This is a genomic window from Actinomyces naeslundii (assembly GCF_001956585.1).
Lineage (GTDB): Bacteria > Actinomycetota > Actinomycetes > Actinomycetales > Actinomycetaceae > Actinomyces > Actinomyces naeslundii.
Window position 1 is genome coordinate 1 of sequence record NZ_MSRR01000002.1, and the last position, 57671, is coordinate 57671.

Here is a 57671-nt window from a genome sequence, read left to right on the forward strand (position 1 = left end):
CGCGCGGGTCGCCGCCCTTCGCTCGGTTCGCACGCCCACCCGTCACCTGTTCTCTTCTGAACACAATGCGAGAAACACCCATGCCAGACCACGTCGATCCCGTCGCCTCCTCTCAGGAGGCCACTGACAACACCATTTCACCTCCTGCCGACACCCCGTTCGCAGTCATGGAGAAGACCCTGGGACCGCAGAGCGGTGATGACGGAAAGGGGCATCGCGCTCGGCGTATACCCGTGACCGTGCTGTGGGTGATGGCGGTCGTCATCGTCGTCGTCGACCAGATCAGCAAGCAGTGGGCGCTCTCGGCCCTGTCAGACGGACGGCACACGGCCCTGATCGGACGGGCGTTGGGACTCGTCCTAGTGCGAAACCCCGGTGCCGCTTTCTCCTTCGCCACCGGACAGACCTGGATCTTCGCGATCATCGCCCTGTTCGTGGTGCTGATCATCATCCGCGTCTCCCGGAATCTGGCATCGCGATCATGGGCGGTGGCCCTTGGCCTGGTGCTCGGCGGCGCCGTTGGCAACCTGATCGACCGCCTCCTTCGAGAGCCCGGGTTCCTGCGCGGCCACGTCATCGACTTCATCGACTACGGCGGCTACTTCGTGGGTAACGTCGCAGACATCGCGATCGTGCTCGCCGCCGTGGGCATCATCGTCCTGTCCCTGGGAGGCTGGGAGATCGACGGAACGCGCGCCGGATCCCAAGATGCCTCGCAGTCCGAGAAGACCAAGGGGACGACATCCTCGTCCGATCGGGACCCGGGCTCTGAGGAGCGTCGAGGCAACGACGACGCCACGTCCTCACAGTCCGCAGAGGCTCCAGGGTCCTCTGCGCCGGCCGGGCCTGCGGAGCCGGAATGAGCCTGCGTCTGCTGCCCGTCCCCGACGGATTCGACGGCGAGCGCGTCGATGCCGCCCTGGCTCGCATGACGGGCCTGTCCCGCAGCCGGATCGGTGACCTGTGCGAGAGCGGCGATGTGCGCAGGAACGGTGAGGGGCTCCCCAAGTCCGCTCGCGTTCAGGCCGGTGATCTTCTTGAGGTCGATTTGCCCGATCCGCGTCCCATCGAGCCCGTTCCTACCCCCGTTGAGGGGATGGAGCTGCTCTATGAGGACGAGGACATCGTCGTCGTCGACAAGCCGGCGGGTGTGGCTGCCCATCCCTCCATGGGCTGGGACGGCCCCGATGTGCTGGGCGCCCTCAAGGCGATGCACGTTCGGGTGGCCACCTCCGGGGCGGCCGAGCGTCAAGGTATCGTCTCGCGCCTGGACGTGGGCACCTCCGGCGTCATGATCGTGGCCAAGGGGGAGCGGGCCTACTCCGTGCTCAAACGCGCCTTCCGTGAGCACACGGTGAACAAGGTCTACCACGCCCTGGTCCAGGGGCACCTTGATCCGTCCAGCGGCACGATCGACGCCCCCATCGGCCGTCATCCCAGCCGGGAGTGGAAGATGGCCATCATCGAGGGCGGGCGGGAGTCCATCACCCATTACGACGTCATCGAAGTGATGCCAGGGGCCTGCCTGGCCGAGATCCACCTGGAGACCGGACGCACCCACCAGATCCGCGTCCACATGGCCGCTGTCGGCCACCCCTGCGTTGGAGACGCCACCTACGGCGCCGACCCGGCCATGACTGCGCGCACCGGGCTCATTCGCCAGTGGCTTCACGCCCGCGAGCTCGGTATCGCCCACCCCATCACCGGGGAGCACTTGGTCTTCACCTCCGACTACCCCGACGACCTCGTCCACGCCCTCGACGCCCTGCGCCTGCCGTGAACAGGATGCCGTGGAGGTGAACGAGCACAGTGACTGATCACCTGCATCAACCGACCATGGACCCGACGGCGAGGCCGAGCGGGGACGAGGCGGTCCCGGGAGCCCCCGTCCTCGAGATCCGTCCCGCCACGTCGGTCCAGGAGCCCCTCAGCTTTACCACCGCACGCGGCGACCAGAGCGGGGCCGAGGCCGAGCGGTTACGCAAGGCCGTGGCCGATGTTCGCCTCGAGGTCTTCGTGGGGGAGCAGTCGGTCCCCTTCATCCAGGAGATGGATGCCCGCGACGACGAGTCCACCACGATCCACCTGCTGGCCAGCGGAGCCGATGGCACACCCCTGGGTGCCGGGCGGATTCTGCTGGAGCCCGAGAACCCCGCTCGGGTCCACCTCGGCCGTCTGGCCGTCCGCAGCATTGCTCGCGGGAGGGGGCTCGGGGCCCGTGTGGTCGCGGCCCTTGAGCAGACCGCGCTGAGCCACTCCGGTCGCTCCAGCGTGCAGGTGGTTCTCTCCGCCCAGGAGCGGGCTATGAGATTCTACGAGCGCTGCGGATACCGGGTCCTAGGCGGGCGCCGCTATCTCGACGCCGGCATCTGGCACCAGGACATGGCACGAACCGTCAGCACCGTCAACTCCACGGCCAGTGCCAGCAGCGCCACCTGAGGCAGGCATCTGCTACCCGCGCCAGGCGCGGGCAGGCAGACGAACGGGGAGAAGCAGAACCGAGAGGAGACAGGCATGCGGATCGTCGTCATCGGCGCCGGAGGCATCGGCGGCTGGCTCGGTGCCCGGCTGGCCTCGACCGGCCAGCAGGTCGGGTTCCTCGTTCACGGAGGCACCCTGGAGGCACTGCGCTCGGAAGGACTGACGCTGCTCGACGGCTCCGGCGGCGAGCCCGGTACTGTGACCGCCCGCATCGATGAGCCGCTGGTGAGCCAGGATCCGGGTACCCTTGTCGACGCCCTGGGTGGGCACCCGGACCTGGTGTTCGTGACCACGAAGGTCGATGCGCTGCCCGGGCTGGCCCCTGCGCTCAGACGCCTGATCGGCCCCGGTACCGGCGTCGTCTCCACTCAGAACGGGATCAGCGCACCCGGAATGCTCGCCGGCGCCGTCGGGACGGAGCACGTCCTGCCCGGTGTGGCCCGGGTCTACTCGGCCGTCGTCTCGCCCGGAAACGTCTGCACCATCGGCAGCGCCGGCTCCCTGGCCCTGGGGGAGTGGGACGGTGCGGCCTCCGCCCTGACCGCCGGCGCCGTCGGGGTCCTGGAGGCGGCCGGCATCCGCGCCTGGGTTCCCGACTCGATCTGGGCCGAGCTGTGGCGCAAGGTCTCCTTCGTCGCCGTCCAGGGGGCACTCGGTGCCGCCGCGAACGCGCCCATCGGCGTCCTGCGCAGCGAGTTGCGCGACGTCTTCACCGCTGCCGTGGGCGAGGTGGTCGAGGTTGCGGCCGCGCTGGGGCACGACCTGGCCACCGACGACGTCTCCGATCCGGTCACCGCCGTCCTGGCCCTTGCTGACGCCCAGCCCGCCGGCGCCACCACCTCGATGCAACGCGACATCGCCGCCGGGCTGCCCAGCGAGCTCGACGCCCAGGTCGGTTCCGTGTGCCGTGCCGGAGACGACACAGGGGTGGCAACCCCTGTTCTCGACCTCGCCCACGCCGTCCTGGCCCCGAGAGAGGCCCGCGCCCGGGGCCGACAGTGATCCCGCACCGGACAGGCATACCGACGGGCTCGGTGGCGACGTCCACTCGGAGCGGATTTCTCACATGAACCTGCCGACCGAAAGCGGGACTGCCCAGTCATTGCAACGCTCTCGCGGCGACATCGCCGCGAGCGGCCTCCCGGAGGCGGGGCGCCCCGCGGGCCTAGGATGGTCCCATGGCGCAGACGACCGGTCAGGAAGAGGCATCCCCCAAGGACGACTTCGTCCACCTTCACGTCCACACCGACTACTCCATGCTGGACGGTGCCGGAAAGATCAAGGACTACGTGGCCGAGGCCAAGCGCCTGGGTCAGCCCGCCCTGGCGATCACCGACCACGGCTACATGTTCGGCGTCTACGAGTTCTACGCGGCCGCCAAGGCGGCCGGCATCAAGCCGATCATCGGGGTGGAGGCCTACATGACGCCGGGCACCTCGCGCTTCGACAAGACCCGTGTCTTCTGGGGCGATGAGTCTCAGAGAAGCGACGACGTCTCCGCCCGCGGCGCCTACACGCACATGACGCTGCTCTCACGCAACAACGAGGGCCTGCACAACCTCATGCGCATGGACTCCTTCGCCTCCCTGGAGGGCCAGTGGGGCAAGGCGCCGCGCATCGACCGAGAGCTGCTCTCCCGCTACGGGGCCGGCCTCATCGGTTCCACCGGCTGCCCATCGTCGGAGGTCCAGACCCGCCTGCGTCTGGGCCAGTGGGACGAGGCCCTGCGCACCGCCGGGGAGCTGCAGGACATCTTCGGCAAGGAGTTCTTCTACGTCGAGCTCATGGACCACGGCCTGGAGATCGAGCAGCGCGTCACCAAGGACCTGCTGCGTCTGGCCCAGAAGCTCGACGCCCCGCTGCTGGCCACCAACGACTCCCACTACGTGCGTCCCGAGGACCGCACCATCCAGGACGCGATGCTGTGCATCAACTCCGGCTCAGTGCTTTCCGATCCCGACCGTTTCAAGTTCGACGGCGACACCTACTACCTGCGCCCCGGCTCCGAGATGCGCCGCCTCTTCTCCGAGATGCCCCAGGCCTGCGACAACACCCTGCTCGTGGCCGAGCAGTGCGACGTGCACTTCCGCACCGTGGACGAGGGCGCCTCCTTCATGCCGGCCTTCCCCGTCCCCGAGGGCGAGACGGATGAGTCCTGGTTCATCAAGGAGTGCTGGCGCGGCATGGACCGCCGGTTCAACGGTGACATCCCCGAGGACTGCCGCAAGCAGGCCGAGTACGAGATCAGCGTCATCACCCAGATGGGATTCCCCGGCTACTTCCTCGTCGTGGCCGACTACATCAACTGGGCCAAGTCCCATGGCATCCGGGTGGGACCGGGGCGAGGCTCGGGCGCCGGATCCATGGTGGCCTACGCCATGGGCATCACCGAGCTCAACCCGCTGCGCCACGGACTCATCTTCGAGCGCTTCCTCAACCCCGAGCGCATCTCCATGCCCGATATCGACGTCGACTTCGACGAGCGCCGGCGCGACGAGGTCATCGAGTACGTGCGCGAGAAGTATGGCGCCGACCGTATCAGTCAGGTCGTCACCTACGGCGTCATCAAGGCCAAGCAGTCCCTGAAGGACTCCAGCCGAGTCATGGGCTACCCCTACGCTGTCGGTGACCGGCTCACCAAGGCCATGCCCCCCTCGGTTCAGGGCAAGGACATCTCCATCAAGGGCATCTTCAACCCCGACGACGAGCGCTATGGGGAGGCCGAGGAGTTCCGCAGGCTGCACGCCGAGGACCCCGATGCCCAGAAGATCGTGGAGCTGGCCAAGGGCCTGGAGGGGATGACCCGTCAGTGGGGCGTTCACGCCTGCGCGGTCATCATGTCCTCGGCAACGCTGACCGACATCATCCCCATGATGCAGCGCCTTCAGGACGGCGCAGTCATCACCCAGTTCGACTACCCCACCTGTGAGCACCTGGGCCTGCTCAAGATGGACTTCCTGGGACTGCGCAACCTCACGGTCATCTCCGACGCCCTGGACAACATCGTCGCCAACGGAAAGCCCGCCCTGGACATCGACCACGTCGAGCTCGATGACCGCGGCACCTACGAGCTGCTCTCACGCGGCGAGACCCTGGGCGTCTTCCAGCTTGACGGCGGTGGGATGCGCACGCTGCTGCGCCTGATGAAGCCCGACAACTTCGAGGACATCTCCGCCGTCGGCGCCCTCTACCGGCCCGGCCCCATGGGGGCGGAGTCTCACACCAACTACGCGCTGCGCAAGAACGGCTTGCAGGAGGTCGTTCCGATCCACCCCGAGCTCAAGGATGCCCTTGAGCCGATCCTGGGAACCACGCACGGCCTCATCGTGTACCAGGAGCAGGTCATGAAGATCGCCACGGACCTGGCGGGCTTCTCGATGGGTAAGGCCGACGCGCTGCGCAAGGCCATGGGTAAGAAGAAGATGGACATCCTGGCCAAGATGTTCGTCGAGTTCGAGGCCGGCATGGTCCAGGCGGGGTTCTCCAAGGAGAGCGTCAAGACCCTGTGGGACGTCGTGGTGCCCTTCGCCAAGTACGCCTTCAACAAGGCCCACTCGGCGGCCTACGGGGTCGTGTCCTACTGGACGGCCTACCTCAAGGCGCACTACCCCACCGAGTACATGGCGGCCCTGCTCACCAGCCAGAAGGACAACAAGGACAAGCTGGCCGTCTACCTGGGGGAGTGCCGTCACATGGGCATCACCGTCCTGCCCCCGGACGTCAACGCCTCGCGGGCCCAGTTCTCCGCTGTCGACGAGGACGTGCGATTCGGTCTGTCCGCGGTGCGCAACGTCGGCATCAACGTCGTTGACGCGATTGTGGCCGCCAGGGAGGAGAAGGGCGAGTTCACGTCCTTCGAGGACTTCCTCGACAAGGTTCCTGCTGTCGTGTGCAACAAGCGCACCATCGACTCCCTCATCAAGGCCGGGGCCTTCGACTCACTGGGCCACACCCGGCGCTCCTTGCAGGCCTGCCACGAGGACTTCGTCGACGAGGTCATCGGCGTCAAGCGCAACGAGGCCGCCGGTCAGTTCGACCTCTTCGCCTCCCTCATGGGTGGTGGCGACGACGCCGAGGGCTCGCCCTTCGGCAACGGCCCCGTCTTCTCCTCCGACGTTCCCAACCTGCCGGAGTGGGACAAGAAGGACAAGCTCGCTTACGAGCGCGACATGCTGGGACTCTACGTCTCCGATCATCCCCTCATGGGCCTGGAGGGACTGCTCGGCAAGCTTGCGGACAAGGAGATCTCCGAGCTCCACGAGAACGATGAGCTGCCCGACGGCGCCATGGTCACCATCGCTGGCCTCATCACCTCACTGACACGCAAGACCACCAAGCAGGGCAACCTGTGGGCCATCGCCCAGATCGAGGACCTGGCCGGAAGCATCGAGGTGCTCTTCTTCCCCCAGACCTATCAGACCGTCTCCACCATGCTCGCCCCGGACACGGTGGTCACGGTGCGTGGCCGTCTCAACCGACGTGACGGCCAGGTCGCCCTGTACGCCCAGGAGATGACGATTCCTGACATCTCCAGCGCCGCCCACGAGGCGGTTCTCATCACTCTGCCCACCAACCGGTGCACCGGGCCACTGGTGGAGCAGTTCAAGGACGTGCTCACCAAGCACCCCGGTGGATCGACGGTGCGTCTGACGCTCACCAGCCCAGGGCGTGAGGTGCGCACCCAGCTGGACGCCTCGCTGCGGGTGGAGGCCTCGCCGGCCTTCTACTCCGACATCAAGGCCCTGCTCGGGCCGGGTTGCCTGCGCCACTAGCTACGCGTCCTGCGCGTCGGTTTGCGCGGCCGCCTGGCACTACGTGCCTGCAGGCGGCTGCATCGCTCTGATGCAGCCGAACTCACACCGGTCGGCCGGCGTCCTCTTCCGACAGGTCGGTCGTAACTCGCCGTATCCTCGTCAGTGCTTGACAAGCAGCAGGTCAGAAGCGGTCCCAGCTGATTACCAGGAGGGTCGGGGCGGGCTTTGGCGCTGCATTCTGGGGTGCCTCGAAACCTGTATCAGCCTGCTCTCAGGTCGCGGTCCGTTAACGTCTTGATACTCTCGTAATGTCCTAAAGCAGTCAGTGACTGTATTGTCTACGAGGTAATTTAATGAGTGACGCGGATCTGAATCCTCCAACGTTGACGCAGGAGCAGGGGCAGGAAGGCTCCCCGTCGGACGGAGCATCGTCCCCGGAGCCGACCACCACGCCGGCCTTCCAGACGTCGCCGGCAACGGTGAAACGGAGGCAGCGTCATCTGCTCGAGCGCCTGAGAAGATCGGTCTCCCGCCAGCCTCATGACATCGGTGAGGGAATGGACAAGGTGGTCTTCGGCGTCGCCGCGACCGCAACCATTGCGTTTGTGGTGTGGGGCTTCGTCGATCCGCACGGGCTGGGGCGAGTCTCCAAGTGGGCCCTGGGTGGAACGATTAGCAACTTCGGCTGGCTATTCGTCCTGTCATCAACCCTGTTCGTCGTGTTCATCGTCTTCGTCGCAGCCTCCCGGTTCGGCAAGATCCCACTGGGCGGGGACGCCGAGGAGCCCGAGTACTCCACCGGCTCCTGGGTCTCCATGATGTTTGCCACTGGAATGGGGATCGGCCTGATTTTTTATGGAGTCGGTGAGCCGCTCTACTTCTACATGTCGCCCCCGCCGGACACCGTCGATCCTCAGACGGCCAAGGCCGCCAGCACGGCGATGGGCACCGCGCTGTTCCACTGGACCATCTACCCGTGGGCGATGTACGCCTTGGTAGGGCTCGGAATGGCCTACGGAACCTACCGCCTGGGACGCTCTCAGCTCTTCTCCGCGATGTTCACCTCCCTGTTCGGGCGGCAGGCCATTGATGGGGTCGGTGGGCGCATCATCAATATTCTGGCGATCGTCGCCACCCTGTTCGGTTCCGCCTGCTCCCTGGGGCTGGGGGCCCTGCAGATCGGGGGAGGCATGATGTCGACCAATCTCGTCGACAAGGTGAGCTCGGGGATGCTCGTCGCCATTATCGCGGTCCTGACCGCCTGCTTCGTCGCCTCGGCCATCTCCGGTATCGAGAAGGGCATCCAGTGGCTGTCGAACATCAACATGGTGCTGGCGGTGCTTCTGGCAATCATCGTCTTCGTCGGAGGGCCCACCCTGTTCATCCTCAACATCATCCCCTCGGCAATCGGTGACTTCATCGATGAGCTGCCTGCCATGGCCTCACGCACCGCGGCAGTCGGGAACAAGGACATGTCCGAGTGGCTGTCCTCCTGGACGATCTTCTACTGGGCCTGGTGGATCTCCTGGACGCCCTTCGTGGGCATGTTCATCGCCCGCATCTCGCGCGGCCGCACCATCCGGCAATTCGTTACCGGGGTCATGTTCGTCCCCTCGGTCGTCTCCCTCATCTGGTTCGCCATCTTCGGCGGCGGTGCCATCGGCCTCCAGGAGCGGGCCGAGCGGGCCGGGAGGACGGCAGACGCCCTTGTTCATCTCAAGGCTGACGGCACACCTGACGTGAACTTCGATACCGTCCTGTTCGACCTGCTCAACGCCATGCCGGTGCACAGGGCGGTCCTCATCGTGCTCATGGTCCTAGCAGTCGTCCTAGTGGCGATCTTCTTCGTCACCGGTGCGGACTCGGCCTCCATTGTCATGGGAGGGCTCTCGGAGAAGGGTGCGATTGAGCCGAGCCGTTTCACGGTTGTCTTCTGGGGCGTGGCCACCGGTGGTGTGGCCTCCGCCATGTTGCTCGCCGGAGGAGACGATCCTGCAGAGGTGCTCACTGGTTTGCGGGACATCACGATCGTCTCGGCTCTGCCCTTCGTCTTCGTCATGCTGCTGCTATGCGTCTCGCTCTACAAGGACCTCAACAATGACCCCATGCTGCTGCGGCACTCGCTGGCCAACCAGGTCCTGGTCGACTCGGTGACCACTGCGGTCACGGCTGCCGACGAGCCTCATGAGGTCGAGGCCATCGAGCTGCACACCACCTTGTCCTCCACCTCTGCCAGTGAGGACAAGCAGGGCGGTTGTGGCGACGTCGGGCGGGAACCGGTTCCCGACGTCGACGGCAGCGCTGATGGTGGTGCTGCCGACTCCGACGGGGAGCAGAGCAGGTAGTCGTCGCCATAGATAGGGTCCGGGGTCAGTCCTCGGGCCCCGTCTGTTCGACAACGGCGCCGACCTGGCCGGCGGGGTGATCGACGACGACCACATCGCCGCCGGAAAGATGGTGCCCACGACGCATCTCTGTGGCGCCATTGACCGTGACGTCCCCGGACTGGATGGCGATGCGTGCCTCGGCGCCGTCCTCCACCAGGCCGGCCAGCTTGAGGAACTGGCCGAGCTTGATGCTTCCAGACACTGAGACATTCGGATACCGCGATGTGTTCGGGGATGTTGCGTGCGTCATAGGTTGATCCTTCCAGAAAGGGGGTGTGGAGCGCACGTCGGGCCAGGTAGCACCTGAGACAGGCCTGTGACTGTGATGTCGGTGAGAGAAGCCTCTCTCGGAAGTAAGCGGATATAACGGATGCTAAACAAAATTTATCACGGTAGGGTAACGGCGTTCTGATAACACTACGGAGACGGAGACACCATGAAGCGTCGAATCGTCGCCCAGATGGCGATACTCGCTCTATCGCTGTCGGCGCCTGTTCTGGCCGTCACGCACGCGCCAGAAGCCGCTGCTGCGGACGGCAGCACCATCCATGTCTCAGCCGAAGGAGGCTCGGACGCGGGAGACGGATCCGCTGCGAAGCCCTTCCAGACCATCAAGGCGGCCCTCAAGAAGGTCGGCAACGGTGACACCATCGAGCTGGCCAACGGCACCTACCGTGAGGGTGAGCTCGCCGTGGACAAGGGCGTGACCATCAAGGCGGCCGAGGGGGCCAAGCCGGTCCTCACCGGTGCCGAGGTTCCCACCAACTGGAGTGCGGGGGGTGACGGAAAGTGGTCCACGGGTAAGGACATGGTCCGTTTCTGCACGGTCTGCACCATCAACGCCGACCCCGCCAAGGAGGGCGTTGCCGCTCACCCCGAGCAGGTGTTCGTCGACGGCAAGCCCCTGACCCAGGTGCTCAGCCGTGATGAGGTCACCGCGTCCACCTTCTACGTTGACGATCCTGATCCGGTCACCCTGAAGAACCCGAACAACAACCAGGCCGGCTACAACGCCAAGCCCCACCGGGGCACCTCCTACGTCATCGGCGTCGACCCCAGCCAGCACCAGGTCGAGGTGGTTCAGCACTCTCGGGCCCTGTCCTTCAACACCGACAACATCACGCTGTCCGGGCTGACGGTGGAGAAGTACTCCGCAGTCCAGCGCTGGGACTACCCGGACCCTGAGATCGGCACCATCTCCGGTGGTGGAATGATCGTGGCCGCTCACGGTGCTCCGCGCATTGAGAACTCCACCTTCCGCTACTCCTCGACCGCCGGTGCGCTGCAGGTCATCGACTCGACCAACGCCGTCGTGTCCAACAACCTGTTCGAGAGTAATGGCTCCAACGCCTTCGGTATCAACGACTCCAGCGGAGCCAAGGTCGAGAACAACCTGTGGAGGAACAACAACACCTCCGGTTTCATCACCAAGGACTGCGGTGCCTACTGCACCTTGGCGGACACCAAGATCACCCACTCCAAGAACATTCGCTTCGCCAACAACACCGTGGACTACTCGGCCACTGGCGTGGACATCTCAGATCCCAACGCCTATGACCAGAACCGCGGCGCGGGCATCTGGTTCGACGAGGGCGTGATGGACTCCGAGATCGTTGGCAACTACTTCGTCAACGTCCCGGTGGCGATCTTCAACGAGGTCTCCGCCAACAACCTCATCGCCTCCAACATCGTGGCCGGGGCCGGTATTGGCATCCACGTCTCCGGCTCCAACGACACCCGGGTGTGGAACAACACCGTCTCCCACGCGCTCACCAGCCTGTGGATCCAGGAGGACACCCGGTCCGACGGCTGCAACGCCCGTAACGCCCAGGGTGCGTGCACCCAGGTGCAGAAGTGGAGCGCCGAGCACGGACTGAGCTGGGACACCACCAACACGACGGTGATGAACAACATCTTCTCCTCCGAGCAGACCACCCCCAAGCCCGGCGACGAGTGGCGCTACTCGGCCATGGTCCAGGTTCTCGGCGGGGCCAACGATGACGGCTCCGGTGCGGTCTACGCCAATGAGATGGTCTCCACCATCGACTACGACGTCTACTACCGCCACGAGAACCCCCAGACCCTGTCCACCACGGTCCTGTGGAACTACGGCGCCGACCGCAAGACTCAGTCGGTCAATGCCGAGAAGCTCTCTGACTTCACGGCCAACTCGAACGTGAAGGCCGCCGGTAAGGAGTCCAACGGCCTGGACCTGCACGGATCCCCAGAGAACAACCCGTTCTTCGTCAAGGAGTCCGCCAACCCGATGGATAAGACCTCTGACTTCCACCTCAAGGAGGGCAGCCCCGCCTCCGGCTCCGGCCACGCCCTGCCTGAGGATGTCGCCAAGTCTCTCGGTGTCAACGCCAACGTCGCCGTGGACCGCGGTGCGCTGGTCAATGTTGCCTGGGGTGGGGGAGCCGTCCCAGGAGCTGGTGACAACGCCGGTAACAACAACGCTGGTGGTGCCAACAACAACGCTGGCAACAACAATGCTGGTGGTGCCAACAACAATGCCGGTAACAACAACGGCGGTGGTGCCAACAACAACGCCGGCAACCAGCCCTCCACCGCGGCTCCCCAGGACGGCAGCGGCTCCACCACTGGTGAGACCGCTAGCGGCACTGCCGGCCAGAGTGCCCAGAGCGCCAGCCCCTCAAACTCCAAGGCGGGTGCTGGACAGAAGAACTCCCACGTCGCCAAGCCCGGCGCCAACGCCGCGGCCGGACAAGGGCAGGACGCTGCTGCCGCAGCGGCTGCCGGTGGTGGCCGGCTGCCGCTGACCGGAGCCAGCATGGCCGCCATGGTGCTGGCGGTGGCCGCCATCGCCATGGGGGGCGGATTCATCCTGGTACGTCGTCGTATGTCCAGCTGACCAGTGCCGGCCTCGGGGCGAGGCGTGGCGGGCTCTTGTGACGAGCACCGGATATCTCGGACTATTGCCTTGTGTCACAACCGCTTGCCATCACTGTCGGTGACCGTTTCCCGGTAGGGGAGAGGCTCTACCGGCTCACCCCGAGGCTGGCTGAGTCCACCATCGCAGCACGCTCCGTCCTTCTCGATATCGCAGAGCACCGTGAGGTCATCACCTACGGCGAGCTGAGCGAGTCGATCGGGCGGAGCGTGCTGCCGCGTCATATGGGGCCGTTGCTCTCCATGATCGGCCATGACTGCGCTGCTCGAGGGGAGCCGAGTCTGGCCTCCCTGGTGGTGTCGGCCGCCACCGGTGAGGTCGGTACCCGGGACGAGAGCTGGGCCCCGCCTGAGCGTCTTGCCTGCTGGGCGAGGTGGGGCGGGGGAGTGCTGGAAGGATCGTGTCAGCAGGAGGTGTGACTGTCCTGAGGCGGCGGCGCGATCCTGTTCGTGGTGGTTGCCCCTCGTACAACCCCGTTGTCCCGGCACCTTGTGACATGACCTCTCGGCCAGCGTCCTGCCCGGGACAGGCCGCCAGAAAACTTGCTGGATGGAAGTTAGGTTCTCACTATCTGGGATGTTGGCAGAAGTGGGGATCGGGCATGGTTTGATACGCTCGACCATCCAGAGCGGCCGAGAGACCTGGTTCGATGACGCCGCAGCAACCCGGTGCGCGGGTGCTTCAGCCAGGATCGATGGAGACGACGTGCTAGACAACGAGCCCACTGAGTCCGCCTCCGTGCCCGGGAGCAGCGGCGATGACGCGGGTAGTGCCAGGCGCGAAGCAGGACGGTCACTGCCCACTGTCAGTCTGGAGCTCTTCCCCCCTCGGCCCGGTAAGGCCGCCTCAGCGACCTGGGGGCGAATCGACAGGCTCCTGGCCACCGGCCCCGACTTCGTCTCGGTGACCTACCGCCCCACCTTCGTCACCGAGCCTGTCCCTGGAACCGGCAGAAGGAGCGGGGCGGATCAGGAGTGCCTTCCTCGCGTGCGCGTGGTCCAGGAGGAGACCAACCCCTCCGAGGGTGTGCTCGCCCACGTGCTGGAGTCCAGCACCATCCCGCTGATGGCTCACCTGACCTGTATCGGTTACTGCAAGCAGGAGGCCGTCGACATCGTCACACGTTTTCTGCGCATGGGCGTGCGGCGCTTCCTGGCGCTGCGCGGCGACCCCCCTGCCGGTGCCCGGGCCGACGAGGTCGCCGGGGAGCTGCGCCACGCTGACGACCTCGTTCGGGTCATCCGGGAGGTCGAGGCCGACTTCTTCGGTGACGGCAAGCGCCATGTCACGATCGCCGTGGCCGCCTACCCGGCCACGAACGATCACATCGAGGCCATCGAGGTCCTGGCCGCCAAGCAGGCCGCCGGTGCGGACCTGGCCATCACCCAGGTCTTCTACGACCCGGCCGACTACGTGGCGCTGACCAACGCGGCCTCCTACGCCGGCGTGAGCATCCCGATCCTTCCCGGGGTCATTCCGCTGACCGACCTGCGCCGGCTCGCCCGGCTCGAGGCACTCACCGGTGTCAGGGTGCCTGACGCCCTGCGATCCTCGCTGGGATCCGCCAGCGGTGCCACGCTCGTGGAGCGCGGCATCGGTGCGACACTCGACCTGGCCACGGCGCTGTTGCGCGCCGGGGCGCCCGGACTGCACCTGTACACCTTCAATCGGACCCGGCCCGCCCTCGACGTCATCAGTCATCTTCGTCTGGGCGGCATCCTGGCTGGGGCCGCCCCTGACCGGGAGGTGCGTGACGCCGTCGATCGCGGCTACCTTCAGGCCACCCCTGGGCGTGGCCCCTCCTTCCTGCGCAGCGGCTCCCCGGGCGCAGCAGCCTCCCCCCGCCACCCCGTCCAGCCCCACAACACCATCACCAAGGAGAACGCATGAGCGCCACCCCCGAGTCGGCCCCCATCGCCTCACCGGCGGAGATCGCCGTGACCGAGTCGCAGGTCCCCTCGACCCCTCTGCCGGGGGCCACCATCCTGGGCTACCCCCGCATCGGCAGGGACCGCGAGCTCAAACGCGCTGTCGAGTCCTTCTGGAAGGGAAACCTGAACGCCGACGAGCTGCGCCACGCAGCTTCCGAGCTGCGCGGGGCGACGCGCTCGCGCCTGGCGGACCTGGGGCTGACTCAGCCCGCCTCGGTGCCCGCCGACTTCACCCTCTACGACCAGGTCCTCCAGGTGACCGCCACCCTGGGGGCGGCCCCCGCCCGTTTCCGTGACCTGCTGGACGCCGACGGCGCCCTGGACATCGAGGGCTACTTCACGCTGGCCCGTGGAGAGGGCGCCCGTCCGGCCCTGGAGATGACCAAGTGGCTCGACTCCAACTACCACTACCTGGTTCCTGAGATCGACGCCTCGACGCCCATCGACTACGTCGACACCGCCATCGCCGACCAGGTCCGCGAGGCCAGGGCCGCCGGGGTGGAGGTGCGTCCCGTCGTCGTGGGACCGGTCAGCTACCTGCTGATGGCCAAGCCCTCTGACGAGGCACCCGAGGGCTTCCACCCCCTGGACCGGCTCAGCGACGTCCTGCACGCCTACGGCCACCTGCTCATGGACCTGCAGAAGGCCGGTGCCACCTGGGTCCAGCTCGACGAGCCCGCCCTGGTCTCCGACTCCTGGAACGTCGATCGCGGGCGCATCCTCGATGCGGTGCGCGACGCCTACACCTGGCTGGGAGCGATCGTGGAGCGGCCCCAGATCCTCGTGGCCGGAACCTACGGCTCACTGGGCGACGCCCTTCCGGTCCTCGGGCAGGCCCCGATCGAGGCCGTCGGCCTCGACCTCGTCGCGGGCTGCCTTCCCGAGACCGGTGACCTGGCCGCCCTGGCGGGCAAGGCCGTCGTCGCCGGCGTCGTCTCAGGACGTAACATCTGGCGCACTGACCTGGATGCGGCGCTGACGACGCTTGAGCAGCTGCGCGAGCGCCTGACCGAGGGCACTCCCATCACCGTGGCCACGTCCACCTCCCTGCAGCACGTCCCGCACGACGTCGAGCGGGAGACCGCCATCGACCCGCAGATCCGCTCCTGGCTCGCCTTCGCGGACCAGAAGGTCGGCGAGGTCATCACCCTGGCCAAGGGGCTGGCTGAGGGGCGCGAGGCCATCGCCGCCGAGCTCGCTCAGGACACCGACCTGCGCAACCAGCGCGCCGCCCACCCGGGCGTGCACCGCGATGAGGTGCGCACCGCCGTCGCCGCCGTCACCGAGGGCGACCGCACTCGCGCTCCCTATGCCGAGCGCAAGGCCGCTCAGGAGGCGCGTCTGGGCCTGCCGGAGCTGCCCACCACCACCATCGGGTCCTTCCCTCAGACCGCTGAGATCCGCAAGGCCCGGGCCGCCTGGCGCAAGGGCGAGATCGACGACGCCGCCTACGACGCCGCCATGCGCGCCGAGATCGCCAGCGTCGTCGCCCTCCAGGAGCGTCTCGGCCTGGATGTACTGGTGCACGGCGAGGCCGAGCGCAACGACATGGTCCAGTACTTCGCCGAGCTGCTCGACGGCTTCGTGACCACCGAGCACGGATGGGTCCAGTCCTACGGGTCGCGCTGCACCCGCCCCTCCATCCTGTGGGGGGACGTCGTCCGCCCCGAGCCGATGACGGTGACCTGGTCGGCATACGCCCAGTCACTGACCGACAAGCCCCTCAAGGGCATGCTCACCGGCCCGGTGACGATCATGGCATGGTCCTTCGTGCGTGATGACGTCCCGCGCGCCCAGGTCGCCGACCAGCTGGGCCTGGCCCTGCGTGAGGAGGTGGCGGACCTCGAGGCCGCCGGTATCGGCGTCATCCAGGTCGACGAGCCCGCCATCCGCGAGACCCTTCCACTGCGTCGCGCCGACCGCCCCGCCTACCTGGAGTGGTCCGTCGGCTCCTTCCGCCTGGCCACCGGGGGTGCCGCGCCGGCGACCCAGGTCCACACCCACCTGTGCTACTCGGAGTTCGACGTCGTCATCGACGCGGTCGACCACCTCGACGCTGACGTGACCTCCATCGAGGCATCCCGCTCGCGCATGGACATTCTTCCCGCCGTGGCTGAGCACGGCTTCGAGCGTCAGCTCGGCCCGGGTGTGTGGGACATCCACTCCCCGCGCGTTCCCAGCCAGGCCGAGTGCACCGAGCTGCTCCAGCGGGCCGTCGGTGCCCTGGGGGCGGAGAAGGTCTGGGTCAATCCCGACTGTGGCCTCAAGACCCGCGCCTACGCCGAGACCGAGGCGAGCCTGACCAGTCTCGTGGGCGCCGCCCGCGCCGTGCGTGAGTCCCTGTAGGCGCTGACAAGGATCAAGACGTCTCAGGCGGCCTGGGAGAGGACGTTCCTCCCAGGCCGCCTCGTACGTGGTCGGCGGAGGCCGCATTCAAGCGCGCCATCACATAGGCGGCCCGGGCGGCTGCGTGTGCGGCCGGTAGGCTTGCACGCATGCTCACCCGTACTGATCTGCGCAGCTCCCGACTCGGCCCCCGCGAGCTGGCACAGGCTCTTCCCCGGGCCACCCTCGATGTGACCACCGCTCAGGCCGCTGTGGCTCCGTTGATTGAGGACGTCCGCTCCCGGGGCGCGGCCGCCCTGCGCGACGCTGCCGAGCGCTTCGACGGCGTACGCCCCGTTCACCTCCGCGTGCCCGCCCAGGCCATCGACCAGGCACTCGGCGACCTGGACCCTGCGGTGCGCGAGGCCCTGGAGATGTCCATCGCCCACAACCGTGCCGGGCACGCCGCTCAGGTGCCCACCGAGCGCGCGACCCAGATCGTTCCCGGCGGCACCGTCGCCCAGCGCTGGGTGCCGGTCAGGCGCGTCGGGCTCTATGTCCCCGGAGGACTGGCCGTCTACCCCTCCAGCGTGGTCATGAACGCCGTGGCCGCCCAGGTCGCCGGTGTCGAGCAGATCGCCCTGGCCAGCCCGCCCCAGGCCGAGTTCGGCGGACTGCCCCACCCCACGATCCTGGCGGCCTGCGCCCTGCTGGGCCTGACCGAGGTCTACGCCGTCGGAGGCGCCCAGGCCATCGCGATGCTCGCGTACGGGGCTCATGCCCAGGACGACACCGACCGTGCTGACGTCGGGGGAGAGGTCCTGTGCCAGCAGGTTGATGTCATCACCGGCCCTGGCAACGTCTACGTGGCCGCCGCCAAGCGCGCCGTCATGGGGGTGGTGGGTATCGACGCCGAGGCCGGCCCCACCGAGATCGCCGTCCTGGCCGACGCGGGCGCCAACCCCGAGTACGTGGCTGCCGACCTGCTCTCCCAGGCCGAGCACGATCCCAACGCGGGCAGTGTCCTCATCACCGACTCCCCGGAGCTGGCCGACGCCGTCGACGCCGCGCTCGAGCGCAGGCTCAGTGCGACCCGTCACCGGGCTCGGGCGGCGGCCGCCCTGACCGGTCCGCAGTCAGGGACCGTGCTGGTGCGCGACCTCGATCAGGCCATTGAGGTCGCCGACGCCTACGCCGCTGAGCACCTGGAGATCCACACCGCCGATGCTCCCGCGGTCGCCCGTCGCATCCGCAATGCCGGTGCCGTCTTCATCGGCCCCTACAGCCCGGTTCCCCTGGGGGACTACCTGGCCGGTTCCAACCATGTGCTGCCCACCGGCGGCACCGCCCGTTTCGCCGCCGGGCTGAGTGTGATGGCCTTCCTCAAACCAGTCCAGCTCATCGAGTACAACGCGAGCGCACTGGAGGCGATGACGCCTGCACTGGAGGTCCTGGCGAGGTGCGAGGACCTGCCCGCCCACGGTGAGGCGGCCCGGGCCCGCCAGGAGTGAAAAAGTTGGCTGAGCAGGTCATCTGAGATCATTCTGTTATCTCTTGTGACCATCTCTCCGGTCCGTCAAGGAGGGGGTGCCGATCGCGGGGCACCCCCTCCTTGATGTTTCAAGCGTTGAAATGGCGGGGATTGAGGAGGCTCTGAGTCTTCCTCTAAGATCTTGCCGATCGGGTAGGTGATTGACACAGTGTTGCGAGACGTTATTCGTTTGTTATATTTGGTTTCGACGCACGGTGTGCCGTGCCCGACGGGCTGAGTTCCCACATCCCGTCACCCCCGGGCACGCCGCACCGAGGCGTTGGTGCCGGCTGGCTCTGCTTGCTGTCCCCGGTTTGCTGCAGCCGGTGATGCCGGTCGGTACCGGCCCCTACCCCTTGGATCCAGATGGATGGCCTTATGCACTACTCCCCATTCGCTGCCGGAACCGGATTGTTCGTCGTGTGGTACGTCGCCCCGGCAGGCTCCCCTCCCGCCCTCGTTGCCCGTTTCCTCATCGACCTGGCCGGACTGTTCTTCGTCGCTATTCTGGTCTTCTTCCTGCTGACCAATCTCTACGGCGCGGCAAGCGGCCTCATCCCGCGCTCACGGCGCAGCGGCGGACGCCATGCCCAACGGCGCAGCGGCATGATGAGTCTGCGGGCGTGATGAGTACGCAGGCCCCTTTCATGCGTATGGAGCTTGGTCCTTCAAGCCTTCTGGGAATCCTCGACCGGTTGGGCTGGTGGGGCGCTCTGGGAATGATCGCTATCGCCCTCGTCTACACGCTCTTCATGCTGCTCGTCTCCCGAGGCGCCCCGCGTCACGGCGGACCCTCGCACCCGGACGCGCCACTTCTCGTCGTCATCCTCATGCCCTGCCTCAACGAGGCGGAGGTGATCGGTGCCAGCGTCAGGCGACTCACCTCGATCCCGGACCCGGGGCTGCGCATCATGGTCATCGATGACGGCTCCGACGACGACACCGCTCAGGCGGCCGCCCAGGCCGGGGACCAGCGCGTCGAGGTGGTCCGCCGCCGGCCGCCCCACGCCCGTTTGGGTAAGGGGGAGGCGCTCAACGACGCGTTGTCGATCGTGCGTTCCCGCTGCACCGCAGTGTCCTCCTCGAGAGTGGTCGTCGGAGTGATGGACGCCGACGGCAGGCTCGACCCCCACGCCATCGGCGAGGTCCGCAAGGCCTTCGCCCCGCAGGAGGTCGGTGCCGTCCAGATGGGGGTGCGCATCAACAACCGCTTCGGTTCCCTGCTCGCCCGGATGCAGGATATGGAGTTCGTTATCTTCACCGAGGTCTTCCAGCGGGGACGGCGTCGCGTGCGCAGTGTCGGTATGGGTGGAAACGCCCAGTTCGTCCGTCTCAGCGCGCTCGACGCCCTGGGGCCCCGGCCCTGGACCCGGTCCCTGACCGAGGACTTCGATCTGGGGATCAGGCTCAACGCCACCAGCTGGACCAACGAGTTCTGGCCCTCGGCCTCCGTCCACCAGCAGGGCGTGACCAATATGCGGCGCCTTCTGCGTCAGCGCACGAGGTGGTTCCAGGGGAACCTTCAGGCGCTTCACCTCCTGCGCTCCGTGGCCCGGGAGCAGCGGGGGCTGGGGCGCGCCGACACGCTCTGGCAGATTCTCACGCCCTACCTGCTTCTGACCGGATCGCTGCTGACCCTGTCCTTCCTCATCACCATGGTGACCGCCGCCGTGGCTGCGGTACTGCGGTGGGAGCAGTCATGGATATGGCTTGTCGGGGCCTACGTCATCGCCTTCGGGCCGGCGCTCATCTACGCCTGGATCTACTGGCGCATCGAGCGCCGCGAGGGCCTGAACCTGATCAAGGCCGTGGGCTACGCCCATCTGTTCGTCCTGTACGGGCTCCTGCCCAGCCTCTACGGCTGGCGCGCCTTGGCCAGGGAGCTGACCGGACGCACCGGGTGGGCCAAGACCGCTCGGGAGGCGGAGCCGGCTCAGGTCGCACAACCCTTCCAGGCCGCTGCCCCCGCCGCCCCCGGCGGGCCGGTACCCACGGGACCGCCGGCGCTGGGCAGTCAGCCTCCGCCCCATGAGGCCGTTAGGAGGGCTCCTATCCCGGCACCCGGGACCATGAGGGCCGGTAGCGCCGCTCCGGCCGGATCCTCACTGGGTCACCCGGCCGTCGTGGGGCGTCGCACTCACCGTGCAGTCAGCAACCTGAACAACGAGGAGATGAGATGACAGCCACCAACGCGCCTCAGCGCGCAGGAGCACTCGACGGATCCGGTCACAGCAGGATCCTGCGCCGCGTAGTGCTGGTGGGCTGCGTCCTGGCCCTGATCCTAGGAATCACTGTGTACTGTCACGCCAGAGAGACCGACGCCCAGAAGTGCTCGCAGTGGGAGATCGTCTTCGACGGCTACGGCGAGGCCTCATGCTCCGACGGCCTGCTGCGTCTGAAGCCGACATCTGCCAACTCTCAGGACAAGACCCACGCAGGACTGGCGAAGTCCACCACGGTCGAGATCGAGTCAGGCAGTGTCCACACCGTCCACACCACGATGACCACTGTCGGCCAGCTCCGCCAGGACGGCAGCCCCAACGCATGGGAGGTCGCCTGGCTCCTGTGGAACTACTCCGACAACAACCACTTCTACGCCCTGGCGCTCAAGCCCAACGGCTGGGAGGTCTCCAAGCAGGACACCAACTATGACGGGGCCCAGCGATTCCTGGCCTCGGGCAACACGCCGGTCTACCCGCCCGGGACGAGCCACAACGTCACCGTCACTATTGACACCACCAACCCCGCAGCGGCCACCTTCGTCGTCACGGTGGACGGCCAGGAGCTCGGAAAGGTCACCGACTCCGAGTCCCCCTACCGATCAGGTGCCGTAGCGGCCTACTGCGAGGACTCCGACGTCACCTTCACACCGATCACCGAGGACCAGTGAGACCGGTTCGCGGCAGCCACCACCTGGCCGGACCGCCGGTCGGCTCCGCCCTCTCCCTCCCCAACGCACCAGAGCAGGAGAACTCATGACAACAGACTCCACCCCAACGGGCGGCCCCCTTCGGGTCATGCTCGTCTACGGCACCCGCCCGGAGGCGATCAAGCTTGCTCCCCTGGTGACCGCCATGCGCGACGACGAGCGCTTCAACCCGATCGTGGTCGTCACCGGACAGCACCGCGAGATGCTCGACCAGGTCCACGACTTCTTCGGCATCGTGCCCGACGACGACCTCGACATCCACTCTCCGGGACAGACCCTCACCCAGATCACCAACCGCTCCTTGCAAGGGGTGGGGCGGGCGATCGAGGCCCACCGGCCCGACGCCGTCGTGGTCCAGGGAGATACCACCTCCGCCTTCGCCGCGGCGCTCGCCGCCTTCTACCACGAGATCCCGGTTCTTCACGTTGAGGCCGGCCTGCGCACCGGCGACATCTCCTCTCCCTTCCCCGAGGAGGCCAACCGGCGTCTCATCAGCCAGTTGACCGCGCTGCACCTGTGTCCGACCACCAGCAGCCGGGACAACCTCCTGCGAGAGAGCACCGATCCCCAGATCGTCCGTGTCACCGGAAACACGGTCATCGACGCCCTCCTGGTGGCCGTCGACCGCCGGGTCCCGCCACCCGACGAGGACCTGGCGGCAGCCCTGGCCGACACCTCCCGGCGGGTCGTGCTGGTGACCGCCCACCGCCGCGAGTCCTGGGGGGAGCCGATGCGGGCTATCGGACGTGCCGTCGCCCGCCTGGCCGGGCAGCACCCCGAGGTGCTCTTCGTGCTGCCGGTTCACCGCAACCCCAAGGTCCGCGAGGACCTCCTGCCGCAGATCGAGGGCCACGGCAACGTCATCTGGTGCGACCCTCTGGAGTACGGCGCCTTCTGCGCGCTCATCAACCGCTCCGACGTCGTCCTGACCGATTCCGGGGGTGTCCAGGAGGAGGCCCCCGCGCTGTCCAAGCCGGTCCTGGTCATGCGTGACAACACCGAGCGCCCCGAGGCGGTCGCCTTCGGGGTGGCCGAGCTGGTCGGAACCGACGAGGACCGCATCGTCGAGCGGGTCTCCACCCTGCTGACCGACGAGACGGCTTACGCGGCCATGGCGCAGGCCGCCAATCCCTACGGCGACGGACACGCCTGCAAACGCATCCTGGCCGCCACCGCCGCTCTGTTCGGCCGTGGTGTCCCCCTTCCTGAGTTCGATCCTGTTCCCAACTCATCCAAGGAGGATTCATGATTTCCCCGACTCTTGGCTCCGCTCGACGGCGTCGCTGCGCACTGGCCGCCATCGCGGTGTGCCTGGGCGCCTCGATCGGCTCCGCGGGCCCCGCCCAGGCCACGCCGGCCGCCGGCGTGCAGGCCCCCATCGTGGCCCGGGCCGCCGCGGCCAAGCCTGCGGACGGCGCACAGGCCAATGACGCGGATCCGGCCAAGAACCCGCTTCCGGCTCCGCCCGAGCCCGCTGCCGCGGCCAAGAAGGAGCTCCCCCTCAAGGGCGATAAGCAGGCCGGCGTTGATCTGAACAAGCCCGCGCCCGCTGCGGGGCAGGTCCAGATCCGCGACCTGAAGAAGAATGCGCCCGACGTTCCTGCCGGTGCGGTGAGCTTCTCCAACCAGGACGCGGGACCGGCCTCGACCCTGGTCCTGTTCGACACGACCGGTGACTACGCCAAGCTGGGGGAGTACTACGCCCTGAGCATGGGCACCCTGGCCAGCCACTCCGGAACCGTGACCACCCTTCCCGTCAAGGACTATGTCGCCGGTCTGGCCGGCCGCTTCACCAACGTGGTCTACATCGGTTCGACCTACGACGAGCCCCTGCCGCGGGCCTTCATCGACGACGCCCTGACCGGCAACGTCCCGGTGATGTGGTCCGGCTTCAACATCTGGCAGCTGGCCAAGACCGACGCCGACCGCGCCGCCTTCACCCAGCGCTACGGCTGGGACGCCGCCACCTCCTACATCGACTCCACCGACCGGGTCACCAAGATCAGCTACAACGGCGCCTCCCTGAAGCGCAATGAGCTCAACACCGGTGGGATCACCGCCCCGCACATCACCCGCGAGAAGGACGTCAAGGTCCTGGGGCGCGCCGAGTGCTCCAAGCCCGACGGTGCGGCCACCGCCTGCGCCTCCGTCGCCCAGTCCGGCACCAGCTCCTTCCCCTGGGCGGTCAGCTCCTCCGGACTGACCTTCATCGGTGAGATCCCCCTGACCTACCTGGGTGAGCAGGACCGCTACATCGCTGCCGCTGACATCCTCCTGGACACGCTTCAGCCCAATGCTCAGCAGTACCGTCAGGCCGCCGTGCGCCTGGAGGACGTGACGCCTGACAGTGACCCCGAGGAGCTGCAGGCGATCGTCGACTACCTCCACAGCGAGAAGGTGCCCTTCCAGATGGCGGTGGTGCCCAAGTACGTCGACCCCAAGGGCACCGAGAACAACGGCACGCCCAAGGAACTCACCCTGAAGGACTCCCCGGAGCTGGTGGCCGTTCTCCAGGACGCCGTGAGCAAGGGCGGAACGATCGTCCAGCACGGCACCACCCACCAGTTCGGAACGCTGGACAACCCGTACAACGCCGTCTCCGCCGACGACTTCGAGTTCATCCGTTCGTGGTGCTCCACCACGAACGACACCAAGGCTCCCGCCGTCGACTGCGAGGACAAGTCCTACGTGCAGATCGGAGGCGCCCTCCCGGGCACCTCCCAGGCGTGGGCCGCGGAGCGTGTGGAGCAGGGGCGCGAGATCTTCGACGAGGTCGGGCTGCCGACTCCGGAGATCTTCGAGACCCCGCACTACTCGGCCACCCGCGAGGCCTACTACGGCATCGGCGAGCAGTACTCGGTGCGCTATGAGCGCGAGCTCCTCTACGCCGGTACTCTGACCAACACCCAGGCCGGTCCCCACGACTACTACGGGCAGTTCTTCCCCTACGCGGTCAACGACCCCTACGGGGCCCATGTCCTGCCGGAGAACCTTGGCAACTTCGAGCCCAATGAGATCAACCAGCACCCGCCGCGCCTGGCCCAGGAGGTCGTCGACGCGGCCAAGCTCAACCTGGTGAACACCCACGCCACCGCCAGCTTCTTCTTCCACCCCTACTACCCGCTGCCCGAGCTGAAGAAGATCGTCGCCGGCATCAAGGCCGAGGGGTACACCTTCGTTCCGGCCTCGGAGCTGAAGTGACGAGGGCGCTGGGTACAGCCCTGAACCGTTTCGGCCTCACCACTGTGGAACCGTTCGGTCGGGAGAGCTCTCAAGAGACGGGAATAATGGCCCCATGACTCTTGAGACGAACCGTAGAAGGGCGCTGGCGCTCCTGGGGGCCGGGGTTCTGGGAGCGTCAGTGTCCTCCTGCGGTCACGGACATGTGACTACGCCACCGGCTGTGGGCGACGGGGCAACCACCCACCTGAGCCTCCACGTCAGTGACGCGCAGGGCGGTGTCCTCAACCTGGAGGCGCTGCGTCGCATCCAGTCCAACGGTAAGGGCGAGCCCGGTTACGACGACGCCCTGCTGGACGCCAAGACCCTGGAGGTCATCACCGTCGGACCGCTCTATCAGGATGAGAACGGCGCCATCGGTATCGATGTGCCCACCGGGCGTGACTGCACGCTGACCATGTCGTGGCCCACCAGTCATGGGTACTCGGCCCTCATGGCGGATCTGCCCGCCTCCGGCGAGCACGACCTCCTGGAGCTGGCGGCCCGGACCCTCCACGAGCGGCAGGCCGAGCGCTACCAGCAGGCCACCGCGCAGGGGCTCAAGGGCGCTGACGAGGCGGTCACGCTGCGGGACTCTGCTCAGCAGTCCCTGGACGCCTGTGCCACGGCCCAGTCCTGGGCCGACAGAGGCCGCCTGGCGAACTCTGCGCTGGAGTCCGCCGCCGGGGCGCAGCTGGCCCTGGACCGGGCACTGGTGGCCCAGGCGCCGCAGGACGCGATCATCGGGGTCACCTTCACCCGGGTGCCCACAGCCGCCGAGGTCGTCGCCGCCCTGGCCTCCAACGGGCCGGGAGGCGGGAAGCGGAAGGTGTCGGCCCGCCTGGTGATCGGTGATCCCGGCGACGCCCAGGAGATGGCCGGCTGGCGCACCACGGTGGAGTCCCTGCACGCGCAGGGAGGTCTGGCCCTGGCCCAGATCTGCGACTCCCACGACGTGGCAGCCCTGACTGACGCCGCCTGGGACGCCCGGGTCGATGCCCTCATCAAGGCGCTTCCCAATGTCGATGCCTGGGAGATCGGCAACGAGATCGGAGGGGACTGGCTGGGCACCGGCCCGGTGGCCAAGGCCCAGCGCGCGGCCAAGGCGGTGCGTGAGCGCACCAGCGCCACGACGGTACTGACCCTGTACTACCAGCTCGGTCAGGCGGACCCGGCCTACTCCCTGTTCAGCTATGCCGCCAGGGAGGTCCCCCAGTCGATCAGGGAGCTGGTCGACGTCGTCGGACTGTCCGTCTACCCCCAGCTTCACCCGCTGGGAACAGCCGCAGACCGGGTCCTGAGCGCCCTGGACACTGCCTTCCCGTCCTCCCGGATCGCCGTCACCGAGCTGGGCTACGGGGCCGAGGACCTCAACGCCGGCCCCTGGTGGTTCGGTTCGGCCTCCGACCCCGTGGTGGCTCGCACCGCCGTCGCCGAGCACGTCACCGGCGCCGCACTGGGCCGATCCGATGCCTGGGGAGCACCATTCTGGTGGTACTACCTCGAGGATCAGGTCGGAACCCCGGGGGGCAAGGTGGCTCCGGCGCTGGCCGCCGCCTCCAACGGGTTCTAGCACCTCGGAGCCGGGTGGGCGCTGGACGCACCTCTGCAGCGCCCACCCGGCTCTACCGCTGCGCCAGGACGAAGGGGTGAACCGTTGCCGCCCCCGCCTCTCGCAGGAGGCGGGCCGCCACCGTGAGTGTCCAGCCGGAGTCGCTCCAGTCATCCACCAGGACGACGACGCTGCCCCGAAGCGCCTCAAGCGCCTGAGCCGGCCACTCCTGAAGCGTCAGATCACGGGCCACCTGCGCCAGGCGGAACGCAGAGCCCACGTCGTGGCGCGGGGGATCCTGGTCGGTATGCCCGACGATCCCCAGCGGCCTGGCGCCCAAGCGCGTGGCCACGGCGCGCCCCAGCTGGCGAACCAGGTAGGGGCGGGAACGAGAGTCCACAATGACGACGACGATCGGCCTGCTCAGCGTTTCGGTGCGAACGGGGTCCTGATCGCCCTGGATGATCTCGCCGAGCCGGTCCACCGTCTCAAGCACCAGCGGCCTGACATGCACCGGGACCTCGCCATCGGAGTCGGAGGTCACCAGCTCACGCAGCGCTGCCGAGGGTCCCAAGCCATCCAACCGCCCCACAGCCAGACCGGTCGCCGCCTGCTGCTCGGCACTGATACGACCCTTGAGGCGGCCCAGCCCCAGCCTCTCCATCCCGGTGGGCCACTGACGGCGCGCTCGTAGCTCGAACCCGGCGCGACCGAGTGCCTGTCGAGCGGCACTGACCTGCTTCTCATCCGGGGCGTCGGGCAGCTCCAGGCCTCCGCACAGGTCGCAGGCTCCGCAGCGCCATTCCCGGTCGAGGTGCGGATCATCGAGCGCCGACCTCAGGAATGCCATCCGGCAGGGGACGACAGTCGTCGCGGGACCGGCATCGGCGCCGAGCCGCTCATAGGCGATCATCGCCTCCTGCTCGGCCAGGCGTGCGGCATCGACTCTGGCATAACGCTGGGCGTCATAGGACCAGGGCTGGCCGGTGGACTCCCAGCCACCGCGTACCCGGCGCACGGCGCCGTCGACGTCAAGGACCTTGAGCATGGACTCCAACCGGGTGCGCCGCAACGAGGTCACTGTCTCCAGCACCGCCGTCGACATCGGCCCGGCCCCCGACTCCCGCTGCTTGTCCAGTCCGGCCAGGACCGTACGAACCTGGTCCTCGGGAGGGAAGCCCTGGGAGCCGAACCACTCCCAGATGGCGCGGTCCTCGTCCCCCGGCAGCAGGACCACCTCGGCCCGCTCCACGCCACGACCGGCGCGCCCCACCTGCTGGTAGTAGCTCACTGGTGAGGACGGTGCCCCCACGTGCACCACGAAGGCCAGATCCGGCTTGTCAAAGCCCATGCCCAGGGCCGAGGTCGCCACCAGCGCCCTGACCCGGTTGGCCTTGAGATCCTCCTCGAGGCGCTCACGCTCGGCGGCGTCGGTCTGCCCCGTGTAGGCGGCTACCTCCACACCCGCGGTGCGCAGGTACTCGGCAACCTCCAGCGTCGCCGAGACGGTCAAGCAGTAGACGATGCCGCTTCCAGGGGCGTGCCTGAGGTAGCCGGCAAGCCATGCCAGGCGGGTGGCCGAGTCCGGCAGGACCTTGACCCCCAGGTGCAGGGAGCGGCGTTCCAGGGAGCCGCGCAGCACCAGGACCGGGGAGTCGTCCGAGCCATCGGCTCCGGTCGCGCTCAGGGACGCCCCCAGCTGCTCGGCGACGTCGGCACTGACCCGGGCGTTCGCGGTCGCCGTGGTCGCCAGGACCGGGGTGCGCGGTGGCAGACCGGCCAGCAATGTGCGAATGCGCCGATAGTCCGGGCGGAAGTCGTGCCCCCAGTCCGAGATGCAGTGGGCCTCGTCAATGACCACCAGTGCGGCTCCGGCCGCCAGGTGCGGCAGGATCTCGTCACGGAACACAGGGTTGTTGAGTCGCTCGGGGGAGACCAGCAGGACATCCACCTCGCCTGCACGCACCCGGATCTTGATCTCCTCCCACTGGGTGACGTTGGCCGAGTTCATGGTCACGGCCCGGATCCCGGCACGCTCAGCGGCGGCGACCTGGTCGCGCATCAGGGCGAGCAGCGGCGAGATGATGACGCTCGTCCCGACGACTCCGGACCGGCTGCGAGTGCCGGATACGGGCGGCGGTGTGCCGGGTCGCCAGTCCCCCCAGCCCTCACGCAGCAGCATCGTCGCCACGAAGTACACCGCCGATTTTCCCCAGCCAGTGCGCTGGACCACCAGAACCCGGCGGTGGGCGAGAACCAATGCCTCGATCGCCCGCCACTGGTCCTCGCGCAGGTGCGCATCGCTGCGGCCCACGAGCTCGCGCAGGACGGCCTCGGCGCGCTCACGCAGCGGCGAGGCGAGTGGCTGCGAGCGCTCGGTGCGCTGCGGGTCCTCAGTGCCCGGGATCGTCATGGACCCACGGTAATGCCGGCGATCGCAGAGGGCAGGCCTTGGATACCCTGGGCCCATGGACCTCCTCATCATCGCCGTGCTGGGCATCCTGGCCATTGCTGCGGCCTCGCAGCTCAGTGACCGCATCGGTGTCGCCCCGGCGCTGATCCTTCTGGCGGGCGGTACGGCGGTCGGTTTCCTGCCCTTCATCCCGGCGATCGAGCTGGACCCCCAGGTGGTCCTGGAAGGAGTTCTTCCTCCGTTGCTGTTCTCCACGGCGGTGAGCATCTCGACGATCAACTTCCGTCGCGAGCTCGCTCCGGTGGCGGTACTGGCCATCCTGCTGGTGGCCCTGTCCGCCGCGGTGATCGGTGTAGCCCTGGCCCTCGTGGTCCCGGGACTCTCCCTGGCCTGGGCGATCGCGATGGGAGCGATCCTCAGCCCCACCGACGCCGTGGCCATCTCCATCGCGCGCCGGCTGGGAGTCTCACAGCGCATCATCACCGTCCTGGAGGGGGAGGGGCTCCTCAACGACGCCACCGCCCTGGTGCTTCTGTCCTCGGCCGTCTCCGCGGCCACGTCGGGAGGCATCAGCATCGGAGGTGTGCTGGGCGGTTTCGCCCTGGCCGTCGTCGTGGCCCTGGGGGTGGGCTGGCTCGTCGGCGAGGTGAGCCTGCGGGTGCGCTCCCACATCACCGACCCCACCGTGGACACGGTCGTGTCCTTCACTGTTCCCTTCCTGGCAGCGATCCCGGCCGAGCACATGCATGGCTCAGGCCTGGTGGCCGCTGTCGTCGCCGGACTCATCACCGGTCACCGTGGCCCGCGGATGCTTCCGCCGGCCCACCGGGTGGCCTCACGCACCAACTGGCACACCGTCGAGCTCACGCTGGAAGGACTCATCTTCCTGTTCATGGGGCTGGAGTTCTTCGGCATCGTTGAGAAGGTGGACGCCTCGGATCTCGGCGTTCGCCGGGCCGTCGGGGTTGCTGTCCTCGCCGGAGCACTGACCGTCGTCGTCCGGGCTCTCGTCGTCGCCCCGATGCTCAAGCTCCTCAGCCACCGCACGGCGCGCTGGGCGGTCCACTGGGAGGAGAATGAGGAGGCCATCCACCAGTTCCAGAACCGCTGCGCGGCCATTGTGCGCGGTGAGGCGGAAATGCCTCAGGTCCCGTGGGACCGCCGCCGCTTCGTCCAGGTCCAGCGCAAGCTCCGTCGAGACCCCAGCCACGAGAGCATCGCGCGGCGCGCCCGCCGAATCTCCAGCCGGGCCCGACGTCGAGGGGCCGACCTGGACTACTTCGCCGCAGATCCCCTGCGTTCCCGTGAGGGCGCCGTCATCGTCTGGGCGGGTATGCGCGGCGCCATCACCCTGGCTGCGGCCCAGACCCTACCGACCACGGCGCCGCACCGGCCCTTCCTCCTCCTGGTGGCCATGCTGGTGGCAGCCGGCTCCTTGACGCTTCAGGGGCTGACGCTGCCAGCGCTGGTGCGCTTGTCCAAGCCCGCGATGGCCGGTTCCGCCGACGAGGAGGAGAGGGCAGCCGTCATCTCGCTGCTGGTCAACGCCGCCCGTGACGTCGTCGGCGATGGCCACGATCTCACCGGCCGCAGCGTCCACGGGGCCGTCGCCACCAGCGTCGAACCGGTTGCTGAGGTCTCGCGTCCCGCACCGCAGGCCGAAGGGACGGCTGTCCTCGAGGAGCCTGCCGCCTTCGAGGCGAAGGCGGAGCCGGGCACGCCCTCGACCTGTGCTCAAGATGGCGAGAACCTCAGCCCAACGCTCGATCAGCCCGCCCTGCTGCGGCGCGAAGGCACGGACATCGTTCTCTCACCGGCCGCAGTCGCCCGGGCATGGACCGACCCCACGTGGCGGTACGACGAGCTCGCCCCGATGCGAGAGCGCGCCCTGGACATGATCCGCGCTCAGCGCGAGGCCCTTCTGGACGCCGGTGACGAGGGGCTGTACTCGGCAGACTCACTGGAGCACGCCCTGGACCGCCTCGACTTCCAGGAGATCATGCTGACCAGCGAGCCCCACTGACGAACTGAGCGGATCCTCCTCCCAGTGGTGTCACATCCGGTGACGGATCCCGACCATGCCCGGAGACGGGGCCGTAGACTCCAACCCGTGAGCGCGAACCTGCCCCTGAGACCCGACCTGGAGGGCGAGGCGCCCTACGGCGCCCCTGAGATCGACGTCCCTGTCCGGCTGAACGTCAACGAGAACCCCTACCCGCCCTCGACGGCAGTCATCGAGTCGATCGCCACCGCCGTGGCTCGGGCCGCCCAGGGCCTCAACCGCTACCCGGAGCGCGACTTCCCCCGGCTGCGGGAGGCGCTCGCGGACTACCTCGAGGCCGAGTCCGGTGTGCACCTGACCCCTGAGCAGATCTGGGCCGCCAACGGCTCCAACGAGGTCATGCTCCACGTGCTCCAGGCCTTCGGCGGCCCCGGGCGCACCTGCCTGACCTTCACCCCCACGTACTCGATGTACCCCGAGTACGCCCGCGACACCCTGACCGACTACGTCACCCGCCCGCGCCGCGAGGACTTCACGCTCGACGTCGAGACCGCCGTGGCCGCGATCAGCGAGCTGCGACCGGCCGTCGTCATCCTGGCCAGTCCCAACAATCCGACCGGGACGGCTCTGCCGCTGGAGGACATTGACCGGATCCTTGAGGCGGCCCGCGGCCACGGCCCCATGCTCGGAGCCGAGATCGGCTCACCGGCCCGGGCCGGCGACTGCGTCGTCGTCATCGACGAGGCCTACGCCGAGTTCCGCCGCCCGGGCGTGCCCAGCGCCCTGGAGCTGCTGGGGCCGGCCCACCCGCACCTGGCTGTCACCCGCACCATGTCCAAGGCCTTCGGAGCCGCCGGCCTGCGCCTGGGCTACCTGGCCGCCGACCGCGCCCTGGTCGACGCCCTGCGCGTCGTGCGCCTGCCCTATCACCTCTCCGCCGTCACCCAGGCCGCCGCCCTGGCCGCCCTGTCCCACCGTGATGAGCTCATGGCCCAGGTCGCCTCCCTACGGGACGAGCGCGACGCCCTGGTGGCCTGGCTGCGAGGCCAGGGCCTGACCGCCCACGAGTCGGATGCCAACTTCGTCCTGTTCGGCCCGTTCCCCGACCGCGAGGCCGTCTGGCAGGCCCTGCTCGACGCCGGGGTCCTCATCCGCGTCGTCGGTCCCGAGGGCTTCCTGCGGGCCAGCATCGGTACGCCTGAGGAGATGGAGCGGCTGCGCAGTGCCCTGGCCACGGTCATCGGAGGGTGAGCGCCGATGCCGCACGCGGACGGAGCCGAGGACCGGTAGGGTTGCTACCGGTTGATACACCTAGGAACCAGTACCGCTGAAAAAGCACGACACACGATGCTGAGGAAGCACACATGAGCCGTACCGCGCGCATCGAGCGAGCCACGAGTGAGTCCAGCGTCGTCGTCGAGATCAACCTCGACGGCACGGGCCAGACCGACATCTCCACCACTGTCCCCTTCTACGACCACATGCTCACCGCTCTGGGGCGTCACTCCCTCATCGACATCACGGTGCGCGCCACCGGTGACACCGAGATCGACGTGCACCACACCGTGGAGGACACCGCTATCTGTATCGGCGAGGCCCTGCGTGTCGCGCTGGGTGACAAGCGCGGCATCCGTCGCTTCGGTGAGGCCAGTGTCCCCCTGGACGAGGCCCTGGCCCATGCGGTCGTCGACATCTCCGGGCGTCCTTTCCTGGTGCACGAGGGCGAGTCCGAGGCATTCGTCCACCACCTCATCGGGGGCCACTTCACTGGCTCGATGGTGCGTCACGTCCTGGAGGCCATCGCCTACCACGCCGGCATCTGCCTGCACGTGCGCGTGCTGTCCGGGCGCGACCCCCACCACATCGCCGAGGCCGAGTTCAAGGCCCTGGCTCGAGCCCTGCGCGCCGCCGTGGAGGACGATCCCCGTGTCGAGACCATCCCGTCCACGAAGGGAAGCCTGTAATGGCTCAGACCCCCGACCCTGATGGGAACCAGGACGGCCAGCGCGATCTGGACGCCGAGTTCGCCGCGCTCATGGGCGATGTCGAGATTCCCGACGACCTCTCGACGGTTGACGACCTTGAGGCGCCTGAGGGCACCCGCAGCGGGCAGGACCGGGGCGGCTCGAATGAGGATGGCCCCGCCTCAGTCGCTGATCCGGGGCAGGCCGGCCCTCAGGGAGTGAGTCCTCACGATGTCCCTCATAACACCTACCACCCTCTCAGTGAGGCGGACGGGGGAGTGCAGGCCCCTGACGGCTCCTCGCGGCTCACCGACGCCCAGGAGGCGCAGATCGCCGCGGCGGCCGACTCCTTGAGCTCCTACGGATCCGGTGAGTCCGGCGATCAGGCCCCGAGGGCGGTCAAGGTCGCGGTCGTCATGACGCCGCTGAACCGGGCAGACGGGCTGGCGGGCATGTGCTCCCTCCTGGACCTCGACTGCACCGTGGTGCCCTCCTCCAACGGAGCCTTCGCGGTCAAGCAGTTCGTCTCGGCCCACTCGGACTGGGACGTGGCCGAGCTCCTGGGCGGATCCGACTCCGAACCGGCAGAGGCCGCCGAGCTGGCCGCCCAGCTCTCCCGCCTGTCACGAGCCGGCGCAGTGCTCATGACCGCCGACCTGGCCACCGACGTCGGTATCGAGTCCGGCCTGTCCGGAACGATCACCGCGCGTCACTTCACCAACGGTCAGCCTGGTGAGGAGGCATCGGCGGGGCTCCTCCTGGCCTCCATGGACCAGGTCGTCGAGGACGTGCTTCTGGGCGTCATCGACGCCGACGACGTCCCCGGTGCCGTGAGGTCCTCGGAGATCAAGGCGCCTCGGGCGATGCGTTGGTTCGGCCGCGGGCTGCGCCGTCCCCCGCAGTGAGGATCGGAACCACCGCTTCCCTGAGAGCCGCCTACGGCTCCTAGCCGGCGTACGAGCTCGTCCGCTGCCCGCCCTTCAGGTCCGAGGCGATGCATGAGAAACCACGCCGCCCGGCGTTCCAACCCGCCTCACCGGGGCCCAGCACCGATGTGCTCGGATTGGCCGCGCCGTACTGCTTGGCGGCCTGCGAGGTGCAGGTGTTCTGCACGTTGGGATCGGCGGCCAGATCGTCGTCACTGGAGCCCGTGGTGCTCTCCGCCAGCGTCCCCACCTCATAGACCTCCCAGGAATGGGGCTCGTTGCAGTCCACCTTCCTGGCCGTGGTCTGCCCCGAGACGGACGTGGTGCCGGCCAGACAGGTACCGACCGGATACGGCGGGGTCGAGGCGGTGTCCTGACCCGATGATGAGGAGTGGGACGCCCCAGCGCCGGACGCCGCTCCCGAGGCCCCGGCAGACGCGCCCGTCCTGGCTGTTGAGACAGCGGGAGCCAGCCAGGTACCCGCCATCCAGCCGGCGACCAGCCCGATGACGAGACCGACAACCGCTCCCACGATCCCGGCGCGCAGCCCGACCTGACGGCGCTCGCGCTTGGTGATCCTGATGGACCTGCCCGCGCCCGTCACTCCTGCCCCGCTCAGAGAGGCGTTCAAGGAGTCCGGCGAGGACACCGGCATCGACGACTGCTCGTAGTACTCCAGCTGGCCGGAGAGGGGCGACGGTGCGGACTGCGCAGAGCGGGCGGACTGTGCCGAGACGTTGCGACCAGGTGGAGGTGCCAGACCTGCCTCGACCAGCTGCAAGGAGGTCACGGGGCCGCCGACGGCCAGGTTTCCCGTCCCGAGCTGTTCGCGAACCTGCCCCAGGGCACCAGTGAGCTCGGTGCCGTTGCGGTAACGGTCTGCCGGATCCGGCGCCATGGCCTTGCTCAGCACAGGAAGAAGGATCTCGGGAACGTTCGGGTCACTGAGGTTGAGGGGGGCATCGAGGGATCGGACGATCTCGGGCAGGCTTCGCTGCACGCCGTCGGGTCCGCGTCTGGGTCCCCGCCCCGTCAGCAGGGAGAAGAGGACCGCCCCCATGGACCACACATCCCCCTCGGGGCCGGGACTGGTCAGCATGAAGGCCTCCGGCGCGGCGAAGTCGGGAGTCAGGCACTCCAGGGTGACGGTGGGGTCCTGTCCCTCGCGCTGGACCGAGGCAATGCCGAAGTCCGAGAGCCGCGGTGAGCCGTAGGAGTCCAGAAGGATATTGGCGGGCTTGACGTCCCGGTGCATGACGCCGGCCGTGTGAGCCGCCCCGAGTGCCGAGGCCGCGGCCTCCACCAGTGCCACGGCGTCCGATGCGGGTGTCGGTCCGCGCGATACGAGGTCGTAGAGGCTGCCGCCGGCGCACAGCTCCATGACCAGGTAAGGGCGTAGGTCGGGCAGCTTACCGGTGTCCACCAGAGAGACCACGTGCGGATGCCCCGAGATCCGTGAGGCCGCCTGCACCTCGCGCATGAACCGCCTCTCGTTGCGCGGATCGTCCAGAGGGCGGGAGTCGACCTTGACGGCGACCGGACGCTCCAGGGAGTCCTGCACACCGGCATAGACCGTGGCGAAGCCTCCTCGCCCCAGCACCGAGGTGATCCGCACCCCGGGGATGGAGAACGGTGCAGCGCTGTGGGACTCACCAGATCCGCGTGTACCTGTGCTAGCCGCCCCTGAGGAGTGGCTCGCCGAGGGCGATGGAGGAACTGGCGGCGGTGCCGACGAAGGCGTGTGCGAAGACGGGGGCGCCTCACCGGGTGGGAACTGCATGCTCACGGACAAATCTTCGCCCATGTTGGAGGTTAGCGAAAGGAAACCGGCTGCCCAGTGTCGGATCGGGTGCTCGGCGCGGTCCTCAACCGACCGGTTGAGGACCGTCATGACCTGTCCGGAGCGCGCCGAAACTGTTGCGCAGACACTGCAGGTACCGGGTCTGCGCATGTCAGTGGTTGTTTCAGAGTGTGGAGGAGGCCCCAGAACGATCTGCCGGGACGGTAGGGTATGTCACATGCAAGCGCCCCGAGTCACCGTCTTGTCCTACGGATCCGGCAATGTCCGTTCGGCGGTGCGTGCCCTGGAACGCGTCGGAGCGCAGGTCTCCCTGTCCAACGACCCCCACGAGGTCACCGAGGCCGACGGCCTGGTGGTTCCCGGTGTCGGTGCCTTCGGCGCGGTCATGGACCAGTTGCGGGCGGTTGATGCTCCCCGCCTTATCGAGCAGCGCCTGGCCGGCGGACGCCCGGTCCTGGGAATCTGTGTGGGCATGCAGGTCATGTTCGAGCGATCCGAGGAGCACGGCACCACCGAGGAGGGCCTTGGGCAGTGGCCCGGAACGGTGACCAGGCTGCATGCCGACGTCGTCCCTCATATGGGATGGAGCCAGGTCCGCCCGCCCCAGGACTCGGTACTGTTCGACGGCGTCGCCGACGAGCGCTTCTACTTCGTCCACTCCTACGCGGCCGCCCAGGACCCCGCGGAGCTGCTCGCTCCCGGCCCGACCCGGCTGCCCCGGGCCACCTGGGCGACTCATGGGCAGGACTTCCTCGCCGCCGTCGAGAACGGAGTCCTGTGCGCCACACAGTTCCATCCCGAGAAGTCCGGCGACGCGGGGGCGCAGCTCCTGCGCAACTGGATGACAACTCTGTGAACCACCCGATCCACGCTCGAACCAACCCACGACCACCGTAGGAGAAAGTCATGCTCACCCTACTTCCCGCCGTCGACGTCGCCGATGGCAAGGCCGTCCGGCTCCTCCAGGGAGAGGTCGGCTCGGAGACGGACTATGGCAGCCCCGTCGACGCCGCCCGAGACTGGGTGCGGGCTGGGGCCGAGTGGATTCATCTGGTGGACCTCGATGCGGCCTTCGGGCGGGGCTCCAACTCCGAGCTGCTCTCGCGCATTGTCGGTGAGGTCGGCATCAAGGTGGAGCTCTCCGGGGGTATCCGCGATGACGCCTCACTGGCTCGGGCGCTGGCCGCTGGTGCCGCCCGGGTCAACCTGGGCACGGCGGCCCTGGAGGATCCTGAGTGGACCGAACGCGTCATCGCCGAGCACGGCGACAAGATCGCCGTCGGCCTCGATGTCCGCGGAACGACTCTGGCCGCCCGCGGCTGGACCAAGGAGGGTGGCGACCTGTGGGAGACCCTTGAGCGGCTCAACGCCGCCGGATGCGCACGCTACGTCGTCACTGACGTCACTCGTGACGGCACTCTGAGCGGTCCCAACACCACACTGCTCACCGAGGTCTGCCAGCGCAGCCCTGCACCGGTGGTCGCCTCGGGCGGCATCGCCCACCTCGATGACCTGGTCGCCCTGCGGCGCCTGACCCCGCTGGGGCTGGAGGGCGCCATCGTCGGCAAGGCACTCTACAACGGCAACTTCACGCTCCAGGAGGCGCTGGCCGTGGCCGGTGACGAGGAGCTGCGCGAGCCGTCGAAGGAACGTGCCTGAACCCCTGCCTGGCGCCGCCCGATCGCGCCGCGGATGCTGTGCAGCCACTACGGACGTCCAGGACGCTTCGGGCGCTGCCAGTGCCTGATGACATGTCGAAGCGCGGTGGCGAACACGACGCCAGTGGCCGCCAGGTAGGGGCCATAGTGCTGCCGGGTGATCGGTCCCAGCGGCTTGCCCAGCGTCTTGACGATGGCGGTGGAGGCCGCCATGCGCGCGGCACGCTCGCCGGCCGCGTGAATGACGACTGAAGGCAGGGGCAGGTTACGGCGCCCGGACTCGGCGGCGAAGAGCTTCACCGGGATCCCGGTCAGTGCCTGCTTCCAGTATCCGCGGGGGCCTTGACTCAGGTAACGGGAGGTCGCCGTCCTCATCTCCGGTGTGGTCCACGGCGCGGGAGGCTGGTGTCCGCCCCGGGTCAGCAGGTGCGTGACAGCCACTCCGGTGACCGATCCCGCCACGATCATCGCTGCGCGCCGCCACATCCGCTCAGGGTGGGTCAGCCCCAGCCACACCTGGCTCATCTCCGCCATGATCGGGAAGGAGATGGCCTCGGCCATGCCCCAGACGAACATCACGGCGTCTCCGCGGCCGCCTTCCATCGCGGTGTGCAGGATGGTGAAGACGTCTGAGACCGGCTCGGGTCTGCGGGGGCGCTGGAGCATCTCCATGATCTGCTCGCGCGCCAGATCGCTGACGCCCTCCACGTCGTCGCTGGGGGCGATCGGCTCGCCGACACGGACCTCGATGGGGGAGTAACGGGGCAGGCCGCCCTTCTTGGGCATCATCTCCCGCGTCCCCACCAGCGCGACCGGTAGCACGGGGATGCCGAAGTCACGGGCGAGCCGGGCGGCCCCGGAGTGGAAGCGGCTCATCCTCCCGTCCGTGGAGCGGGTGCCCTCGGGGAAGATGAGAATGCTCATCGACTCCGCCACCCGGTTGGCCAGCGTTCCTCGCAGCTCCTCGTAGGCCCCCTCGCCGTCGCGCCGTACCGGGTAGGCGCCCAGCAGTCCCCTGGCCACGAGGCGACGAGAGCGACGGGTGAACCAGTAGTCCTGGGCAGCGACCGTGACTACTCGCATGAGGGTGGGGGAGGCGCTCATCATGGCGATCGTGTCGGCATGGGAACCATGGTTGGCGACGACGACATAGGGGCCGTCGGCATCGAACTCGCCCTCGACCCGCACGCCTCCGAACGGAGCGATGACGGCGGACCAGAAACGCTGACGCAGTACCGCGCGCCAGGTGACCTTCTGGGGTGTTTGCACAATCGATCGCAGGCGGTGCCCCGCCGAGGCGATCTCGGCCGAACCTGGCATCGAGGGTATCTGAAGGGGCATCGGGCTACCTTTCCGTGGGGTGTGCAGACGATGGGAGGCGATTCGGAACCGGAGAGAACGGGACGGGCTGGGACGGACATCGGGAGGACTGGTCCACTCATCCCAGAACGGCGGCCAGAGGCAGGACCAGGAGCAGGGAGTCGACGCGGTCCAGGAGGCCTCCGAAACCCGGTAGCCAGGTGCCGGCGTCCTTGACCCCGGCGGTGCGCTTGACGAGCGACTCCAGAAGGTCGCCCAGGACGCCGCCCAGGCCGACGGCGATCACCAGGCCGGGGGTGATGTGGCCCAGCAGGGTGAGGATGAGGGCGGCCCCGATGACGGCTCCCGCCAGTCCACCGAGCGTCTTGTTCGGGGACAAGGGGGACAACGGACGGCGCGCCCACGCCATTGGACGCAGGAAGGTACCGCCGGCCCACGCGGCCACATCGGCGGCCGCAGCCGCGAAGGCGATGAGGAACGCGTCGTGCCACAGCACTACGAGGTGCGCCAGGGACCAGGGAATCCAGATCGAGGCGAAACCGGCAATCGTCGCCCTCCTCAGGCCGTGCTCGACGTCGCCGGACAGGACTGCGGGCACGGCGCACACGAGCACCGTGAGCGGAGCGAGTGCCATGAGGCCCGGACGCATCCAAGCGGCCAACGGATAGATCACCGCCAGTGACGCCAGCACCAGGGTCTCCACCCTGGGCAGCCGAGTGAGCCGGGAGAGCTCACGAACCGACTGCAGCCCGAGGGCGGCGGCGAGCAGCGCCGTCGTCCCCCGTCCGACCCAGATAGGGATACCGACCGCCGGGATGATGATGGCCCAGGTGGTCCAGCGATGGCGCAGCTCCGCCTTGCGGGACAGGGCCACACCGATGCCGGCCAGGAGCAGGATCGCCACGGCCGTGGTCGCGAGGAACACCGCTCGACCAGTGAGGACCCACCCCGGCCCGGGAACGGTCACGGTCCACGAGCGGCTTCCGCCCACGATCCAGTCGATCACCCCGCCGGTCGCCCCATGACCCGCCCAGGCGCTGATACTGGTGTTCACGACTGGGTTCCCGGAGCAGCCTCGTCCTCAGGGACACTGCGGCCGATACGGGTGATGTCCTGCGGCGGTGGCGGCGCCATGGTGTCGGCCAGGGCCGGACCGGTGCGCCCGGCGAGCGCGGCGGCTGTGCGCGACAGCCGTACGCAGGCCGTCACCGCCGAGCCCACGATGATGCCCCAGGCGATTATCGCCAGGTACTGGGGCAGGGCGGCGGCTACGACCGCTGCCAGGCACCGCTCGGTCTTGCCGAACGGCCCGCCGTTGAGCCTGGCGGCGCCAGCACCCGCGGCGGCCAGGGAGATGAAGGTCGGTAGCGTTGCCGCTGCCAGAGAGACCAGAGTCAGGTAGACCGTGGCGGTCGATGAACCGGTGCGCAGGGCGAGACCCACCAGACCGGCCATGATGAACAGGTCGGAGACCCGGTCCCCGATCTCGTTGAGGACGAAGCCGAAGGGCCTCGACACGCCTCGCGCCCGAGCCACGGCGCCGTCCAGATTCGCGCCCCCGAGCCGGGCGGCCAGCAGGATGAATGCCAGGAGCCACCAGCCCATGACCAGTGCCCCGCAGCCCAGTGCGGCGGCGATGACGCCGATGGCGGTCCATACGTCAGGGGAGATGCCGCGGCGCACCGAGGCCTGGATGATGACCCCCAAGCGGCGGGTGTACCAGTACTTCAACGAGTAGAGCGATGCCACCGAAACAGGCTATCGACCCGAGATCTCGAAGGTGCGTGGTTGGACCGGAAGGCCCTGGGGAGTAATCCCCAGGGCCCGGACGCGCTACGGTGAGCGTTATGAGCAGGTCTTCGGATAACCCACTGCCGACTCCTCGGCCCGAGGCGGCGCCCCAGGTGGCCGCTGCTATGGCGGCCAGGGCGAAGCTGGAGCGGCTCCTCGCCGCGCCCTCACCCTTCGCCGGAGATGATGGGACGGTCCGTCCAGAGGTTGAGACGGCCTTGGCGGCCACGGACCTGGCGCGCCACGAGTACCTCGACCGGTTGTGGTCAGCGCTCGTGGACGGACGTCTCATCGTCCCGGTTGCCGCTCACGCCTTGCCAGGGTCTCCGGAGAAGCGGGGCCTCCAGCGCGTCGACCTGTCGCACGGCGTCGCGCCCGAGGTCCCGACCCACGAGGTGCATACTGCCGACGCCTGCCAGGACGCGGCGACCCTGGCGGTGAGCCTGCCCGATGGGCACATCGCCCTGCCGGTGTTCACCAGCGCCGAGGCGATGAGCCGGTGGCGCAGCGACGTGCGCCCCGTGCCTGTCGCGCCCGAACGGGCGGCCCAGGTCGCGTGCCTGTCTACCGACCAGCTGTGGGTGCTCGACCCCGGTAGTCAGGATCTACGCCTGCCGCGTCCTGCCGTGGTGGCTCTGGCCGGGGGAGAGCAGTGGGTGCCGTCGTGGCGCAATGAGCCGGTTCAGGCCGAGGTACGTGCTCAGCTCGAGGCCGTCGACGGCGTCACCGGCGTGGCCTTCGGCCCCGGAGAGGACGCCGAGCTGAGGGTCTTCATCCGCATCGATGCCGCGGGCGGCCGGTCCGGTGTGGCCCGGAGCCTGGAGGACTGCCAGTACGTCATGGTCAACCCGGCCTGGGGGGATCTCATCGACACCGTGGAGCTGTGCCCGCTCCCGGCCTGAAGCACTTCTTGCCGCGACTGCAGGCGCGGCCGGGTGGCCCCGGCCAGACGACTCAGGGACGCCCCAGAATCACGGTGCTCCATTGCTCGACCTGACCGTAGTGGTCCTTCATGGGGCCGGCCACCTGGTCGAAGCGGGCGACGATATCGCGCAGAGCCAGGGCGTCCTCTTCCCTCCCGTCGTTCTGGGCGATTCGGGCGGAGGCCTCCGCGATCGCGCGAACCTGGGCGAGGTCCCGGGTGGAGACCGTCACCCGGCCAGGGCCCGGGTCCCTGGTGGTGCTCCAGTCCGCACCCGCCTGACGGGAGGTAGAGAGATCGCCGTCGGTCTCGCCGTGAGGGGGCGAGGTCCTCACACTGTTCCATTCCATGGGGTCGGAGCGTAGGGCATCCGTTTTGACCAGACCACCGAAAAAAACGTGTGTTGGAATAGTGCTAATGACCACTGCATCTCGTTTCCGCGCGAGCAGCGCCCCCGGACCCGTATCTCGGCCCGATTCCGTTGACGACGTGGCCAGTGCCACCCTTGGGGAGATGTCCTCGATGGGTGGGGCCGGGAGCCCTCAGGCGCCTCCCGAGCCCTTGGTGAGCGCCCACGATCTCAGTGTCGGCTACAGCGATGAGCCGGTCTGCGCTCCGGCGACCTTCAACCTGCTGCCTGGTCAGGTCCTTGCCCTGGTCGGGGTCAATGGGGCGGGGAAGTCGACGATCCTGCGCACATGCTGCGGGCTCCTGCACCCGCTTCGAGGTGAGGTTCGGGTTCTTGGGCACGTCCCTGACCCCCGCTCGGGCGCTCAGCGCGCCGCCGTTGCCACCGACCTGGGACAGGAGTCCTTCTTCCCCACACTGACCGTCGCCGAGCACCTGCGTCTGGTGTGCTTCGGTCATGGTGTCGCCGACGCCGACGACGTCGTTGGTGACCTGCTGGAGGATCTGGATCTGACCCGAGTGGCGGGGCACCTGCCCGAGGAGCTCTCCTCGGGGCAGCGGCGTCGTCTGGCGCTGGCGTCGGTTCTGGCCCGGCCTCGCAGGCTGCTGATCCTCGATGAGCCGGAGCAGCGGCTGGACCGGGTGACCCGTCTGCTTCTGGCCGACCGTCTCATCGAGGAGCGCGACTGCGGTGGGGGAGTGCTCATGGTCTCCCACGATCCTGAGATCGTGGAGGAGGCCGCCACCCAGGTTCTCCTCGTGGGACGCAGCACCCGGCTGCTGAACATGGCCGATGGCGTACGCGCCATCGAGGATGGGCTCCAGTGACGCAGATGGGATCCTCAGGCGAGGCAGTCTCGGCCCGGTCGGGGTTGGCCGTCTTCCCCGACGGGGCCGAGCTGCGGCGATGGACCAGGAGGCGCACTCGCAGGCATCGCCGCGGTGTGTGGGCGCTCGTGGGTGACATCTACTCCGGGCTTCTGACGATTGTCGTCGTCGGAACGATCCTGGTCCCTCACCTGAGCCGGCTGGTTGCTACCCGGCCCTCGTCGTCGAGCCAGGAAGCTACCGGGCTCGGAGCGCTCGATCTTGACCCGGGGTGGCTGGTGCTGGCCCTGACGATGCTGCTGCTGGCACTCGGGATCGGTCCGCTCAGTCGGCTCGGTCCGCTCTTCCTGCGCCCCCACGAGGCTGCCTGGTGGCTGCCGATGCCCGGGGACCGGGGCACCCTCCTGGTGCCCGTGGCCCGCGTCGAGTACCTCGCCGCAGCCACTGCGGGCGCGGTGATGGGAGTGTTTCCAGCACTGGCCTCCGCAGGCGGATGGGGCGCCGCCGTGGCGTGGTCGGTCCTGATCGCGGCCGGGACCTGCCTGGTGCTCTCCGAGCTCATTACGGCGCAGGTCCAGGGCCGAGGGGTAACGCGTCTGCGCCGGTTCCTGATCCTGCTCGGGGCGGCAGCCTGCTTGGCGGGGACGACTTTCCCCTTCCCGCGCTCGATGACCGGGAACGTGGTGGTGGCGACCCTGGCCGGGATGCTGGTCGTCGCTGGGACTCTGCGCTGGAGGCAGGCACGACTCATCCTGGGGCACGTGCGCGACGAAGGGCTTCTTACCGTCGTCGCCCGATCCTTCGGTGCCCACGTCTCATTGCTGTCTTTGGACACCAGAGCCGTAGGGCGGCTGCTGTCGCCGGCGCCGCCTCGGCCGGCAGCCCCTTCACCGCTGCGATTGGCCCGGATCGGGCGCCGGCTGCCTCGGTCTGTCAGAGTGCTGATGGGGGTGGCTCAGGCGGACTGGATCCTGCTGCGCCGCCAGCCCCGGCGACTGCTTCAGATCGGGGCAGGTCTGGCCGTTGCGGTACTGCCTCTCCTGTCGGAGTCTGTCGGCATCCCGATGCGCGCTCTGACCTACCTCGCCGGTGGCTGGATCGCGACCCTGGCCGTCGCCGAGCCGGCCCGTCAGGCATGGTTCGACGGGGCTGCTGACACCTCATGGCCGGTGCCGCCCTGGCTGGTGCGGGTGGGGCACCTGCTCGTGCCGGGGCTCTTCATGAGTACGTGGTCCCTGCTGAGCCTGGCGCCCGCTATGACGTCCCTGGGCGCTGCGGGGGCATGGAAGGCTCTCGGGGTAGTGGCGGCCCTGGCACTCGTGAGCGGATGGGCCTGGGCGGGAGCGGCACTGCGCTCCGGGTTCAGGGCGATGCCCGACTTCGCCGCGGGACTCGTGACCTCTCCCGTGGGGTCGCTGCCGCCGGGACTGGTGCAGATGCTGGTCGAAGGGCCTGATGCCGCGCTCGTGGGAGCGCTGGCCACTGCGCTCGTCGCTTGCGGAATCGCGGCGCCGACGACGACGGTGCTCGGGATACAGGCCGCTGCCGGCGCCGTCGTCATCCTGTGGGGCGTCCGAACGAACAGAAGGGCCTCCTGACGTCCTCATCCGCCTTGTGTCCGTCGCATACGTGGGAGGACTCACGTCAAGTAGGGGTGGAGATGCTTGGGAATGCCTGCCTGTGTCCTGGTAGTATTCCTCACTGACCAACCGGGGTTCGCCCCGGTGCGCAAGCGGAGCGATCCCACCTGGGTTCCTTCACGGGAATCGGGTTCATGCAAGGACAGTAAGTCCTTCACGGTCAACTCTCAGCCCCTGGCCGAGAGGCAGCCGTGCTCAGTTCGAGGCCTCCGACCTGCGCGGCAGGGACGGGGGCCTTTCCTCGTTCCGCAATCATCCGTGACTCAGAGTGAGGAACCGACATCAGCGAGCCCCGTATCAACGAACGGATCCGCGTTCCCGAAGTGCGTCTCGTCGGCCCCAGCGGCGAGCAGGTCGGCGTCGTCCGTGTGGAGGACGCCCTGCGTCTGGCTGAGGAGGCCGATCTCGACCTGGTCGAGGTGGCTCCCGACGCTCGCCCTCCGGTGTGCAAGCTCATGGACTACGGCAAGTTCAAGTACGAGTCGGCCATGAAGGCACGCGACGCGCGACGCAACCAGGCAAACACCCAGCTCAAGGAGATCCAGTTCCGCCCCAAGATCGATGAGCACGACTACGCCACCAAGCGCGGCCACGTCGAGCGATTCCTCAAGGGCGGGGACAAGGTCAAGTGCATCGTCCGCTTCCGTGGCCGTGAGCAGTCCCGGCCCGAGCTCGGAATCAGGCTCCTCCAGGGCCTGGCCGAGGAGATGGCCGAGCTGGGCACCATCGAGTCCCACCCCCGCCAGGACGGCCGCAACATGGTCATGGTCCTGGCCCCGGTTCGCAAGAAGGCCGAGGTCAAGTCCGATCAGCGCCGCCGTCGCGAGGAGGCCCGTGCCGCCCGCCGTGCCGAGAAGCACGCGGGGCGGGCGCCCAAGGGCGCCAAGGCCTCAGACAGGGAACCTGCCAGCGAGAACGCCTGAGAACGCCCGACGGCGGTCTCGACACTCACCTGACACCCAACGACCCACCCCCTCGCCACCGTGAGCGGGGTCCGCAGTCCCGGCGACCACCTGTCTTCCAGGGACCGAGAAGAGGAAATTACCCATGCCGAAGAACAAGACGCACTCCGGTGCCAAGAAGCGCTTCCGGGTCACCGGCAGCGGCAAGCTCATGCGCGAGCAGGCCAACAAGCGCCACCTGCTGGAGGTCAAGTCCTCCCGCCGCAAGCGCAAGCTGTCCCAGGACCAGCCGGTCGCCCCGGCCGACGTCCGCCAGGTCAAGAAGCTGCTCGGTCGCTGACCGCCCAACCCACCAAGGAGTCTCACCATGGCACGTGTGAAGCGGGCTGTTAACGCCCAGAAGAAGCGTCGTTCCGTTCTCGAGAAGGCCTCGGGCTACCGCGGCCAGCGCTCGCGCCTCTACCGCAAGGCCAAGGAGCAGGTCACCCACTCCGGCGTCTACGCGTTCCGCGACCGTCGCGCCCGCAAGGGCGACTTCCGTCGCCTGTGGATCCAGCGCATCAACGCTGCCGCCCGCGCCGAGGGCCTGACCTACAACCGCTTCATCCAGGGGCTCGGTCTGGCCGGCGTGGAGATCGACCGCCGCATGCTCGCCGAGCTGGCCGTCAACGAGCCCGAGGGCTTCAAGGCTCTTGTGGAGGTCGCCCGTAAGGCCCTCCCCGAGGACGTCAACGCCCCCAAGGCCTGATATCGACCAGTAGGCCGGTGGTCTACTGATCGATACCTATCTTCAGTGGTGCCGCCACCCGATCGGGTGGCGGCACCACCATCGTGTCTGCGTGGTAGTGTACGTAACAATACGGATCAATCGGACTGCAACTTGCGCCTTGGGCTTCAAGGATGAACAGCCTCAGCGTGAGCGTCAACCACAAAGGGAGCTCCCAATGAAGCGAGACTTTGTCGACAAACTGACGTCTATGGTGAAAGCTCAATGGATGCGATGGAAGCATCGGCGAGTAGGCAACTTTGACGTGTTCATTTCCTACAGTCACGACCCATCTAGAACGCTCGCGTTTGCGTTGCACGACAGCTTAGAGAAGCTCAGTCGAAACTGGTACAGTTTCCGGGCGCTAAATGTCTTCTTAGATCGAAGTTCACTCGGACCGACGATGAGGCTGGAAAAAGAGCTTGAGAGTATTGTGAGTCGGTCTGAATGGCTTGTATGTATTTGTTCTGAGAACGCTGCCAAATCGGACCCAGTCACTAAAGAACTTAATTGGTACATTGAACGGAACGGTGTTGAGAAACTCATACTTATTGTGGATGATGGTGTAATCTGTTGGGATCGAGAAGCGAAGAGTTTTTCTCAAACAACAACAAACATACCGAACGAGGTGCTGAGCAAAATTAAAGATGAGCCTCTATGGATAGATCTGAGAGGGAGGAACGAGTCGCAGGATTCCTTAGAAAATTATCCAGAATTTCTCGACGCGGTCCTTAGTATATCATCGCGAGTTCAGAACACGTCGAAAGAGACTCTTTTAGATCGCGAGAACAAGCGTCAGAATCGCCTTGTGAGATTTCGGTGGATGTCTTTCTCAGTACTTATCATCCTTCTCACAATCTCAGTGGCAATTTCTTGGTTTGCGGTATCTGCACGGAATGAAGCATTATCGAACTTAAATGTCGCGACTGCAAGAGCATTCGCTTCTCGAGCTAATGAGTTGTCTGATAGCGATGTAGCTGATTCTCAATTATATGCCGCGCAAGCGTGGGATCTTCATCAAGATGAAGTCACTCGGGCGGCGCTATTCAAATCCGTTGTAGAATCTCGCAATCTGGTGGGGAATCGAATTACGTCAAGTAGCGTTACGTCGCTAGCCGCAAACTCTGATGCAACACTGATATTCGTTGGACATGAAGATGGAACGATGGAACGTTGGGAAACCAAAACGAACGCGCTGACACAGGTCGGAAAACTACGTTTTGCAGTAAAAAAAATTTCTGTGAATCGTTCCGGAGACGTTGTTGTGGCAACGGGATGGCGTGACGTTTACCCTGGATACTATGAAGCCGAAGTAAAACTGTGGAAGTCGGGACAGGAAAAATGCGTCAGCAAGTTAGATCGTTATGGCGGTGCCGCCGTGTCTCCATCCGGAAAAACAGTTGCGCTACCGCCACAGGGATCTGGAGTTATGAAAGTACTGCATAGCGAATCGCAAGATTGCGGATGGTTGGATGTTGACATGCATAGTCACTTCTCCACTAACGAGAACGATGCAATTGCGTTACCTGATGATAATTCTGTGGTCATTCAAAGCTACACATCAATAAGCACATACTCGCTTTCCGACCAGCAGCTTGTGTACCGTACTTGTAATTATATTGAGGGTCCAGACGATCAGTCTCCTGTTCTTTCGTCAAATGGTGGTCATAGCTTCGGGGAAAAGGGTGCTGTTTCATCGCATCAGAGTACTCCCGTGAATACTGACCCGGCTGTATCTCATGCGGAACTTGATTGGGAGAAACGTTACTACATAAGATCGCCGTTGCCGGCACTCTCAGATGATGGATTGACGGCTGCGGTAATTAACGCAGAGGGACTTACTGTATACGATGTCGAAGATGGTCGACCTAATCAATGGACCTTCACCTCTCTGCCTGTCGGTAATGAACTCTCCGCTTTGTCTGTGCCAACCAAGCATGTGATTATCACTGCAATCGGTTCAAACGTGTCATATTGGAGGATGGATATCCCGTCAAAAGTAATTCGGGAATATGAATCAACGGCAGGTCCCATGTGTGATGACTGCGCGGTTTCCCGAATTGCCCCATCTCAGTCAGGAAAGTATTTGGCTCAGTACTGGAACAGCTCTAAAGGTGGCCGCATTTTTGTCCTTAATTTTGACGACGGTACGGAAAGTGTGGTTGAAGAAGGGGATTTTCTTGCGTGGCGAACCGATGAAGAATACTTTGCTATTCATGGTGGGAAGACTTGCCTTTATCGTGCGGTAGATGGCGCTTCTGAGCAATGCTGGAGCATACCTTCCTGGACCGATAATGACTCTACTTCTGGTCGTATTAAAGGAGTGTGGGATGGAAACTCTCTAAAGTTCTCAAATGGTGCAAGTGTTTGGAGTTTTGACTACAAAACGCATCAGTTCGGTCAAACTACGCCCGAGGGGCGTGTAGTTGAAATGACTGGCCATGGGATTGTGGTCTCTGAAGGTGGAGGCGATAGTTCTAGTCCTGGCATGTTCAAAGTAATTTATGACGATGGAGAAGTGGAGGCTTACGATCGTTATGTTTGGCTAGCTAATGATGGTTCTACTGTCAGTACGTCGGGGAGCGGAACTGTCGTTGCTAATACAAGATACGGAAAAATTGAGCAGCGTTCCTTTCTGGAAGGGCCTTCGGCTGTAAGTATTTCCAACAATGGTGAGTATCTTGCCTATGCTGATTCTCAGAATACTGTTTCGATATATTCTCTGGCTGCGGGCATGACGGTTGGAACAATTACGTTAACGGGGCGGCCGTATTCTGCTGCTGCAGTTCAATTTAGCCCCTCAGGTTCGTCACTTTATGCGAACTACTTCGATTCTTCGAAAGGTGTAGAAGTAACAGTGAAAGTTAATCTTGATCCCAACGTTTGGTACAGCAATGACTGTGGGGTTGTGCGTAGATCGGTTTCATCGGCAGAGTGGCGTCGGGTTACCGAAATGGATGAACCAAAGTCAGGCTTTGCTTGCTCAAGTTACGTCAATTGAGTCCTTCCTGCCTAGGTCTTTGCGAATGATGTTCGAGAATGGTGTCGAGATAGTTCTGTTCTGGAGGTGAGGGGTAGGGCTGATGTGTCCCACTGGCGAGGTGACGACCGTTTTCACGAGGACGGCACGGTGCTGCGGCACCTGGACATCAGCTTATCGGCCCGCACAACATGATCCACGACGGAGACTTCTACAACCCACGATCGGCAGCACAGTCATCCATTGCTGCTTGACATACCAATTAGGAGCACCCCAGGTGAGAAAACCAGCTCTCTTTGTAGTGGTGGGTATGTTTCGGAACTGAGTTGCACAGTTCGGGCTGGTATGTGCTTCTGGATGGGATTTTTCGTTGGAATGGTAACGGTGGGGTGGTCGTTGTAGGTCACTAAGCTGACGGTAGGATCTGGGGGTGAGCCCGTACCTGCGCAAGGTCAAGACCATCTCGGGGGCCACGGCCGCGTAGGTCTTGGTCAAGGAGAACGGTGTGCGCCGGATTGTGGAGCACCTGGGATCGGCTCATGACGAGGCAGGGCTGGATGTCAAGCCCCGGGTTTTGTGGAGGCTGGTTTATCTGGTGCCGGTGGTTGCCGGTTGTGATTGTTCCTGGCGGTGGCAGTCGGGTGCCCAGGCGGCTTCGTGCTCGGCGGGGGTTCGCATCCCGATGGCGGAGTGTGGCCGGGTGGTGGTGAACCAGTGCACCCACTCAGCGGTGGCGACCACGGGCGGCGTCGATGTCCTGCCAGGGTCCTTGGTTGCGGATGAGCTCGGCCTTGTACAGCGAGTTGAGCGCCTCGGCCAGAGCAAAGCCAAAAGGAGTCGCCCTTCGACCCCACCGAGGCGACCGCCTCGCAGTCGGCCAGAGCCTGACCGTAGCGAATAGACCTGTACTGCACCCCACGGTCGCAAGTGATGCACCAGGCCCGTCAGGTCGGCCCCCTGACGTTTCCGTTGCCAGACGGCCATCTGAAGGGCGTCCAGGGCCAGGTCGGTGCACAGGCTCGTGGAGGTCTGCCAGCCGATGAGCCTCCGCGAGTACACGTCGGTCACGAAAGCCACATAGACCCACCCGGAGAAGGCGCGTACATAGGAGGGGGCATTTCCCGCTTGCGGGGGAATGTCGGCGACCCACAGCTCATCGGGAGCAAACGCCTCGAAGTGGCGCTTGACCAGGTCGGCCGGATACTGCTCTCGCGGCGCGCTGCGCGTGGTGCGCGGGGACCTGGCACGGCGGACGCCGCGCAGGCCCAGGTCGCCCATGAGGCGTTCGACGGTGCACCGGGCCACGTAACCGGCACCGTGACGCTCGGCGCTCTCAGGTCGGCCCCGCATCACGTGCATCTTGCGGGTCCCCAGCACCGAGTAGCTGGTTCTCATGGACTCGTCTGATCTCGGCCTTGAGGATCTCATCGCGCACGCTCCTGGCGCTAGGAGACCGGCTACGGCGGGCGTGAGTCACGTGCTCGGGGCGATCTTGACTCCGGCGCCAGTGAGCACCTTGCAGATCGGCCAGGCCCCGAACTCCTCCTTCTTGATCGCAATGTACTGGCAGATCAACGAGATGGGCGCTCACACTCCGCCGCGATAGACAAGCCGACGCTCTCTTCAGCATCGCGTTGGCTCTTCGCAGCTCTCGGACCTCTTTCTCAAGCTCCTTGATCCGCTGCGCCTCGTCAGTGGTGGTTCCCGGCCTCAGACCACCATCGACCTGGGCCTTCTTGACCCAGGTGCGCAGAGCCTCAAGGTGGACACCCAGCTCCTCGCCGATCCTGCGGATCGCGCCCTTGGCCCGCGCCGGGTCAGCCAACGCGTCCAACGCCATCCTCGTGGCCCGCTCGCGCAGCTCATCGGGATACTTCTTCTGTCCCATGACAGTGATCCTTCCGTGTCATCACTGCCTCCATCAAACCCGGGACGATTCAGGAGGTCTTGCTGGAGGCTGGGCGGCAGAAGATCGCCGGCAGGCAGGGTCAGGGGCTGCTGGACCTGGAGTCCCTGGAACCAAAACCTGGATGTACTGGCCTGGTCGGCACCACGGTGGAGACCAAGCGCTCGGTCCTGCTGTGGGAGGTCCTGCACCCACCTGGGGCTGGGCGAAGCGGCCGGGGGTGATTGGGCTTTTGAGCAGATGGTTCTGACGCGCTTGATCGAGCCGACCGCCTGCAAGGCCCAGGTTCCCCGTGTGCTGGGTGACCTGGGCCTGGATGCGGTCAGCGTACGGACCTTGTTCCGGTCTCTTGGGCATTGTGCCGAGCGGGGTTACCGGGAGGCGATTTCTCAGGTCCTGTTCGATCACGTCACCGTCACCAGGGAACTGGCGCTGTGCCTGTACGACGTGACCACCCTGTACTTCGAGGCTGAGCGTGAGGAAGACCTGAGGCGGGTGGGTTCCTGGTAAGGAGAGGAGGTCGATCCCCGGATCTTCGTGGGGGGGGTGAGGCCTGTCCGGTTTGCTGTGTAAGCGTTTTACAGGTAGGGGGTTGATTTGGTCGGGGTATGCGGTGTGGTGGGACTGGGCCGGGGTCTTGTATCTGGTCGGTGGTGCTCTGTCCTTCGACGAGCTTTCCCTTGGCCTTGCGCTTGACTGGGGCGGTCCTTTGTCTTTGTCGCGTTCTCGGGCTCGTTTGTCCACAGGTGTCGCAGATCGCCAGCTTTCAGCAGCTTGATTACCGCATCGTCAGGGGGGGAGTGTCCGCGGTTCATCGGTGATCCTTGCGTAGCTGGTTGGAGTGCGTTGTGTTTCTCGGACAGGGGGAGTTTTTCTTCCTGTGAGTCGATAGGATGGAGACCATGCCAGCAGCGAAATACTCGGAGGAGTTCAAGGCCCAGGTCGTGCGTGAGGTCATTGAGAAGGACCGCACGATCGCCTCGGTGGCGGCCTCGTATGATCTTGTGGCCCAGACGGTGGGTAACTGGGTAGCAAAGTACAGAAAAGATCATGCCACCGATCAGGACCGCCAGAAGGCCTCCGAGTCAGCGGAGATCGCAAAGCTGAAGGCGGAGGTTCGTGAGCTGCGTCAGGAGAACGAGTTCTTGAAAAAAGCTGCCGCCTTCTTCGCAAAGGAACGACCGTGACCGAGCGTTACGAGCTCATCAATCGCGAAGAAGGCCATTACCCTACCTCCTCGATGTGCCGGTGGGCCGGTGTCTCACGGTCCGGCTACTACTCCTGGCGCGACCGACCTGAGTCCATCACCAAAACGAAAAGAAAAGAGCTCAGTATCATCATCAAGGATGCCTTTGCCGACTCCGACGGCACTTACGGGTACCGAAGGATCCAGGCCTGCCTGGAGAGGCGTGGCGTGAGAGTAGATGGCGCCACGATCCGCTCCATCATGCACGAGCTGGGCCTTGAGGCCGCGCAGCCACGGGCGAAGGTCCGTACTACCGGGCCGGCCGCGGACCTCGATGAGCGCCCCGACCTGGTGGGGCGGGGCTTCACCGCCGACAAGCCTGGGCGTAGGTGGTGCGGGGACATCACTTATATCAGTACGTGGGCCGGGTTCGTCTATCTTGCTACGGTTCTGGACTGCTGCACCAAGAAGGTCGTGGGGTACGCGATGGCCGATCATATGCGCACCTCGCTGGTGTGTGAGGCCATCGACATGGCAGCCAGGCGCTGTCCGGCCCGGGAAGGGTGTGACGGTCTTTCACTCCGACCGGGGCAGTCAGTGCACGTCGCAGAAGTTTCTGGACCACCTGAAGTCCTATGGTATCCGTCCGTCCGTGGGGCGTACGGGGGTGTGCTGGGACAATGCGTGGGCGGAATCATTTAACGCCACGCTCAAGAACGAGAGAGTGCATAGAATGGTGTACCCCACGAGACAGAAAACGGTTAACGATATTGACTCGTGGATCGAGCTGAGATACAATCATGTTCGCCTTCACTCAGCCCTGGGATACCGCACACCTAATGAGGTTGAGCAAGAACTCCTGGGCCTAACCAAGGCAGCCTGAAACACCAAACAAGCAGTGTCCGAAAAACACCCAGCAGTCCAGGTAGTTCGCAGTTGACCTGTTTCAGTGTTGTTGTCGGCTTTGGGTGGTTGGATCAGGCATCATTGTGGTCTTCTGGGTTGGTTTGATTGTGTTGTTGTCTTTCTGTTGTGGGCAGGTCGTTGTCGGGCGGCTTGTTCCAGCTCGTCCTGGCGGGCTTTGCGGATGGCGGGTCCGCGTCCTTCGTGCTCATCGAGAGGGGCGGATGTAGCCGATGTCCGGGGTGCAGGGGCTGGCTGTTGTACTCGAGGCGGACCGAGTCGGGCTCGGCGGTGAGTACGGCGGGGTCGGTGATGGCCAGCAGGTGGGGCCGCTCAGCCTTGATCGTTCCGCCCCGTGACTCGATCCAGGTCTGGTCGGTGGCAGTCGCCGGGCGCCCGAAGTGCTGAGCGATGGCGACCATGGCCATGAACCGGCGGGTGCTGGCGGCGATCATCTGAGTCCCGTTGTCCGAGACGGCCAGCAGCAGCGCAGTCAGATCATCATCGCCGTCCAGGACCAGCTGACGCTTAAGGGCGTCAGCGCGTTCCAAGGCGGAGGTGAGCAGGTCCTCGGCCTCCAGGGCCTGCCAGGTGGCGAGGCGGACCTGGATGTGGGTCTCCTCCGCGGAGACGGGCGTGGGTGATCCGCTTGCGCCAGACAGGTCCTCGATGATCAGCACCGTCATCGCGCAGGTGGCGAAGTGGGTGGAGTCGTGGATCTATATCGAGCTGGGCTGGTACGTTGCCCGGTCAGGGAAGGGACGACGCTTGGAGCCCGACGGCCGGGGCGGGTGCCCGGTAGCGCAGGTCATGGTCGTTCAGCACTCGGCGGATCGTGGAGGCCCAGGCCCACAAGCAGCCCGCCCGTAGGAGCCGTGGTGAGCCAGGCGCCGGTGGGAGAAGTCCTTGGCGGCGAAGGTCTCGAAGGCCTCCACGATCGCCTCGGCCTCGCTCGGCACCAGCGCGCCCGGCGAGGCTCCGGGCCGACCATCATCCAGCTTCTTCCCACTGTCCTGGTGGCGTCTGAAGCGCCGGTGGCGTCTGTCGGACAGCCCTAGGACCTCACAGGTTGGAGACGGGCCAGCCCCAGCCTGCGGCGTAGTCGACCAGGTCGAGTAGCCCCTGCTTGGTGGCTGTGTCCACACCGGCGGGAACCGGTTCGGTGGGCATCAGGCCAAGCCACCCTTTTTCCTCCAGCACCACCAGCCCGGCCGCCTGCTCGGTCACCGCGTGCGTGAGTCGGTCAATCTCGGCCCGGGCCTGGTCAAGCACGACGTTACGGGCAGGCTTACCCGAGACTCCTGGCCGTGAGGCGGCCAGCGCCTCCACAGCGCCCTGCCTGGCGACCTGCCGCAACCGCATGATCGTGGAACGGTCCACCCCGGCCTGCGCGGCAGCCGCTCCGACCATGGTCTGGCCACGCATCAGCTGCACGTAGATGTCGTACTTCTTTGAGGGAGACAAGAACACCTTGGCCCGGCGCCCAGCGCTTTCGTCGTGTCAGCATCACTATCACTCATCGCACACCCTCCTCAGGTGCCACGAAAACCTTACAGACGCGGTCTAATCATCACCCCAAGACCAGACACGAACACTGCATCAAGTCAGAAGGCGCCCAAAATCAACAATATGAGGAGAGGTTATTGTGACGACTCCGTTAGTGTGGGTTGTAGGAGAATCTAGAAGGATCACACAGCGACCGCGTTGCCACCAACAGCAGCCCAACCACCGCTCTACACCACATTACGGAGCACTACCTGGCTGAACCGATACAACACTGTGCGCCGCCATTCCTGCTGTAACCACCTACAAAAAAACTCAACGGTGACAACCGCCGGATAAACCAATCTCCGTGCCCAACAACAAGCGACAAGGTTCATTCTCAAATACGAAGACCGAAATATTTCAATATTCTCTATAGTGCGCCCTAACTTTTCCAGCCCAGTTCTGGATCACCGTCTTAAGTAGTTGATCCTGGTAACCTGTAGGTAGATTTCTAGGAAGATTCTGGATGAATACTTCGCTCACGCCGGGATCGAAGACACCTCCACCTATACCGTCTTCGCAAAACACGACGAGCGGAAGGCGCAACGCAAAAAGAAGACCCGCTTCTAGATTGTTCCAGGGAGTCGGAAAAGACACGTCCTTGACCATCTTTTGCTGAGATGTTCCAGGCTTTATCGTTACCGCCTCAGCAAACATCTGTTCGAATCCAAGTATAACACCGCCTGAGCAGTGCCTTGCGATTGAATACACCTCTTTGAGTGGAAACTCAATACCAAAGTCAGAACCGCCTAAAGTCCTCGGTTCAAGTCCTTCGCTCGTGAGTAGATCCGTCATGTAATCCCGAACAGCACTTTGCTCGATCGACATTTTAGTGGGGCATGAAACAAACACAGGAATACGTGCCGGCATAATTGTATACTCCATCTGTGTGTGAGACTACGATAGTAAAAAGTGAATATCTTGCTCACGTGCGAGGAACGCACCTGAAGTTAGCATTACCATAGTCAGCCATCCCCTCTTGCTCTCAAAGGTACAACTATAATTTTACTATGGTGTAAAGATAACGAAAACGGCAGAATCTACCGTTAAGAAACATAACCTAGTACCTGCATAAGAAGATGATCATGATGATGCCGTACATGTTTGGTGTAACGGCAGAAAACATCAAATAACGCAAAGTGTGTTCTAAGAATGTTGTTCATTAGTTAGTCCTTTCACCAAAAGCGTCGCTAACTCCGTTGGTCGATACGATGATGTGAATGTTCTAAGTTCCTCAGAACTCAAATGATTATTCTCAGCACGATACAGCGTACGGATTTCTTGCAACGCATCTACGCACAACGGATTCCGAAGCAACGTCGACAAAGCATCTTTCCCGCACTCAGCGCCAGGAATGTCTAGATATGAGGCGATGGCAGAAGCTGCCCCACCGTATCCAGCTGAAATATAGACATGTTTGTGAGCACGTAGCGATAGTAGCGTTTCTTCGACAACGCCAGGAATATCGCCACTATAACCTTCGTTAGGTTCTCTAGACTCACTCTGAGGAATTATTTTGCCCCCCAACGCCAAACGCACTGTAGATTTGGCGACTAGCGTCTCTCTGAACTTAGTAAACAACGCACTAGAACTCGAACTTACGTCATGCCCGTCTAACGGCAAAGGCACATTATCTGGAGTATAGTAGTCACTATTCCATCCGACGACGCGAATCTGACCAATGTCCCCGTAAGCCGTTCGATAACGTCTCAGTTCTGAAATAATCTCATCACGTTCTTTCCAATTCTCGCGTATCTTATGCAACGGTACCCACAGATAAAAGTATCGTCGAGAGAAAGAAACTGCATTGCTTTCCTCGTAGCAAGGGGAGCTACGAGCGTAACTGAAGACAGATTCCATCATTGCTTTCGAAAGATCTGGTGAATGCGTCCCCACCATTCCGCCGTAAAGCAATGCTCCACCACAGGCCGAAACAAGTCGAGAAATTTCGGCCACTACTCGTGCGAGATGAGAACCATGAAGCCCCAAACTAGCAAGATTATTACTTCTAGCCATAGAAAAGCCGACAATTGTACTAGGCGAAAGCAAATGAATTTGATCAACACTTGAAATGTCGGAAGAATTACTGGAGGCACTTTCTCCACGGACGATCACTGATCTGGGGGTTCGAATATGTAAGGAATCTCTGTTAATTCCTGCGATGGCGCAAGCCCGAATAATTTCCTCGTGTTCGGGCTCTTGAATCGTTGGGTCTGGATGAAGTATCCAGAACGAATTACGGTTCAACATTTCGTTCTTAGTTAGATTAATAATATGTGAATTTAGTGTCAACAACTCTGGCGATGTCGCCGGGTACCAATCGAATGTCCGCACAGATAATCTTTCCTTAGATTCGTGCCAAAGAACAAATCTAAGCGTCTCATCGATGAGACGATTGATCGCTCGAACTATCGATACTTTAGCCCGACCGGGTTGAAATCGTACTGTAGGTACTTGATCAAGTAGGAATGAACCTCTTGATTCCCCTTCGGTGAGCGCTGAAATCGCGACAATCGGTACTTCGTTATGCTTCGCCAATGTTACCTCACGTTGAGTATTCGGACTAACTGCATAGTTGTCCGTCCGTATAACCAAAAGTGCACTAATGTAACGATCGGAAGACGAAAGTGCGTCATCTATAGAGGACTTCCAATTGTCTAGAGGTACTAAGTGTAATTTGTCAACGAAGTTATCAATACCGAGATCCTTGAATGAACTGATGGCCTCCTGCAACACTGTTTTGTTCTGAGAATCGACTTGATCGACGTTATCCTTATTTGCGTAACTAACGAATATACGCAAAGATGGTGAGCTGGAACCTGCCGCTGATGCTTTCTCAATTATAACCCTGTTGAGATCGCGTTCTAATCGCCCGAGTTCTTGCGCATTTGCGTCGTCTATTTCAATGTCGGCAACAGAAAAAATGTCTTCGGGATACGGCGCCAAATATTGAAACTCTTTAAGATATTTGAGATCATTCGAATCAAAGAATGACAGATCAACGCCAACTAATGGGAGAGGAATGACAGCGTACGTAAGATCATTGGTCCCACCGTTAAGAGTCGCTGATAAATATTTTCTCCATTTTTCGTTGTCGATATAAGCGTCACGCAATTCCTCTCCGACAATCGGAATCACCACTGTAAACTTCGACGCACGCGCATCGATTTTCAACGGCGGGGTATCGAAATTTCCATCAGGTGACGCGGAACGCGAAAAAACCTCCACGACTCCGCTCGCCAATCCTGACAGTGCATCGGAGCGGTAATGCTTCAGTAATCGCTCGTATATTAATTTTCCAACCTCATCGCCGGGGTGCCACAATACGAATATTTCAAGAATAGACGGGGATGGAGAAATCATAGTTGTGTTGAATTGATTCATATTACAATGCCTGGGGTGTAGACGCAAGAAGTGATTTTGAACTATTTTGCAGAAAGCGCAGATCAAGACGACGTTACATGAACTTCATAATGTTAGTCGGAAGGATTCGTACACGTTCGTTTGTGTCCAACTAAACCTTTGACGACAAGACCGCCAACTTCTGAAGGGCGTTGGGTTGTAGCAAGTTTCTTGACATCTTCCTCTTCAAGACAAAGAACGTCCCTCCTATAACTCTCCCTGATTTCATCGATCGCATCTCGGCACATGTCGTTATGCAATACTGCGTCCAAGGTCTGTTTCGGTACTGGAATCTTGTCCGCCAGTCCAATTGAGCGGGCTAGAACTGCTGCGGCACCACCGAAGCCACCCGCGATATAGACAGGCTGGCGATTTCTAAGGGCCT

48 protein-coding genes, 1 pseudogene and 1 riboswitch (1 of these 50 running past the window's edge) are annotated in these 57671 nt (G+C 65.1%); of the genes and pseudogenes, 34 read left to right on the forward strand and 15 right to left on the reverse strand.

Annotation, left to right across the window (positions count from 1 at the left end):
• Positions 1-80: 80 nt before the first annotated feature.
• The 6 genes from lspA (at position 81) to BKH33_RS00630 (ending at position 9580) form a co-directional block, all read left to right on the forward strand.
• Positions 81-863 carry a signal peptidase II gene (gene lspA / locus BKH33_RS00605; protein WP_003779876.1) on the forward strand — a complete coding sequence of 261 codons (783 nt, stop codon included), beginning with the start codon at positions 81-83 and terminating at the stop codon, positions 861-863.
• Positions 860-1780: an RluA family pseudouridine synthase gene (locus BKH33_RS00610; RefSeq protein WP_003779841.1), complete on the forward strand. Its 921-nt coding sequence runs from the start codon at positions 860-862 to the stop codon at positions 1778-1780. The genes lspA and BKH33_RS00610 overlap by 4 nt, the downstream gene beginning before the upstream one ends.
• 56 nt (positions 1781-1836) lie before the next feature.
• A complete protein-coding gene (locus BKH33_RS00615) occupies positions 1837-2439 on the forward strand; it encodes a GNAT family N-acetyltransferase (protein ID WP_043538545.1) in 603 nt (200 codons plus the stop codon).
• Positions 2440-2514: 75 nt separating this feature from the next.
• Positions 2515-3483: a ketopantoate reductase family protein gene (locus BKH33_RS00620; RefSeq protein WP_003779855.1), complete on the forward strand. Its 969-nt coding sequence runs from the start codon at positions 2515-2517 to the stop codon at positions 3481-3483.
• A 176-nt stretch (positions 3484-3659) separates the two neighbouring features.
• Positions 3660-7253, forward strand: coding sequence for a DNA polymerase III subunit alpha (dnaE, locus tag BKH33_RS00625; protein WP_076139163.1), 3594 nt, complete (start codon positions 3660-3662; stop codon positions 7251-7253).
• A gap of 335 nt (positions 7254-7588) precedes the next feature.
• Complete coding sequence (locus BKH33_RS00630; protein ID WP_076142436.1) at positions 7589-9580, forward strand: BCCT family transporter; 1992 nt, start codon at positions 7589-7591, stop codon at positions 9578-9580.
• 25 nt (positions 9581-9605) lie between these two features.
• Here the strand turns inward: BKH33_RS00630 and BKH33_RS00635 are convergent, their stop codons facing one another.
• Positions 9606-9872 (reverse strand): RNA-binding S4 domain-containing protein, encoded by a 267-nt coding sequence (locus BKH33_RS00635; RefSeq protein ID WP_043539157.1) that lies wholly within the window; start codon positions 9870-9872, stop codon positions 9606-9608.
• Positions 9873-10058: 186 nt separating this feature from the next.
• Here BKH33_RS00635 and BKH33_RS00640 point away from each other — a divergent pair, with 186 nt between their 5' ends.
• The 11 genes from BKH33_RS00640 to BKH33_RS00690 all read left to right on the forward strand — a co-directional run bounded on the left by BKH33_RS00640 (position 10059) and on the right by BKH33_RS00690 (position 26044).
• Positions 10059-12497: a right-handed parallel beta-helix repeat-containing protein gene (locus BKH33_RS00640; protein ID WP_003782312.1), complete on the forward strand. Its 2439-nt coding sequence runs from the start codon at positions 10059-10061 to the stop codon at positions 12495-12497.
• Positions 12498-12568: 71 nt separating this feature from the next.
• Positions 12569-12955, forward strand: a complete 387-nt coding sequence (locus BKH33_RS00645) for a hypothetical protein (RefSeq protein WP_003782307.1) — start codon at positions 12569-12571, stop codon at positions 12953-12955.
• Positions 12956-13152: 197 nt separating this feature from the next.
• A riboswitch (SAM riboswitch) is annotated at positions 13153-13237 on the forward strand.
• Positions 13238-13241: 4 nt separating this feature from the next.
• A complete protein-coding gene (locus BKH33_RS00650; protein ID WP_076142438.1) occupies positions 13242-14426 on the forward strand; it encodes a methylenetetrahydrofolate reductase in 1185 nt (394 codons plus the stop codon).
• Positions 14423-16813 carry a 5-methyltetrahydropteroyltriglutamate--homocysteine S-methyltransferase gene (gene metE / locus BKH33_RS00655; protein WP_081395399.1) on the forward strand — a complete coding sequence of 797 codons (2391 nt, stop codon included), beginning with the start codon at positions 14423-14425 and terminating at the stop codon, positions 16811-16813. The genes BKH33_RS00650 and metE overlap by 4 nt, the downstream gene beginning before the upstream one ends.
• A gap of 149 nt (positions 16814-16962) precedes the next feature.
• On the forward strand, positions 16963-18303 hold the full coding sequence (gene hisD / locus BKH33_RS00660; protein ID WP_003782289.1) for a histidinol dehydrogenase: 1341 nt from the start codon (positions 16963-16965) through the stop codon (positions 18301-18303).
• Between the two features lie 398 nt (positions 18304-18701).
• Positions 18702-18950 (forward strand): hypothetical protein, encoded by a 249-nt coding sequence (locus BKH33_RS00665; protein ID WP_003782286.1) that lies wholly within the window; start codon positions 18702-18704, stop codon positions 18948-18950.
• Positions 18950-20503, forward strand: coding sequence for a glycosyltransferase family 2 protein (locus tag BKH33_RS00670; protein ID WP_050998496.1), 1554 nt, complete (start codon positions 18950-18952; stop codon positions 20501-20503). The genes BKH33_RS00665 and BKH33_RS00670 overlap by 1 nt, the downstream gene beginning before the upstream one ends.
• Entirely contained in the window at positions 20500-21213 is a 714-nt protein-coding gene (locus BKH33_RS00675) for a hypothetical protein (protein ID WP_003782282.1), read from the forward strand. The genes BKH33_RS00670 and BKH33_RS00675 overlap by 4 nt, the downstream gene beginning before the upstream one ends.
• A gap of 85 nt (positions 21214-21298) precedes the next feature.
• On the forward strand, positions 21299-22501 hold the full coding sequence (wecB, locus tag BKH33_RS00680) for a non-hydrolyzing UDP-N-acetylglucosamine 2-epimerase (RefSeq protein WP_076142440.1): 1203 nt from the start codon (positions 21299-21301) through the stop codon (positions 22499-22501).
• On the forward strand, positions 22498-24453 hold the full coding sequence (locus BKH33_RS00685) for a DUF2334 domain-containing protein (RefSeq protein WP_076066779.1): 1956 nt from the start codon (positions 22498-22500) through the stop codon (positions 24451-24453). The genes wecB and BKH33_RS00685 overlap by 4 nt, the downstream gene beginning before the upstream one ends.
• Positions 24454-24547: 94 nt before the next feature.
• The gene (locus tag BKH33_RS00690; protein WP_003785413.1) at positions 24548-26044 is read left to right on the forward strand and encodes a hypothetical protein; all 1497 of its coding nucleotides are present in this window, start codon (positions 24548-24550) and stop codon (positions 26042-26044) included.
• Between the two features lie 52 nt (positions 26045-26096).
• On the opposite strand, the gene BKH33_RS00695 is transcribed toward BKH33_RS00690, so the two are convergent.
• The gene (locus BKH33_RS00695; protein WP_003785421.1) at positions 26097-28436 is read right to left on the reverse strand and encodes a RecQ family ATP-dependent DNA helicase; all 2340 of its coding nucleotides are present in this window, start codon (positions 28434-28436) and stop codon (positions 26097-26099) included.
• Positions 28437-28491: 55 nt separating this feature from the next.
• Here BKH33_RS00695 and BKH33_RS00700 point away from each other — a divergent pair, with 55 nt between their 5' ends.
• From BKH33_RS00700 to BKH33_RS00715, 4 genes are all read left to right on the forward strand, one after another.
• Positions 28492-30459 carry a cation:proton antiporter gene (locus BKH33_RS00700; protein WP_003785417.1) on the forward strand — a complete coding sequence of 656 codons (1968 nt, stop codon included), beginning with the start codon at positions 28492-28494 and terminating at the stop codon, positions 30457-30459.
• An 87-nt stretch (positions 30460-30546) separates the two neighbouring features.
• Entirely contained in the window at positions 30547-31689 is a 1143-nt protein-coding gene (locus BKH33_RS00705) for a histidinol-phosphate transaminase (RefSeq protein ID WP_003785411.1), read from the forward strand.
• Between the two features lie 113 nt (positions 31690-31802).
• Positions 31803-32402, forward strand: coding sequence for an imidazoleglycerol-phosphate dehydratase HisB (hisB, locus tag BKH33_RS00710; protein WP_003785423.1), 600 nt, complete (start codon positions 31803-31805; stop codon positions 32400-32402).
• Positions 32402-33307: a hypothetical protein gene (locus BKH33_RS00715; RefSeq protein ID WP_003785437.1), complete on the forward strand. Its 906-nt coding sequence runs from the start codon at positions 32402-32404 to the stop codon at positions 33305-33307. Before hisB ends, BKH33_RS00715 begins: the two co-directional genes overlap by 1 nt.
• A 40-nt stretch (positions 33308-33347) precedes the next feature.
• Here BKH33_RS00715 and BKH33_RS00720 read toward each other — a convergent pair whose 3' ends face one another.
• A complete protein-coding gene (locus BKH33_RS00720; protein ID WP_043539916.1) occupies positions 33348-34928 on the reverse strand; it encodes a serine/threonine-protein kinase in 1581 nt (526 codons plus the stop codon).
• 418 nt (positions 34929-35346) lie between these two features.
• Between BKH33_RS00720 and hisH the strand changes: the two genes are divergently transcribed.
• Complete coding sequence (hisH, locus tag BKH33_RS00725) at positions 35347-35985, forward strand: imidazole glycerol phosphate synthase subunit HisH (protein ID WP_003785431.1); 639 nt, start codon at positions 35347-35349, stop codon at positions 35983-35985.
• 50 nt (positions 35986-36035) lie between these two features.
• Positions 36036-36788, forward strand: a complete 753-nt coding sequence (gene priA, locus BKH33_RS00730; protein WP_003785426.1) for a bifunctional 1-(5-phosphoribosyl)-5-((5-phosphoribosylamino)methylideneamino)imidazole-4-carboxamide isomerase/phosphoribosylanthranilate isomerase PriA — start codon at positions 36036-36038, stop codon at positions 36786-36788.
• 47 nt (positions 36789-36835) lie between these two features.
• Here the strand turns inward: priA and BKH33_RS00735 are convergent, their stop codons facing one another.
• The 3 genes from BKH33_RS00735 to BKH33_RS00745 form a co-directional block, all read right to left on the reverse strand.
• On the reverse strand, positions 36836-38128 hold the full coding sequence (locus tag BKH33_RS00735; RefSeq protein ID WP_003785419.1) for a lysophospholipid acyltransferase family protein: 1293 nt from the start codon (positions 38126-38128) through the stop codon (positions 36836-36838).
• Between the two features lie 97 nt (positions 38129-38225).
• The gene (locus tag BKH33_RS00740; protein WP_003785409.1) at positions 38226-39161 is read right to left on the reverse strand and encodes a phosphatidate cytidylyltransferase; all 936 of its coding nucleotides are present in this window, start codon (positions 39159-39161) and stop codon (positions 38226-38228) included.
• Positions 39158-39856 (reverse strand): CDP-alcohol phosphatidyltransferase family protein, encoded by a 699-nt coding sequence (locus tag BKH33_RS00745; protein WP_003785425.1) that lies wholly within the window; start codon positions 39854-39856, stop codon positions 39158-39160. Before BKH33_RS00745 ends, BKH33_RS00740 begins: the two co-directional genes overlap by 4 nt.
• Positions 39857-39954: 98 nt before the next feature.
• On the opposite strand from BKH33_RS00745, the gene BKH33_RS00750 reads away from it, so the two are divergent.
• Positions 39955-40800, forward strand: coding sequence for an SseB family protein (locus BKH33_RS00750; protein WP_171972696.1), 846 nt, complete (start codon positions 39955-39957; stop codon positions 40798-40800).
• A gap of 52 nt (positions 40801-40852) precedes the next feature.
• Here BKH33_RS00750 and BKH33_RS00755 read toward each other — a convergent pair whose 3' ends face one another.
• On the reverse strand, positions 40853-41155 hold the full coding sequence (locus BKH33_RS00755) for a hypothetical protein (RefSeq protein WP_003785434.1): 303 nt from the start codon (positions 41153-41155) through the stop codon (positions 40853-40855).
• 178 nt (positions 41156-41333) lie between these two features.
• Between BKH33_RS00755 and BKH33_RS00760 the strand changes: the two genes are divergently transcribed.
• The 6 genes from BKH33_RS00760 (at position 41334) to BKH33_RS00785 (ending at position 48365) form a co-directional block, all read left to right on the forward strand.
• Positions 41334-42056, forward strand: coding sequence for an ABC transporter ATP-binding protein (locus BKH33_RS00760; protein WP_100219073.1), 723 nt, complete (start codon positions 41334-41336; stop codon positions 42054-42056).
• Between the two features lie 5 nt (positions 42057-42061).
• Positions 42062-43654 (forward strand): DUF6297 family protein, encoded by a 1593-nt coding sequence (locus BKH33_RS00765; RefSeq protein WP_076142448.1) that lies wholly within the window; start codon positions 42062-42064, stop codon positions 43652-43654.
• A gap of 365 nt (positions 43655-44019) precedes the next feature.
• Complete coding sequence (infC, locus tag BKH33_RS00770; RefSeq protein WP_003780488.1) at positions 44020-44619, forward strand: translation initiation factor IF-3; 600 nt, start codon at positions 44020-44022, stop codon at positions 44617-44619.
• Between the two features lie 124 nt (positions 44620-44743).
• Positions 44744-44938: a 50S ribosomal protein L35 gene (gene rpmI / locus BKH33_RS00775; RefSeq protein WP_003780493.1), complete on the forward strand. Its 195-nt coding sequence runs from the start codon at positions 44744-44746 to the stop codon at positions 44936-44938.
• A gap of 27 nt (positions 44939-44965) precedes the next feature.
• A complete protein-coding gene (gene rplT, locus BKH33_RS00780; RefSeq protein WP_003780489.1) occupies positions 44966-45346 on the forward strand; it encodes a 50S ribosomal protein L20 in 381 nt (126 codons plus the stop codon).
• 196 nt (positions 45347-45542) lie between these two features.
• The gene (locus BKH33_RS00785; RefSeq protein WP_003780496.1) at positions 45543-48365 is read left to right on the forward strand and encodes a toll/interleukin-1 receptor domain-containing protein; all 2823 of its coding nucleotides are present in this window, start codon (positions 45543-45545) and stop codon (positions 48363-48365) included.
• A 567-nt stretch (positions 48366-48932) separates the two neighbouring features.
• Here the strand turns inward: BKH33_RS00785 and BKH33_RS00790 are convergent.
• Together BKH33_RS00790 and BKH33_RS13370 are read right to left on the reverse strand one after the other, a co-directional pair.
• Positions 48933-49739 (reverse strand): DDE-type integrase/transposase/recombinase, encoded by an 807-nt coding sequence (locus BKH33_RS00790; RefSeq protein ID WP_158068330.1) that lies wholly within the window; start codon positions 49737-49739, stop codon positions 48933-48935.
• Positions 49678-50232, reverse strand: a complete 555-nt coding sequence (locus tag BKH33_RS13370) for a transposase (protein WP_081395337.1) — start codon at positions 50230-50232, stop codon at positions 49678-49680. The genes BKH33_RS00790 and BKH33_RS13370 overlap by 62 nt, the downstream gene beginning before the upstream one ends.
• Before the next feature lie 59 nt (positions 50233-50291).
• On the opposite strand from BKH33_RS13370, the pseudogene BKH33_RS14345 reads away from it, so the two are divergent.
• The 4 genes and pseudogenes from BKH33_RS14345 to BKH33_RS13920 all read left to right on the forward strand — a co-directional run.
• A pseudogene (locus tag BKH33_RS14345) lies at positions 50292-50757 on the forward strand (IS1634 family transposase); the annotation flags it as partial.
• Positions 50758-51152: 395 nt separating this feature from the next.
• Positions 51153-51437: a transposase gene (locus BKH33_RS00805; RefSeq protein WP_043539106.1), complete on the forward strand. Its 285-nt coding sequence runs from the start codon at positions 51153-51155 to the stop codon at positions 51435-51437.
• Positions 51434-52138, forward strand: a complete 705-nt coding sequence (locus BKH33_RS00810) for an IS3 family transposase (RefSeq protein ID WP_003782084.1) — start codon at positions 51434-51436, stop codon at positions 52136-52138. The genes BKH33_RS00805 and BKH33_RS00810 overlap by 4 nt, the downstream gene beginning before the upstream one ends.
• The gene (locus BKH33_RS13920; RefSeq protein WP_157784453.1) at positions 52104-52319 is read left to right on the forward strand and encodes an integrase core domain-containing protein; all 216 of its coding nucleotides are present in this window, start codon (positions 52104-52106) and stop codon (positions 52317-52319) included. The genes BKH33_RS00810 and BKH33_RS13920 overlap by 35 nt, the downstream gene beginning before the upstream one ends.
• Positions 52320-52413: 94 nt before the next feature.
• On the opposite strand, the gene BKH33_RS00815 is transcribed toward BKH33_RS13920, so the two are convergent.
• The 6 genes from BKH33_RS00815 to BKH33_RS13480 form a co-directional block, all read right to left on the reverse strand.
• Positions 52414-53025, reverse strand: a complete 612-nt coding sequence (locus BKH33_RS00815) for a hypothetical protein (protein WP_003782091.1) — start codon at positions 53023-53025, stop codon at positions 52414-52416.
• A 132-nt stretch (positions 53026-53157) separates the two neighbouring features.
• A complete protein-coding gene (locus BKH33_RS13925; protein ID WP_003782083.1) occupies positions 53158-53298 on the reverse strand; it encodes a hypothetical protein in 141 nt (46 codons plus the stop codon).
• A gap of 103 nt (positions 53299-53401) precedes the next feature.
• On the reverse strand, positions 53402-53803 hold the full coding sequence (locus tag BKH33_RS00820; RefSeq protein WP_003784957.1) for a hypothetical protein: 402 nt from the start codon (positions 53801-53803) through the stop codon (positions 53402-53404).
• A gap of 441 nt (positions 53804-54244) precedes the next feature.
• Positions 54245-54754, reverse strand: a complete 510-nt coding sequence (locus BKH33_RS00825; protein WP_076140431.1) for a hypothetical protein — start codon at positions 54752-54754, stop codon at positions 54245-54247.
• A gap of 276 nt (positions 54755-55030) precedes the next feature.
• The gene (locus BKH33_RS13475; protein WP_003784962.1) at positions 55031-57268 is read right to left on the reverse strand and encodes a TIR domain-containing protein; all 2238 of its coding nucleotides are present in this window, start codon (positions 57266-57268) and stop codon (positions 55031-55033) included.
• 92 nt (positions 57269-57360) lie between these two features.
• Positions 57361-57671, reverse strand: the 3' end of a protein-coding gene (locus BKH33_RS13480; RefSeq protein WP_158068331.1) for a hypothetical protein. The gene runs 2029 nt beyond the window's last position; the window shows 311 of its 2340 coding nt (coding positions 2030-2340); the start codon falls outside the window, past its right edge — the gene reads right to left on this strand; the stop codon is at positions 57361-57363.

Coding starts and splice junctions, on each gene's coding strand:
- lspA (WP_003779876.1), top strand. CDS start 81: ATGCCAGACCACGTCGATCCCGTCGCCTCCTCTCAGGAGGCCACTGAC.
- BKH33_RS00610 (WP_003779841.1), top strand. CDS start 860: ATGAGCCTGCGTCTGCTGCCCGTCCCCGACGGATTCGACGGCGAGCGC.
- BKH33_RS00615 (WP_043538545.1), top strand. CDS start 1,837: ATGGACCCGACGGCGAGGCCGAGCGGGGACGAGGCGGTCCCGGGAGCC.
- BKH33_RS00620 (WP_003779855.1), top strand. CDS start 2,515: ATGCGGATCGTCGTCATCGGCGCCGGAGGCATCGGCGGCTGGCTCGGT.
- dnaE (WP_076139163.1), top strand. CDS start 3,660: ATGGCGCAGACGACCGGTCAGGAAGAGGCATCCCCCAAGGACGACTTC.
- BKH33_RS00630 (WP_076142436.1), top strand. CDS start 7,589: ATGAGTGACGCGGATCTGAATCCTCCAACGTTGACGCAGGAGCAGGGG.
- BKH33_RS00635 (WP_043539157.1), bottom strand. CDS start 9,872: ATGACGCACGCAACATCCCCGAACACATCGCGGTATCCGAATGTCTCA.
- BKH33_RS00640 (WP_003782312.1), top strand. CDS start 10,059: ATGAAGCGTCGAATCGTCGCCCAGATGGCGATACTCGCTCTATCGCTG.
- metE (WP_081395399.1), top strand. CDS start 14,423: ATGAGCGCCACCCCCGAGTCGGCCCCCATCGCCTCACCGGCGGAGATC.
- hisD (WP_003782289.1), top strand. CDS start 16,963: ATGCTCACCCGTACTGATCTGCGCAGCTCCCGACTCGGCCCCCGCGAG.
- BKH33_RS00665 (WP_003782286.1), top strand. CDS start 18,702: ATGCACTACTCCCCATTCGCTGCCGGAACCGGATTGTTCGTCGTGTGG.
- BKH33_RS00670 (WP_050998496.1), top strand. CDS start 18,950: ATGAGTACGCAGGCCCCTTTCATGCGTATGGAGCTTGGTCCTTCAAGC.
- BKH33_RS00675 (WP_003782282.1), top strand. CDS start 20,500: ATGACAGCCACCAACGCGCCTCAGCGCGCAGGAGCACTCGACGGATCC.
- wecB (WP_076142440.1), top strand. CDS start 21,299: ATGACAACAGACTCCACCCCAACGGGCGGCCCCCTTCGGGTCATGCTC.
- BKH33_RS00685 (WP_076066779.1), top strand. CDS start 22,498: ATGATTTCCCCGACTCTTGGCTCCGCTCGACGGCGTCGCTGCGCACTG.
- BKH33_RS00690 (WP_003785413.1), top strand. CDS start 24,548: ATGACTCTTGAGACGAACCGTAGAAGGGCGCTGGCGCTCCTGGGGGCC.
- BKH33_RS00695 (WP_003785421.1), bottom strand. CDS start 28,436: ATGACGATCCCGGGCACTGAGGACCCGCAGCGCACCGAGCGCTCGCAG.
- BKH33_RS00700 (WP_003785417.1), top strand. CDS start 28,492: ATGGACCTCCTCATCATCGCCGTGCTGGGCATCCTGGCCATTGCTGCG.
- hisB (WP_003785423.1), top strand. CDS start 31,803: ATGAGCCGTACCGCGCGCATCGAGCGAGCCACGAGTGAGTCCAGCGTC.
- BKH33_RS00715 (WP_003785437.1), top strand. CDS start 32,402: ATGGCTCAGACCCCCGACCCTGATGGGAACCAGGACGGCCAGCGCGAT.
- hisH (WP_003785431.1), top strand. CDS start 35,347: ATGCAAGCGCCCCGAGTCACCGTCTTGTCCTACGGATCCGGCAATGTC.
- priA (WP_003785426.1), top strand. CDS start 36,036: ATGCTCACCCTACTTCCCGCCGTCGACGTCGCCGATGGCAAGGCCGTC.
- BKH33_RS00735 (WP_003785419.1), bottom strand. CDS start 38,128: ATGCCCCTTCAGATACCCTCGATGCCAGGTTCGGCCGAGATCGCCTCG.
- BKH33_RS00750 (WP_171972696.1), top strand. CDS start 39,955: ATGAGCAGGTCTTCGGATAACCCACTGCCGACTCCTCGGCCCGAGGCG.
- BKH33_RS00760 (WP_100219073.1), top strand. CDS start 41,334: ATGTCCTCGATGGGTGGGGCCGGGAGCCCTCAGGCGCCTCCCGAGCCC.
- BKH33_RS00765 (WP_076142448.1), top strand. CDS start 42,062: ATGGGATCCTCAGGCGAGGCAGTCTCGGCCCGGTCGGGGTTGGCCGTC.
- rpmI (WP_003780493.1), top strand. CDS start 44,744: ATGCCGAAGAACAAGACGCACTCCGGTGCCAAGAAGCGCTTCCGGGTC.
- rplT (WP_003780489.1), top strand. CDS start 44,966: ATGGCACGTGTGAAGCGGGCTGTTAACGCCCAGAAGAAGCGTCGTTCC.
- BKH33_RS00785 (WP_003780496.1), top strand. CDS start 45,543: ATGAAGCGAGACTTTGTCGACAAACTGACGTCTATGGTGAAAGCTCAA.
- BKH33_RS00790 (WP_158068330.1), bottom strand. CDS start 49,739: ATGAGAACCAGCTACTCGGTGCTGGGGACCCGCAAGATGCACGTGATG.
- BKH33_RS13370 (WP_081395337.1), bottom strand. CDS start 50,232: ATGGGACAGAAGAAGTATCCCGATGAGCTGCGCGAGCGGGCCACGAGG.
- BKH33_RS00805 (WP_043539106.1), top strand. CDS start 51,153: ATGCCAGCAGCGAAATACTCGGAGGAGTTCAAGGCCCAGGTCGTGCGT.
- BKH33_RS00815 (WP_003782091.1), bottom strand. CDS start 53,025: ATGACGGTGCTGATCATCGAGGACCTGTCTGGCGCAAGCGGATCACCC.
- BKH33_RS00825 (WP_076140431.1), bottom strand. CDS start 54,754: ATGCCGGCACGTATTCCTGTGTTTGTTTCATGCCCCACTAAAATGTCG.
- BKH33_RS13475 (WP_003784962.1), bottom strand. CDS start 57,268: ATGAATCAATTCAACACAACTATGATTTCTCCATCCCCGTCTATTCTT.